Source organism: Ralstonia sp. Ralssp110, from assembly GCF_047325135.1.
Classification (GTDB): domain Bacteria; phylum Pseudomonadota; class Gammaproteobacteria; order Burkholderiales; family Burkholderiaceae; genus Ralstonia; species Ralstonia mojiangensis.
Genome location: NZ_CP168610.1, coordinates 1809276 through 1864716, shown reverse-complemented (window position 1 = coordinate 1864716; position 55441 = coordinate 1809276). Strand labels below are relative to the sequence as shown.

Here is a 55441-nt window from a genome sequence, read left to right as displayed (position 1 = left end):
GCAATCAGCCGATTGACGCCGCCTGAGCGGCGCAGCTGGGCGCTGGGCGTGGCCGGTGCGGTGGGCGGTGTTGGCCAGTTCGTGATGGTGCCGACAGCACAGGGCTTGCTGAGCACGGTCGGCTGGGTAGCGGCGCTGCTCGTCATGGCAGTGGTCATGGCGATGTTCGCACCGCTCGCCGTGCCGCTGCGCGAGAAAACGTCGACTGCCACCGCACAGGAAGCGCACCAGAGCATGGGTTCGGCCATCCGCGAGGCCTTTTCCCACCGCGGTTTCTGGCTGCTGAATCTCGGTTTTCTGACGTGCGGCTTCCAGCTCGCCTTTATCGGTGCGCACATGCCGGCGTACCTGCTCGACAAAGGGCTCACCGGCCGGCACGGCATGGTCGCGCTCGCGCTGATCGCTGCCGCCAACATCGTCGGCACGTATTACTGCGGCGCGTTGGGCGGGCTGTTCCGGCGCAAGTATCTGCTGTCGTTGCTGTACCTGATTCGCACGGCGGCGATTGCGCTGTTCATCCTGCTGCCGCTGTCGCCGGCAACGTTGTATGCGTTTGCCATCGTGATGGGCTTGTTGTGGCTGGGCACGGTGCCGCTGACAAACGGGCTGCTGTCGCAGGTGTTCGGGGTGCGCTACATCGGCACGCTGTTCGGCTTCGTGTTCCTTGGCCACCAGATCGGCGCGTTCCTGGGCGTGTGGTTGGGCGGCGTGGTGTACGACCACCTGCATTCCTACGACGCGATCTGGTTTGGCGCGATGGCGCTCGGCGTGGTGGCCGCGCTGCTGCACTGGCCGATCGACGATCGCCAGCTCTTGCGCACGCCGGTGGCGCAACCCGCGTGAACGCACAGCTGAAAAGATGGATTGCCTGGGCGCTGGCAGCGGCCGGCGCCGCCCTGATCTTTGCGGCGTGGCTGTCGCCGGAGAATGCATTTTCATTTGTGACGTTGGCGTCCTTCTGCGGGTAGAGCGACGCACAAGCCCGATTTGTGAAACAATGTCGGGTTAATCACTAGTGGGCACTGGTACGGTTTGCGCGGGAATGACGTCGATTTTGCGGCGTTCGCCTGTGAATGCCACCGTTCAGACATGACTTACGCCGTCAAGGAAATTTTCTACACGCTGCAAGGCGAGGGTGCCAACACCGGCCGCGCAGCCGTCTTCTGCCGCTTTGCCGGCTGCAATCTCTGGAGTGGGCGCGAAGCCGATCGCGCCACCGCCGTCTGCCAGTTCTGTGACACCGACTTCGTCGGCACGGACGGCACGCAAGGCGGCAAATACACCACCGCCAACGCACTCGCCGATACCGTCGCCGCCGAATGGCCGGCCAGCGCCACGGGCGGCAAACCGCTCGTCATCTGCACCGGCGGCGAGCCGCTGCTGCAGCTCGACAAGCCGCTGATCGATGCGCTGCACGCACGTGGCTTCGAAATCGCCATCGAAACCAACGGCACCATCGCCGTACCGGAAGGCATCGACTGGGTGTGCGTGAGCCCCAAGATGGGCTCCGAACTCGTCGTCACGCGCGGCGACGAGCTGAAGGTGGTGATTCCGCAAGACGGACAGGACCTCGACGCATACGAACGGCTGGATTTCCAGCATTTCTTCCTGCAGGCCATGGACGGCCCGCTTGCCCGGCAGAATACGGCGGCAGCCGTTGAGCTGTGCCAGCGCCGACCGCGCTGGCGCCTGTCGCTGCAAACCCATAAGATGCTGGGCATCCGCTAAGGCGGGCCGCAGCACTTTGTCCCCGGTTTTCTGCCGGCTCCAGCCGTTTCGCGGCCCCTGCTGCCGCCACCTTGCCCCATGACCAAGACCGTTTCCATTACGCGCCGGCTCGAATTCGACGCCGGCCACCGCATCCCCGGCCATGCCGGCCAGTGCCGCAACCTGCACGGCCATCGCTACCAGCTCGAACTCACGCTTACCGGCGAAGTCCTGCACAACGACAAGGCTGCCGATGACGGCATGATCCTCGACTTCGGCGACGTCAAGCAGCTCGCCAACAAGCACCTCGTCGACCTGTGGGACCACGCTTTCCTCGTCTATCGCGGCGATACCAAGCTGGTCGAATTCCTGAACGATATGGAAGGCGGTCATAAGACCGTCGTGCTGAATGACGTGCCCACCGTCGAAAACCTCGCGCAGATTGCGTTCGACATTCTCGAGCCCGTGTTCCGCAACACGTTCGGGCACCATCTGCGCTTGTCCAAGCTCGTGCTGTACGAAACCCCGAACTGCTGGGCCGACGTCAAACTCGCGCGTCCGCACGAGCAGGATTGATTCGACAGCGCCGGATCGCATGACCACCCCGCACGTCCTCACCCCGCCCGCCGACATGTCCGCTCACGAGCGCGACGGCTACTGGATGCAGCAGGCGCTCGTGCAGGCCAAGTTCGCGTGGGGGCAGGGCGAGGTGCCGGTGGGCGCGGTGGTCGTGCGCGGCAACGAAATCGTCGGCGTGGGTTACAACGCCCCGATCGGCACGCACGATCCATCCGCGCATGCCGAAATGCGCGCCCTGCGCCAGGCCGCCGAGAACCTCGGCAACTACCGTCTGCCCGACTGCGAAGTCTTCGTGACGCTGGAGCCGTGCGTGATGTGCGCCGGCGCCATGCTGCATGCCCGCGTGGCGCGCGTCGTGTATGGCGCGCCCGACCCCAAAACGGGCGCCGCGGGCAGCATTCTCGACCTGTTTGCAGAAACGCGGCTGAACCACCAGACCGCGATCACCGGCAGCGTGCTTGCGCAGGAATGCGGCGACATGCTGCGCGCCTTCTTCGCCGAGCGCCGCGCGAGCCAGAAGGCCGCGCGCCTGGCGTCCACCGAACCCGACGAAACCGCGACATGATCACTGTCCGCCTGATTGCGCCTTCTGGTTATCCGAACGATGCGGCCATCGCCGAGCGCGGTGTGGCGGCGCTGGAAGCGCAGGGCTGCACGGTCGTCAACCGCGAGTGCCTGAGCCGGCAGCATCAGCGTTTTGCCGGCGGCGAACTCGCGCGGCTGGCCGACCTGAACCAGATCGGCACGGGCGGTGGTCAGGAAATCGCCATGGCAATCCGCGGCGGTTACGGCCTCACGCGCCTGCTGGACCATATCGACTTCATCGACATCGGCCGCCGCGCGCAGGCGACTGACGCCATCATCGTGGGTCACAGCGATTTCACGGTGTTCTCGCTGGCGTACCTGGCGGCCACGGGCGGCGTAACGTTTGCCGGCCCGCACGTATGCTCGGACTTCGGGCTGGAGAAGATCGACCCGTTCATGGTCGAGCACTTCTGGGGCATTTTGCGCAGCCCGACCTATGCGTTGCGCGTGGATGCGCCACAGCCCAGTAGCTGCGCGCGTCTGGGTCGCTACGCCGGCACGCTCTGGGGCGGCAACCTGGCCATGCTGTGCAGCTTGATCGGCACGCCGTATCTGCCAGAGATTCGCGACGGCATCCTGTTTGTTGAAGATATCAACGAGCATCCGTATCGCGTTGAACGCATGCTGCTGCAATTGCAGCAAGCCGGCGTGCTCGATGCCCAGCAGGCGCTGGTACTGGGCGATTTTTCTGGCTATCGCACCACGCCGTACGACGCCGGCTACGATTTCGACGCCATGCGCGATTACTTGGCCGAACGCCTGTCGATTCCGGTCGTCACAGGCTTGCCATTCGGCCATTGCCCGACCAAGGCGACGCTGCCGATTGGCGCACAGGCCGAGCTGGATGTCGACGCCACGGGCTTTACGCTGCACTTGTCGGGGTATCCGACACTGAAGGCATAAGCCCCCGGCCATCCGGGTCACGTCCGGGTGGTAAAATCTCAGGTTCCCCAAATGGCGTACGGCCAAGTGCTTGCCGCGCCAGATCACCGCTTTCCAAATCAAGGTTTCCACGTGCTTTCCACCGCCAACATCACCATGCAGTTCGGGCCCAAGCCCTTGTTCGAGAACATCTCGGTCAAGTTTGGCGAGGGCAATCGCTATGGCCTGATCGGCGCCAACGGCTGCGGCAAGTCGACCTTCATGAAGATCCTGGGCGGCGATCTGGAGCCGAGTTCCGGCAACGTGATCCTGGAACCGGGCGTGCGCCTGGGCAAGCTGCGCCAGGACCAGTTCGCCTACGAAGACATGCGCGTGCTGGACGTGGTGATGATGGGTCACACCGAAATGTGGGCCGCCGCACAGGAGCGCGATGCCATCTACGCGAACCCGGAAGCGACCGACGACGACTACATGAAGGCCGCCGACCTGGAGGCCAAGTACGCCGAATACGACGGCTACACCGCTGAAGCGCGTGCGGGTGAACTGCTGATGGGCGTGGGCATTCCGACCGACCAGCACAACGGCACGATGAGCAACGTCGCGCCCGGCTGGAAGCTGCGCGTGCTGCTGGCGCAGGCGCTGTTCTCGAACCCGGACGTGCTGCTGCTGGATGAGCCGACCAACAACCTCGATATCAACACGATCCGCTGGCTGGAATCGGTGCTCAACGAGCGCAATTCCACCATGATCATCATTTCCCACGATCGCCACTTCCTGAACTCGGTCTGCACGCACATGGCCGACATGGATTACGGCACGCTCAAGGTCTACCCGGGCAATTACGACGATTACATGGAAGCCTCCATGCAGGCGCGCGAACGCCTGCAGGCCGCCAACGCGCGGGCCAAGGAGCGCATCTCCGACCTGCAGGACTTCGTGCGCCGCTTCTCGGCCAACAAGTCCAAGGCACGCCAGGCTACGTCGCGCCTGAAGATGATCGACAAGATCAAGGTGGAAGACATCAAGCCGTCGTCGCGCCAGAACCCCTTCGTCCGTTTCGAGATGGAGAAGAAGCTGCACAACCTGGCGGTGGAAACCGAGAACGCACGCAAGACGTACGACCGCAAGATTTTCGATGGCCTGACCATGGCCGTGCGCGCGGGCGAGCGGATTGCAATCATCGGTGAGAACGGTGCGGGCAAGACCACGCTGCTGCGCTGCCTGCTGAACGGCGCCGTGAAGACCGGCGTACAGCGCGGCATCGAGGTCGACGGGGGCGCCGTCAAGTGGGCCGAGAACGCCAATGTCGGCTACATGCCGCAGGACACCTACGAAGAATTCCCCGAAGACCGCGACCTGATGGACTGGATGAGCCAGTGGACGCAGGCCGGCGACGATGACCAATCGCTGCGTGGCACGATGGGCCGCTTGCTGTTCTCGGCCGACGACATCAAGAAGAGCGTGAAGGTGCTTTCCGGTGGCGAGAAGGGCCGCATGATCTGGGGCAAGCTGATGCTGGGCCGTCACAACGTTCTGGCACTCGACGAGCCGACCAACCACATGGACATGGAATCCATTGAGTCGCTGCAGATCGCGCTGGACAAGTACGAAGGCACGTTGATCTTCGTGTCGCATGACCGCGAGTTGATCAGCGCCCTGGCCACGCGCGTGATCGAAGTGCGCCCGAACGGCACGCTGACCGACTACCTCGGTACCTACGACGAATACCTGCAGAGCCAGGGCGTCGAAGTCTGAGCGCCGATTCTCTGCCGTGACCAAGGGGCCGCCAATGTGCGGCCCTTTGTATTTGGTATTCGCCCAAGCGGCAAGCGCGAGCCACTAAAGGCAGCTATCTATGAAAAAACCGACTTGATTCCATGATTTTTTATCGCCATCGGAATGCACTACCGTCGCTACACTGGGGCTGCATATCACAGTGAACAGGCCGAAAACTGCGGACCAGGCGCCGCGCGTCACACCAAGAAGCGCCAAACGCAGGCCCGGCGAAGTACCCAGGAGACGAGATGACCTCTGATATTGGCGGCCGCATTCGGTTGCAATCCCTGCTCGACAAAGTGGTGTCTGCGGACGAAGCCGCAGCCCTGATCCGCGACGGCATGACGGTCGGCATGAGCGGTTTCACCCGTGCCGGCGACTGCAAAGCCGTGCCGTTTGCCCTAGCCCGACGCGCGGCGCACGAGCCGCTGCGCATTACCCTCATGACGGGCGCCTCGCTGGGCAACGACATCGACAAGGTGTTGGCCGAAGCCGACGTGATTGCCCGTCGCCTGCCGTTCCAGGCCGATGCCACGCTGCGGCGCAAGATCAACGCAGGCGAGGTCATGTTCATTGATCAGCACCTGTCGGAGACCGTCGAGCAACTGCGTTCGCGGCAGATTGCACCACTGGATGTGGCGGTTGTCGAAGCCACGGCCATCACGGAGAGCGGCGGCATTGTGCCGACCACGTCGGTGGGCAATTCCGCAAGTTTTGCGGTGCTGGCGAAACAGGTGATCGTCGAGATCAACCTGAACATGCCCGCGAATCTGGAAGGGCTGCACGATATCTTCTTCCCGGTTCAGCGGCCCTATCGCCAGCCGATTCCGCTCATTGCGGCGGAGCAGCGCATCGGCGTGCCGGCCATCCCGATCGATCCGCGCAAGATCGCCGCCATCGTCATCACAGGGCAGGACGACAGCCCATCCAACGTGCTGCCGCCCGATGCCGAGACCAACGCCATTGCCGGGCATCTGAACGCGTTTCTGGCGCGCGAGGTGCGCACGGGCCGCCTTTCGCCCACGCTGCAGCCATTGCAGGCGGGTATCGGAACCATCTCCAACGCGGTCCTGCATGGCTTCATCGACTCGCCGTTCCATGACCTCAAGATGTACTCCGAGGTCTTGCAGGACAGCTCCATCGAGCTGCTCGACTCGGGCAAGCTGGCGTTTGCCTCGGCTTCGTCGATCACGCTGTCGCGCCCGGTCTACAAGCGGTTCCTGACGGAACTCGAGCGCTACAAGGCGCGCGTGGTTCTGCGGCCGCAGGAGATCAGCAACCACCCCGAAGTGATCCGCCGGCTGGGTCTGATCACCATCAATACCGCGCTGGAATGCGATATCTACGGCAACGTCAATTCGACGCACGTGGGCGGTACGCACATGATGAACGGCATCGGCGGCTCGGGCGACTTTGCGCGCAACGCGCATCTGTCGGTTTTCGTGACCAAGTCGTTGGCCAAGGACGGCGATATTTCGAGCATCGTTCCGATGGTCTCCCATGTGGACCACACCGAGCACGACGTCGACATCATCGTCACCGAACATGGGTTGGCTGATCTGCGAGGGCTGGCGCCGCGCGAGCGTGCTGTTCAGATCATCGGCAACTGTGCAGACCCTCGCTACCGCGAGCTGCTGCGCGACTACGTTGTGCGCGCGCAGCGGCGCGGCGGGCATACCCCGCATCTGCTGGAAGAGGCGTTGGCTTGGCATGTGCGCTTCCGCGATCAGGGCTCGATGGCCCCGGCAGATTCTATGGATGAGAGCCAGCCCCTGGAACCCGCTCTCAGCGCTTGAAGCTTGGGCGCCGCTGCTCAGGCGCCCAGCACTTCCTCGCACGTCGCGAGCCACGCACGAGCGGCGTGGGAAAGATAGCGGCCCGGCGACCGCAGGTGCGCGAGCGCCCATTCCATGTCGGGAGCGGTCAAGCGCGCCACAGCCAGCTTGTCACGGTTCGCAAGATTGGCCACCAGCGGCTGTGGCAAGAAAGTCGTGCCCAGTCCCGCAGCCGCCATCGAGGCGAGGAATTCCCAGTGCCCGCTCTGCGCAGCGATGTGCGGCTCGATGCGGGCTTCAAGAAAAGCCTGCCGCAGCTTGCGCGTGAGCGAGAAATCCTCAGCCAGCAACAGCAGCGGTTCGTCACGCAGCGCCGAGAGGCTGACGGTCTTGCCCTTGGCCCATTTCGCTTTGCGCGGTCCCACCACCCAGATCGGATACTTTGCAAACTGCCGCGTAGCGAGTTCGAGGCCGCTGTCCCCGGGCAGAACCGTGGCGCCCACCTCCAGCTCACCACTGGCCACCTGCTGTTCCACTGTCTTGCCGCCGTACTCGGCCAGGTTCAGTGCCAGATTGGGATAGCGCTGTCGAAATGCGCTTACCACGGGCGAAAAGAACAGGTTCACCATCGGCGGAATGCCGACCGTGAGTTCACCCCGTCCAAGCGAAGACAGGTCGGCCACTTCAAGTGTCAGCCTGTGCACCACACCGAGCGTTTCCTGGCCGCGCGCATACACGACACGGCCTACGTCGGTGAGCCGCACCTGCCTGCCTTCGCGGATCAGCAGCGGCTGGCCAACCTCGTTTTCCAGCTGACGCACCATCTTGCTGATGGTGGACTGTGTTACCGAGAGCGAACTCGCCGCTTGCGTGAAGCTCCGCAGCCGCGCGGTTTCTACGAAGTAACGAAGGGCTCGGATATCGATGGGCACGGGCAGCCTTTTGCCATGAAGCACGCGAATGGGATTCGCCATGGTAATGAAGTTTTCCCATTCCGCGACGCGGAGACCTCAATATCTGATGGACGCTCGTATTCAACGGCGCTCGAAAGAAAAAGGCGGTTCACGCGACCGCCTTTTATGGAGTCCAGGATGCGTTGCAGTCAGCTTGTTGCTTCGTCGATCAGCAGATCGAGCTGGGCGATCACGTTGCTGGTGTCAGGCTCGCCACGCGTTTTGCCGAGGGCGGCCTTGAGCGTGTCGCGCAGGGCGACGAGTTCCGCGACGTTGCTGGCTTTCTCCACCTTCATCTCAAGCAGATAACCGCGCAGGCCGAGATACCGGCTGATGGTTTCGGTATAGAAGCGATAGAGGCGTTGATAGCCCTCGGCGGTCGGCTCTTTTGAAGTTGCTGCCGGGGCAGGGCCTGTCGCTGGTGCCGCCTTCACGGTGGTGGCTCCGGGCACGTGCGTACGGATATACCCGGCGTTCTCGAGCTCGTCAAACACGGCTTGCGTCATGCCCAGAGGTTGCAGCTGGACGAGGATGTCGTCGCAGGTTTTTTCGCCGTTGATCATCAGAAGGACCGCGCGGTGACGCTGGTCAAGGTGATTCGCACGTGTGCGGATCTCATCCTGACCTTTTTCGGTCTTCTGGTAGATGGTGGTGGTCATGCTGTCTCCCTCGGCCGGCGCGTCTGCAGCGCGCGCTCTGCTGGCTCTACAATAGACCGATCATAACCGCCCGGGGGCGACGTGGGCCTCAGTCGCAACCCGGATAGCACAACGCGCAAATCGCGCATCCACCAGAGCGAGACGACCGACGATGCAGCAACGCGACAAGCTTTTCATCAATGGCAAGTGGGTGGCGCCGCAGGGCAAGGGCGTCATTGAAGTGATTCATTCGGCCACTGAAGCCGTGATGGGAACCATTCCCGAAGGCAGCGCGGCCGATGCGGAAGCCGCCGTGGCAGCGGCCCGCGCCGCATTTGATGACTGGGCTGCCACGCCCGTTGCCAAGCGCGCCGAATACATCCAGAAGATTGCCGACGGCCTGCAGGCCCGCAGCGAAGAGCTGGCGCAGTTGATTGCCGGCGAAGTCGGCATGCCGGTCAAGCTGGCGCGTGCCATCCAGGTGGGCGGCCCGGTCTATAACTGGGGCAATTTCGCCAAGCTGCTCAGCACGTTCGAGTTTGAAGAACACGTTGGCAACTCGCTGGTGGTGCGCGAGCCGGTGGGTGTGGTGGGCGCCATCACGCCGTGGAACTACCCGCTGAACCAGATCACGCTGAAGGTCGCGCCCGCGTTGGCCGCGGGGTGCACGGTGGTGCTCAAGCCGTCGGAAGTGGCGCCGCTCAACGCCTTCGTGCTGGCGGAGGTCATTGAAGAAGCCGGTCTGCCGCCGGGCGTGTTCAACCTTGTCACCGGCTATGGCCCGGTGGTGGGTGAAGTGCTCGCAAGCGACCCGGATGTCGACATGGTGTCGTTCACGGGCTCGACGCGTGCAGGCAAGCGTGTGGCGGAACTGGCATCGCAGTCGGTCAAGCGCGTGGCGCTGGAGCTGGGCGGCAAATCGGCCTCGGTGATCCTGGATGATGCGGACCTGGCATCGGCGGTCAAGGGCACGCTGTCGGCGTGTTTCCTGAACTCTGGGCAGACGTGCTCGGCGCACACCCGCATGCTGGTGCCGCGCGCGAAGTATGAAGAGGTGAAGGCGCTGGCCGCGCAGTTTGCTGCTGCCTACGTGCCGGGCGATCCAGCGCAGGAAAACACGCGCCTCGGGCCGCTCATTTCTGCCGTGCAGCGCGACCGCGTGCTCGGCTACATCCGCAAGGGCCTGGAAGAGGGCGCAGAACTCATTACCGGCGGCGCCGACACGCCGGAGGGCCTGCCGACCGGTTACTTCGTCAAGCCGACGGTGCTCGGCAACGTCAAGACCACCGACACCGTGGCGCGCGAAGAAATATTCGGCCCCGTGCTCACGGTGATCTGTTACGACGACGAGGAAGAGGCCGTTCGCATCGCCAACGACAGCATCTACGGCCTGGGCGGCGGGGTGTGGTCGGGCGACGAGGCGCGGGCGATTCGCGTGGCGCGGCGCATCCGCACGGGTCAGGTGAACATCAACGGCGGGCCGTTTAACATGCAGGCGCCGTTTGGTGGCTACAAGCAGTCCGGCCACGGGCGCGAGAACGGCAAGTACGGCCTGGAGGAGTTCCTGGAGTACAAGGCGATGCAGCTCAATCCGGCGAAGACCGCCTGATCTGCCCACATGGGGCCCCAACAAAAAACCCGGCTTCGGCCGGGTTTTTTGCATCTGAAGCGCGGTGCCTACTTGCGGCTGCCGTCGGCGTTGTAGCCCTGGGCGGTGCCTTCGGCCAGGATGCGCGTCCAGACCGTGTTGCGTTCTTCGTCTGTCATGAACACCCAGTTGCTGACTTCCAGCTGCGTGCGCCCGCAGCCTTGGCAGACCTCGTCGAAGAGCGTCGAGCAGATGCCGATGCAGGGGCTGTCTGGGCGGCCCAGCAGGGTGCTGTCGGAAGCACTGGTTGCGTCGTCTGGCATGGGGCTGAATGCGGTCGATTCGGTCATGGCCGCTATTTTACCGGCTTCGGCCGGGCGTCAGTTGCGCGCAGGGTTGCCCGTGCGCTGGCTGACGTGATCCGCTGCGGCAGATAGCGCCAGCGCTGAATTCACGAGCGCGATATGCGAAAACGCTTGCGGGAAGTTGCCAACCAGCCGTTTCACGCGCGGGTCGTATTCTTCGGCCAGCAGGCCGACGTCGTTGCGCAGTGCCAGCAGCTTGGTGAAGAGCGCGTGAGCCTCGTCCTGGCGGCCTTGCAGGACGAGGTTGTCGACATACCAGAAGCTGCAGGCGAGAAATACGCCTTCGCCCTGGGGCAGGCCATCGGTTACGGCTTCGGTGCGATAGCGGCGCACGAGACCATCAACAAGCAGGTCTTCTTCGATGGCCTTGACCGTGCCCTGGATGCGCGGGTCAGACGCCGGCAGAAAGCCGACGAGCGGCAGCATCAGGAGCGCGGCGTCCAGCTCGTCGCCACCGTAACTCTGTACGAAGCAGTCGCGCGTGGCGTTGTAGCCGTGGGCACAGACCTCCGCGTGAATGCGGTCGCGCACGGCGCGCCAGTGCTCTGCTGGGCCATCCACGTTGAATTGCTCGATGGTTTTGACGGCGCGGTCGAACGCGACCCATGCCATGACCTTGGAATGCGTGAAATGGCGCGAAGGGCCGCGGACCTCCCAGATGCCTTCGTCTGGCGTCTGCCAGATGCTTTCCAGATGCGTCATCAGCGCGACCTGCAAGCGCCACGAGGCTTCATCGCCATCCAGGCCGCCTTTGCGGGCGATGAAGAGGGCGTCCATCAGTTCGCCGTACACGTCGAGCTGGAGTTGCATCGCGGCCGCATTGCCCACGCGCACGGGTTGCGCGCCTTCGTAGCCTGGGAGCCAGGGAACCGTCCACTCGCCCAGGCGCCGTTCGCCGGCAATGCCGTACATGATCTGCACCTGTGCCGGGCTGCCGGCGATTGCGCGTTCGAGCCATTGTCGCCACGAGCGCGCCTCGTTGTAGTAGCCCGCGTTCATGAGCGCGAGCAGCGTGAGGGTGGCGTCGCGCAGCCAGCAGTAGCGGTAGTCCCAGTTGCGCACGCCGCCGAGTTGCTCAGGCAGCGACGTTGTGGGCGCGGCCACGACGCCGCCGGTGCGGTGATACGTCAGTGCCTTGAGTGTGATGAGCGAGCGCTCGACGGCTTCTGTCCATGGGCCTGCACCGTGGCAGCGGCCGGACCACGCACGCCAGCGCGCCTCGATGTCGACCTGGGCTTCAAGCGCGTCGATCGATGCCGGTAATGGCAGATGCGAGGGCGAATGCGTGAGCACAAATGGCACCGCTTCACCTTCGCGCACGGTGAAATCCGCCACGGTGGAGAGGTTCTCGCCACGGATCGGGGCAGGGGTGCGCAGCGTCGTCATGTTGGGCCCCGCCACGGCTCGAAGCACGCAATCGGGCATGTCGCACGGGCCGTCAGCCGGCGCCCCCGTGACTTCGGACACGCGGCTGACCCACGGTATCGACGCGCCGTAGTCGAACCGCAGCGTGAGGTCCATGCGCATGTCGACGGTACCGGAGAGCCCCCGCACGATACGGATGAGGTCTGAGGTGTCGTCCCGTGCGCCAGCGGTGCCCGGCAGGCGGGCGGTCATCAGGTCGGTCACGCTGGCGGAACCGGTGTCGGTCTCGAATACGGTTTCCAGCACCAGCGTGCCTGGCAGGTAGCGCCGGCGCGTGGCGCGAGCCTCGCCTTTCGGCGCGATGCGCCATCGGCCGTGGTCCGGCGTGCCGAGCAGCGCGGCAAAACAAGCGCCTGAATCGAACCGCGGCCAGCACAGCCAATCGATGGACCCGTCGCGCGAAACCAGTGCCGCGGTTTCGCAATCGCCAATCAACGCGTAATCTTCGATTTTTGAGGGCATTGCACTCCACTCCAAGCACTTCAACGAGGCCGTGACCATGCATGACAGCACCCGCATCCTGCTTGAATACAACGCCGGGCGTGATCCCGAAAGACTCACCCGCAAGCTGGATGCCATCGCCGCCGACCCGTTTTCATTCTTTCGCGGCACCAACAACCTGTATGCCGCGTCGCTGGCCGACGCTGCCTTGCTGCACGACGCGCCCCGCACGCTGGTCTGCGGCGACCTGCACCTTGAAAACTTCGGCAGCTTCAAGGGCGACAACGGCCTCGTCTACTTCGACATGAACGACTTTGACGAAGCGCTGGCCGCGCCGTTCACGGTCGACCTGGTGCGCGTGCTGTCCAGCCTGCAGGTGGCGTCCTTCAGCTGGAAACTGGCCGATGAAGATGCTCACAACCTGTGCCGGCGCTTTCTCGACACGTATGCGGCCGCGCTGGTTGACGGCAAGCCGCGCTGGGTCGAGCGGGCGACCGCCACGGGCATCGTGCGCGATCTGCTGCGTGCCTTGCGCAAGCGCAACCGTGTGGCCTACCTGGCGCAGCGCACCGTGCGCAGCGGCAACCGCATCTCGCTGCGCATTGATGGGCGCCGCACATTGCGTGCCAGCAAGGACGAGGCCCGCCGCGCACGACGCATCCTCGAGGCGTATGGCCAGCAGGGCAACGGCCAGCGTTTCATTGCCATCGACGTCGCACGGCGGATTGCTGGCACGGGCAGTCTCGGGCTTGAACGCTATTCCGTGCTCGCTCGCCCTGAAAACGACCCGACCACGCTGCGCCTGATCGACATCAAGATCTCCATTCCAAGTGTCTGGGACGATGTGCTGGGCAGCGCCTGCAGCGTGGCCCCTTGGCGTAGCGAGGCCGGGCGCGTCGTCGATATCCAGCGCATTTCGCAGGCCATTTCGCCAGCACTGCTGCGCGGCGTCGTTTATGGCGCCAAGGGCGAGAAACCGAAGTCGTACGTCGTCAAAAGCCTGCAACCGACCGCCGATCGCGTCGCGCTAGGCTCGGGCAAGAACGTGGTCGCCAACCTGGACGATGCACTGCAGACCATGGCTCGCGTGGCAGCGTGGTGCCATCTGCGCGGCTGTGGCCGGCATGGGACGGATCTCGTGGAAAAGGTGCAGGACTATGCGGCTGGCACGGCCTGGCGCAAATCGGCGCTGAAGCTGGCCGCGCATGGCAGAGACGTGTCGCTCAAGCAATGGGCTGAGTTTGCTGAGGACTATCGTCAAGCGCGCGGTGGCAAGGCTGCTTAAGTGCGCGATGGCGCGCCATTGACGTCAGGCGCGCGATTCATATTTGAAGTCCCTCGGAGATCACAATGAAGAACCTCGACAATCCATCACATGATCGCGAGGTGGGCGTCGCCGACGCGACGCAAGACACGACGCGCATCGACGACACCCGCATCGGCGCGGTGCGTCCGCTGATTTCTCCTGCGCTGTTGCTGGACGAATTGCCCGTGCCTGCCGATACGCAGGCGCTCGTTGAAGACACCCGCCGGGCCATCAGCAACATCTTGCACGGCCGCGACGACCGGCTGCTGCTCATCGTCGGGCCGTGCTCGATCCACGATCACGACCAGGCGCTCGATTACGCGCGCCGCCTCAAGGCTGCGGCTGATGCACTGAAGGACGACCTGCTGATCGTGATGCGCGTCTACTTTGAGAAGCCGCGCACGACGGTCGGTTGGAAGGGGTACATCAACGATCCGCGGCTGGACGGCAGCTTCCGTATCAATGAAGGGCTGCGCGCTGCGCGGCAACTGCTGCTCGACGTCAACGCGCTCGGTCTGCCTGCAGCAACTGAATTCCTTGATCTGCTGAGCCCGCAATACATCGCGGACCTCATCGCGTGGGGCGCGATCGGCGCGCGCACGACGGAAAGCCAGAGCCATCGACAGCTCGCGTCGGGCCTGAGTTGCCCGATCGGTTTCAAGAACGGCACCGACGGCGGCGTGCAGGTTGCGTCGGACGCAATCATCGCGGCCCGCGCCAGCCACGCGTTCATGGGCATGACCAAGATGGGCATGGCCGCGATCTTCGAGACGCGCGGCAATGACGACGCGCACGTGATCCTGCGCGGCGGCAAGAGCGGGCCGAACTACGACAGCGAGCACATCGAGGCGACCTGCGCGGCGCTGCGTGCGGCAAAGTTGCGCGAACAGGTGATGGTCGACTGCTCGCACGCGAATTCAAACAAATCGCATGAACGGCAGATCGAGGTTGCACAGGATCTCGCGCGGCAGTTGTCGCAGGGGGAGCACCGGATCGTCGGCGTGATGGTCGAAAGCCACCTCGAAGCGGGCCGCCAAGATCTGAAGCCGGGTGTGCCGCTCAAGTACGGCGTATCGATCACCGACGCGTGCCTGAGCTGGACGCAGACTGAGCCCGTGCTCGACATACTCGCTGAGGCTGTGCGGCATCGGCGCGCGTATTCGTACGACGGGTGATGTGATGGCGGCGGTTCAGGTTCAGGGTTGTCGCCTTGTGCCTATTGCTGATGTGGCTCGGCGCCTCGCTCGCCGTTTCCATGATGGCCAGCCGCCGCACATTCGCATGCGGTTCGGCCCAGTACTGTGTTTCGGCACCGAACCGGGTGATCGGCACGTCCTCCAACGGGCACTCGGCAATCACGAAACTGCCCAAGAGACGAGGCGGGCTGCAGGGATGTATTCGCCTCTTCGCCCTTAAGTTGATCGATTGCGCGGCCGATAGTGCTGAGGTAGCCGGCCGCCCGGCGCGATGGTCGCGCCCGCGTGAAGAGCCGCGCACACTACTCTCGCCGCGCCCATGTCCGCTCGCCTGACCATCCGCACCCGCCTGGTGCTTTCGGTTTCCATTCTGTTTCTGCTTGCCTTGCTGATTGGCGTGGCTGGCCTGCTCGGCCTGCGCGGCGCCAACCATGCGCACGAGGAAACCTTCACCAATCAGTTTCCGTCTGCGCTCGCGCTTGGCGAGTCTGATCTGAGCCTCACGCGCGCCCGCACGGCCCTCGACAAGGCCATGCTGTATCCGAACGACAAGGGCGCGATGAAGTTGCTCGATCGTACCGAAGAGCTGATCGCACGCTCGGATGAAGCGTGGAAGAAATACCTGACGCTGCCCCGCAGCGAAGAAGAGGACCGCCTGGCCAAAGAGGTTGCCATCACGCGCGAAGCCGCGGCCGGCAGCCTGCGCGACATCATCAAGGCGCTACGCGCTGGCGACCGCGCGACGGCCGACGACATCATGGAAAAGCGCGTGTCCAACGCTTTCCGCGATTCCAACGACAAAAGCCTGGTGTTGAGCAAGAAGCAGCTCGGCTTTTCCAAGGCCAACTACGACGAATCCCAGGAAGCCTACGCACGTTTTCGCGTAATCGTGACGGCGGCCATTCTCGTCGCCCTGGTGGTCGCACTCTGGTGCGCCTGGTCGTTGCTGCGTGCGATTGTGGAACCGCTGAACGCTGCGCTGGCGCAGTTCGACCGCATTGCCGCCGGTGACCTCACGCAGCCGGTGCGCGTCGACCGCAAGGATGAAATGGGCCGCCTGCTGGAGGGCCTGGCCCGTATGCAGACAGCGCTGACCGACACGGTGCGCCGCGTGCGCACCGGCTCCGAATCCATCGGCGCCGCCACCAAGCAGATTGCCGCAGGCAATGCAGACCTGTCGCAACGCACGGAAGAGCAAGCCAGCTCGCTGGAAGAAACCGCTTCGAGTATGGAAGAAATGACTTCCATCGTGCGCCAGAACGCCGACAACGCGCGCCAGGCCAGCCAACTGGCCGACAGCGCCTCGGAAGTTGCCAGCCAGGGCGGCGCTGTTGTGACCGATGTGGTGGCGACCATGCGCGAGATCAGCGCGTCGTCGCGCACGGTGTCGGAAATCATCGGCGTGATTGACGGCATTGCGTTCCAGACCAACATCCTTGCACTCAACGCTGCCGTAGAAGCCGCGCGCGCCGGCGAACAAGGCCGCGGCTTTGCCGTGGTGGCCGGTGAGGTGCGCAACCTCGCGCAGCGCAGCGCCGCAGCCGCGAAAGAAATCAAGGAAATGATCGAGGCGTCGCTGTCCAAGGTCGAGACCGGCAGCGCGCTGGCCGAACGCGCAGGCAGCACGATGGAAGACATCGTGTCGTCCATCCGCCGCGTGACCGACATCATGGGCGAAATTGCCGCCGCCTCGAACGAGCAAAGCTCCGGCATCGAACAGGTCAACAAGGCCGTCACGCTGATGGACGAAGCCACGCAGCAGAACGCGGCGCTGGTGGAGCAAGCCGCAGCCGCGGCTGAATCGCTGGAGGAGCAGGCCCAAGCCTTGAACGCCGCCATCGCCGCATTCCGCCTCGCCTGATATTGGCCCCGTCGATGCACGGGGCACGCTAAAGACTTAAGACTTGCCTTGAGCGCTGTTTCGGTTGATATAACCGACTGGCCCATTCAAGGAGTCGCTTCATGCCGTTCATCATTGCCGCGCTCGCGCTGGTTGGTCTGCTGATTTACGGCGCAGTCCGGCTGTATGCGAGGGTTGCCGCGGCTTACGGCGCGGTCGCGGGCAGCGCGGCGGTGATGCTTGCAGTAGCGCTGCTGGCCGGCGCAGTCATCACCTTCATCCGGCGTTACCGCGCCGTTCATGGCGTGAACGTGAAAGGGCAGCGGGTCGTGTCGCTCAGCGCAGGCTGGGGGCAGGTCGCTGTCGATGCCGAACAGAAACGCGGGACGCTGCAGTTGCACGGGCAAAGCGCGCGCTTTCTCTTCGCCGATATTGCCGGCGCCGATGCGGTTGAACGCGAAGGTGCCTGGGCGCTGGCGCTGCACCTGAAGCATCAGGCGCAGGCTGATTGGCCGATCCCAATGCGCAACCGCCAGGAAGCGAAGCGCTGGGCGAAGATCTTTGCGCTCGCGGCCAGCCAGGAGCTTTGACCGGCGCTCGCCCGCGATTATTCCGTCGTGCTCGGGTTCCAGAAGGCCTGAGCAATGTGCGGCTGTGATTGCAGCGCGTTGACGATGCGATCCAGCTCTGCGGCATTCACCGCAGTCGACATCAGCATCGCTTCAATTTCTACGTGGTCGTCGCCAAAGGGTTCGACTGACAGATCGCTGATCGGGTAGCTGGCTTCTTCAAGCAGACGTTCCAGGTCGGCAAGCGCTTCTTTCTGGCGCTCGCTCGTGGAGATGACGCACATCGTGTACGTGACTTCGCTGGCCTGGTTATCGAGCGGTGTGCGGTTGATGCGGTCCACCACGGGCCGCAGCAGGATGTTGGAGGCCAGCACGAACAGCGTAATCAGAATGGCCTGGCCAACCAGGTCGGAGCCTGCCGCCGCACCCACAGCCGCCGAGCCCCACAGCGTGGCGGCGGTGTTCAGGCCGCGCACGTTCAACCCTTCCTTCATGATCGTGCCGGCACCCAGAAAGCCGACGCCCGATACCACATAGGCGATCACGCGGGTGGTGTCCGATGCGGTGCCGATCTGCGCGGCCATGTCGACGAATGCCGAGGCCGCCACCGCCACCAGCGCATTGGTGCGCAGCCCCGCAGTCCGCTGTCTGACCTGCCGCTCGAAGCCGATCAATGACCCGAGCGCAAAGGCCGAGGCAAGGCTGATGAACGAATCCACCAGCGTGGCGACATTGAGATGGACGAGGGCTTGCAGCGTCATCGGCGGCTCCTTGTTGTGGTGACCGGAGTCTTGGTGAAGGGCGCCGATGGTTATAGCACGGCGCCATGACACGCCGTGCGAGCCCGGGAGGCCGGACGGCTACTTATAGTCCCACTGCATCTGCTCGGGGATCGGCACGGCGTCCGACGTCTCGAGGCAGCGGTCGAGGTAAGCGAGCAGGGAGCGCGGCTGAAAGCCGGTCTCCTGCACGAGCCGCGTGTTGTCGAACACGTAGCTCATGCTGGCGAACTTGGCATACAGGTGGATGCAGCGCGCGACCAGTCGCACATTGCCGTCGCCCGTCAGGCTCAGGAATTTACGCGCCAATGCTTTCTCGGCGATTTTTTCCTGATACACGTAGCCGGCCAGCGCCTGGGCATCTTCTTCCGGCGTCTTGCAACGCTTGAAGCGCGGGTACAGCGTTTCGATGCGCTCGGAGTTCGCATCGCCGGCGCTGATGTGATACAGGTCGTGCGCCAGCGTGGGCTTGGTCGACAGTTGCACGATCGCTTCGGCGCAGTCGTCCACAGGCAGGATGTCGACGCGGTCGGACAGGCGGCAGCTGAACGTTTCGAGCATCGCCACCATGCGCAGCATCCAGAAGATGCTGCCCGAGGGCTCGCACCCCAGCGTGCTGTGGCCCACCACGATGGACGGCCGCACCACCACCAGCGGCAGCTCCGGCACGGCTTCACGCAGCTTCAGCTCGGCCATGCCCTTGGAATACGTGTACGGCACGGCGTGCTGCTCCAGCGCGGGCACATCCCAGCTCTCGCTGACGTGGCGATCCGCCAGCTGGCCGCACGACATGGCCGTGCCGATCTGCAGGAAGCGCTTCAGGCGTTTGCCCTGCGCTGCCAGCCGGCCCAGCGCCAGCACGCCCTCCACGTTGGTTTCCCACAGCGACGGATGGTTCGAGAACGTTGCCAGCGCCGCGCAATTGATGATGATTTCCGGATCGCCCAGCTTGGCGGCACCTGCCTCGCGCAGGTCGAACGGCACGATCTGCGATTCCGAAATGCCGTCCAGGGTGCCCTGTGCAAACTCGAAGCGGCGCAGGTTGCTGCGCAGCCGCGCCAACCCTTCTGCGGGCGTGTCACCGCGCACGGCAAAGCGTGTGTCGGCCAGCAAACCTTTGGCTGCCAGATTGGCGGCAATGGCGCCGCCCACGAAACCGGTGGCACCGGTCAGCAAAATACTCATGCGAGAAAACTTGAATCCCTTGGGTGGCAAAGCGGGCGACCAACCCGCTTGCAAACAACACGACCGCTGCCGCACCGGCGAGGCGCGCGTTGGCAGTGCGCTCGGGGCAGGGAACAGGCAAGTCGTGTCAGATGAAGCCGCGCACACGAAACAGGGTTCGCGGGCCGCAAGATTCGCGTGATGCGATGCGGCCAAAACCTGCGCACAATCAGCGATTTATAAGAATGTAACCTTTCAGGTACCTTTCAGCACCCCATTCCATCAGAGGGTTGACTCAAGTCTGCGGCACTGCGCAACCCGACGTGGCATTGGCGGCAATCTCGCGCGCGGCTTTTGCGCCTTCGACTTGCAGGATGGTCGGCAGCGATACGCCGTTCTTGGCAGCCGTGACTTCAGCCAGGATCGAGATGGCGATTTCCGGCGGCGTACGGCTGCCGATGTAAATGCCGACCGGGCCATGCAGGCGCGCCAACTCGGCGTCGCTCAGATCGAATTCCTTCAGGCGCTCCCGGCGGTTGGCGTTGTTGCGGCGACTGCCGAGCGCGCCAACGTAGAACGCAGGCGTCTTGAGCGCTTCCATGAGCGCGAGGTCATCGAGTTTGGGATCGTGCGTGAGGGCAATGACGGCGCAGCGCTCGTCGAGCTTCATGGCCATCACCGTATCGTCGGGCATGGTGCGGACCATGGCCACGCCAGGGATCGACCATTCTTCGCTGTATTCCTCGCGCGGGTCGCAGACAGTGACTTGGTAGTCCAGGCCCACGGCGATCTGGCACAGGTAGCGCGAGAGCTGTCCCGCACCGATGACGAGCATCCGGTAGCGCGGCCCGTGAATGGTGACGAGGCGTGCTTCGTCGAACTGCAGGCCATCGGTGACGGTAGCGTGCTGCAGCGTCGAGGCGCCGGTCGCCATGTCGAGCGTGCGCGCGACGAGCTGACCGGCCTCCACGGCGCGCAGCAAAGCTTCGATCCCGCTGGACGCATTCAGCGGCTCCAGCACGAGTTGCAGCGTACCGCCGCAGGGCAGCCCAAAGCGGTGTGCTTCTTCAGCGCTGATGCCGTATTTGACGGCTTCGGGCTTGGTGTAATGCAGCCCTTCACGGCGCACGCGGTCGATGAGGTCGTCTTCAATGCAGCCGCCTGAAACCGAGCCGATGACCACGCCGTCATCGCGCAGCGCGAGCATTGCGCCTTCGGGCCGTGGCGATGAGCCCCACGTCTTGACCACGGTGACGAGCAGCACGCGGCGCCCTTGTTCCAGCCAGCGCACGCTGGTTTTCAAGACTTCAAGATCGACGCTGTCCATGATGCGTTGGCTGCGCTTTCGCGCACTAGAGTGGTGTGTTGCGGGGAATGGACCGATTATGCCCCGTGGTGCAAAAACAGGTAGGCGGCCGCCACGGCCACCACCGCCACGATGATCCACGGCCAAGGGTTACGCGGCTGCAACGCCGGGCTGACGTTGGGTGCGGCGCCCGGCGGTGCGCCGTGAGCCTGCAGTTGGCCTGCCGCGAGGTCAGGAATCGCTTGCGAGGCGGGCATGCCGTCGACGGGCGGCGCGGTATGTCCATCGGCGCCGGCCGTATCTGCAGGACCGAACTCTGCCGCAAAACGCTGGAAGAATTCATCGGCCAGTTTGCGTGCAGCACCATCGATGAGCCGTGAGCCGATTTGCGCAAGCTTGCCGCCCACCTGGGCGGTTGCCGTATAAGAAAGCCGCGTGACCGTGGGGCCTTCGGGCGTGAGCTGCACCTGCGCGCTGCCCTTGCCGAAGCCGGCCGCGCCGCCCTGGCCGTCGAAATGCAGCGTGTAGCTGCGTGGGGGCGCCACGTCGGCCAGCTCCATGCGTCCCTTGAAGCGTGCCTTGACGGGCCCGACGGCGGCGGTCATGGCGACGTCGTAGGCGGGGTTGGCGCTTCCCTCGGCGGCGGTGATGCTCTCGCAGCCGGGAATGCAACGTTGCAGCACGGCTGGATCGTTCAGCGCATCCCAGGCGGTCTGGAGTGGCACGGGCAGGAGATGGGTCTGGGTCAGTTCCATGGCGCGGTCGATCGGGCTGGGGTTGGGTGGCGGGGAGTGCGCGTGCGGCGAGCATGCGCCAATTCGTGCTCCAGCGCAGCCAGGCTGTCGAAATGGTGCGCCGGCACCATCACATCGACATGCGGCAGGATGGCCCGCACGCCACGTGCCCGCGGCTCAAAACCGGCAAAGCGCAGCAGCGGGTTGAGCCAGACGATGCGATGGGCGAAGCGCGCCAGGCGCGCCATCTCGGTGTCGAGCACGTCGATGTGCTCGTGGTCGAGTCCATCCGTCACGAGCAGGACGGTGGCACGGCCGGACAGCGCGCGGCGCGCCCATTGGCGGTTGAACTCCGCCAGCGCCGCGCCGATGCGCGTGCCGCCCGACCAGTCGGGCACAAGCTCAGCGATTGCCTGCACGGCGACATCCGGATCGCGCTCGCGCAACTGCCGCGAGACGTTCGTCAGCCGCGTGCCGAACAGGAAAGCCTGGATACGCTCGCGCGATTGCACCAGCGCGTGGCAGTAGTACAGCACGGCGCGCGAATAGCGACTCATCGATCCGGAGATGTCGAGCAGCAGCACCAGCGGCGGCGTGCGATCGACAGGCTGGCGGTATTTCCAGCCGGCCCATTCGCCGCCGGCACGAACGGCCTGGCGGGCGGTCGCACGCAGGTCCGGATGGCGCCCGCGCGAAGCAGCTTTGAGCCGTCGCGTCCGCTCCTGCGCCAGATGCACGCGTCGGCGGCGGATCATGTGTTGCAGCGTGCGCCATTCCGCAGCGTCGAGCGTGTCGAAGTCACGCGTGCGCAGGGCTTCGTTTGCAGAAAATGCCAGCGGCGCCACGATGTCATGGCGTTCGCCATCGGGCTTTGGGCCGGGCGGAAGGTTGGTCGACGGCTGCGCGCGCAAGGCATCGGCCAGGCGGTTGCTGCGTGCCGCGGGAATGCCGCCGCGTACTTTGGGCAGCAGCAGCGCGCGCAGCTTGCCTTCCCAATCCGGATCGCGCCAGAACACGTTGAAAGCGGCATCGAAGAGTCCGCGTTCGTCGGGATGCGAGACGAGCAGGGCAGACAGCGTTGCCTTTACGTCGTCGCGGCGGCCGATGTCGATATGGCTCAGGGCTTCGATGGCGTCCACCGCGCGCGAGGGCGCAAGCGGCATGCCGGCATTGCGCAGCAGCCGCACGAAATGCGTCAGGTTGCGCGCGAGCATTGGCAACTGCGTTGGCAGGGTCGCTTGCATGCCTTACTCCGGCAGCGCGGGGGCCGCCAGCAGTTGCTCGATGGTCGACGTATCGACGCGGGCCAGATCATCCTGGTACTTGAGCAGCACGCCCAGCGTGTCCTGCACGGACTGCGGATCAAGCTCGGTTACGTTCAGCGCCGCCAATGCGCGGCACCAGTCGATCGCTTCGGCAATGCCCGGCGCCTTGAACAGGTCGATGCCGCGCAGGCGGTGCACAAAATCAACCGCACGATGCTGCAGGCGAGCGGCCGTTTCGGGCGCGCGCTGCGCGACGATCTGCAGCTCCCGTGCCTTATCTGGGTAGCCAATCCATTGATACAGGCAGCGCCGCTTGAGCGCGTCGTGCACCTCGCGCGTGCGGTTGGACGTCATGATGACCAGCGGAATCACCTGCGCGCGCACCGTGCCGAATTCAGGAATCGACACCTGGAAGTCCGACAGCAGCTCCAGCAAAAACGCCTCGAACGGTTCGTCGGCGCGGTCGATCTCGTCGATCAAAAGAACGCGCCGTGTCTCGGGATGGAGTGGGTCGGGCAGCAGCGCCTGCAACAACGGGCGCTTGAGGAGGAATTCGTCGCGATAGAGCGTGTCGGCGCGCGGCTTCTCGCCGGCGGCCTCGGCCAGACGCAGCGCCATGATCTGGCGCGGGTAATCCCATTCATAGAGCGCGCTGGCGGTGTCGAGCCCTTCGTAACACTGCAGTCGCAGCAGCGACGTGCCGAGCAGCCCGGCTGCCGCCTTCGCCAGCTCGGTCTTGCCGACGCCGGGCTCGCCTTCGAGAAACAGCGGCCGCTGCATGCGCAACGCGAGGAACAAGGCCGTGGCCAGCTCACGGCTGGCGAAATAGCCCTGGCCCTGCAGTTGCGCGATGCAGTCGTCGATGGAATCGACCGGCATGCCGTTCCTTGGGCGTGCGCTCAATGATGGTGCGCCAACGCCTGCTCAACCGCGCGCGCCGTCAATACCGGAATGAGGTGCGCCCGATATTCCGGCGAGGCATGCAGATCGCCCACCAGATCGTCGGCAGCCACCACCACCTTGCGAGCGGCTTCTGCTGTAAAGCTGGCTGCCAGCGCCTGCTCCAACGGCGTGCAACGGAACACGCACGGCGCCGCGCCCGTCACCGCCACGCGCACGTTGTTGCCCTTGCGACTGATGAATACGCCCACCAGCGCAAAGCGCGACGCGGGGTTGCGGAATTTCACGTAGGCCGCCTGGTCCGGCACCGGAAATTGCACCTCGGTGATGAGTTCATCCGCAGCCAGCGCGGTCTCATACATGCCAAGGAAGAAATCGTCCGCCGCGATGTTGCGCCGCTCGGTGACGACGGTGGCGTTCAGGCCGAGCACAGCGGCCGGGTAGCACGCGGCCGGGTCGTTGTTGGCGAGCGAGCCGCCCAGCGTGCCCATCGCGCGCACTTGCCGGTCTCCGATGCCGCCGGCCAGTTCCCCCAGCGCGGGCAGCATGCGGGCGATGTCTGAGCTGTCTGCCACATCGGCATGGCGTGTGGCTGCGCCCACCGTAATCACGCCGGGCTGCGTGCGAATGCCCGTCATGCCCGGAATGCGCGTGACATCCACCAGCGTTGACGGCTGTGCCAAGCGCAGCTTCATCGCCGCCAGCAGGCTCTGGCCGCCGCCGAGGTATTTGGCGTCGGTGTGCGTCTTCAGCGCGGTGACGGCGGTCTGGGCGTCGGTGGCTTTCTGGTACTCGAAGTCGTACATGGTGGGCTCCTCTGCCTAGGCCTTGGCCGCTTGAATGGTTTGCCAGACGCGGTGCGGCGTCGCGGGCATCTGGATGTCCTTCACGCCCAGCGGCGCAAGCGCGTCGACGATGGCGTTGATCAGCGCCGGCGGGGAGCCGATCGCGCCGGCTTCACCGCAGCCTTTGACGCCGAGCGGGTTGTGTGTGCACGGCGTGCCCTTAGCGGTTTCCACCGTAAAGCTGGGCAGGTCGTTGGCGCGGGGCATGGCGTAGTCCATGTAGGAGCCCGTCAGCAACTGGCCGTTTTCGTCGTACACGCACGCTTCGAGCAGCGCCTGGCCGATGCCCTGACCAAGCCCGCCGTGCACCTGGCCCTCGACGATCATCGGATTGATGATGTTGCCGAAGTCGTCTACCGCAACGAAGCGGTCGATGTGCACCTCGCCGGTATCAGGGTCGACTTCCACCTCGCAAATGTACGCGCCGGCCGGGTAGGTGAAGTTGGTCGGATCGTAGAAGGCGTTTTCGTCCAGCCCAGGTTCAAGCTTGTCGAGCGGATAGTTGTGCGGCACGTAGGCCGTGAGCGCGACTTCGCCAAAGGTCTTGGTGCGGTCCGTGCCGGCCACGCGGAAGACGCCATCCTTGAACTCGATGTCTTCCGCCGAGGCCTCCAGCAAATGCGCGGCGATCTTCTTGGCCTTGGCCTCGATCTTGTCGAGTGCCTTCATGATGGCCGAGCCGCCCACGGCAATCGAGCGCGAGCCGTACGTGCCCATGCCGAACGGGATGCGCCCGGTGTCGCCGTGCACGATCTCGATGTTGTCGATGGGCACGCCCAGGCGATCGGCCACCACTTGCGCGAACGTCGTCTCGTGGCCCTGGCCGTGGCTGTGCGAGCCGGTGAAGACCGTGACGGAGCCCGTTGGGTGCACGCGAATTTCGCCGGCTTCGAACAGGCCAGCCCGCGCGCCCAATGCCCCTGCGATGTTCGACGGCGCGAGCCCGCAAGCCTCGATGTAGCAGGAATAGCCCATGCCGCGCAGCCGGCCCTTGGCGCGGGAGGCATCGCGTCGGGCTGCAAAGCCTTTTACATCGGCCAATTCGATGGCGCGATCCAGGCACGGCTCGTAGTCGCCCGTGTCATAGGTCAGGCCAACCGGCGTGGCATAGGGGAATGTGCGGATGAAGTTGCGGCGGCGCAGTTCAGCCGGGTCGACTTGCAACTCGCGCGCAGCAGTTTCCACGAGGCGCTCCACCACATACGTTGCTTCCGGTCGACCGGCACCGCGATACGCATCGACAGGCGCCGTGTTCGTGAAGACCGCTTTCACTTCGGCATAGATGGCCGGCGTCTTGTACTGGCCGGCAAGCAACGTCGCATACAGGATGGTCGGCACGCTGCTGGCGAACGTCGACAGATACGCGCCCATGTTGGCCGTCGTATGCACGCGCATGGCGAGGAAATTGCCCTGCGCATCGAGCGCCAGTTCCGCATGCGTAACGTGGTCGCGGCCATGCGCATCGGTCAGAAAGGATTCGGAGCGCTCGGCCGTCCACTTGATCGGCCGGCCCACCTTTTTCGATGCCCAAGTAAGCGCCACGTCTTCGGGGTACAGAAAGATCTTCGAGCCGAACCCGCCGCCCACATCCGGCGCAATCACACGCACCTTGGCTTCGGTCAGGCCCAGCACGAATGCCGACATCAGCAGGCGTTCGACGTGCGGGTTCTGGTTGGCAACGTAAAGCGTGTAGCTGTCGTCCTGACGCGAATAGCTGGCATTGACGGCGCGCGGCTCGATCGCATTCGGGATCAGCCGGTTGTTGACGATGTCGAGCTGCGTCACGTGCGCGGCCTTGGCAAACGCCGCATCGGTGGCGGCCTTGTCGCCGTGGCCCCAGGTGTAGCAGGTGTTGTTGGGCACGTCGTCGTGGACGGCGGAGCCGGCGGTATCGGCGGTGGCGGTGTCGACCACGGCGGGCAGTTCGTCGTATTCGACGTCGATCATCTCGACGGCGTCCTTGGCGATCTTCACCGATTCAGCCACCACCAGCGCGACCTGGTCGCCCACGTGGCGCACCTTGCCTTGCGCGAGCACGGGGTGGGGCGGCTCCTTCATCGGCGTGCCGTCAATGCTGTGGATGAGCCAGCCGCACGGCAGGCCGTTCACCTTGTCGGCAGCGAGGTCGTCGCCCGTGAGCACGGCCAGCACGCCCGGATGATTGCGTGCCGCCTCCGCATTGATGTGCTTGATGCGGGCGTGCGCATACGGCGAGCGCAGGAACACTGCGTAGGACTGGTGCGCCTGGACGACATCGTCCGTGTACTGTCCGGCGCCTGTCAGGAAGCGGAAATCTTCCTTGCGTTTGACGGACGCACCGATCAGGTGGTTGTTGGGTTCTGCGGGAGCGTTCATGGTGGTCTCCTCGCTGGGTCAGGCGGCGTGGGCGCGCGCTGCGGCCAGGTTTTGGAGCGAGGCATCGTCGCCTTGGGCTTCGGCCATCGCTTCGGCACCGTGCATGACGGCACGCACGATGTTGTGATAACCCGTGCAGCGGCAAAGATTGCCGTCGAGCTGCTCGCGCACCGTGTGCTCATCGGGATGCGGATGCTGCGCAACCAGCGCCGTCGCGGCCATCACCATGCCGGGCGTGCAGAAGCCGCATTGCAGGCCGTGGCATTGGCGAAAGGCTTCCTGCATCGGGTGCAGCGCACCATTTTTTGACAGGCCTTCTATGGTCGTCACCTCGGCGCCGTCGGCCTGCACGGCCAGGATGTTGCAGGACTTCACCGCGCGCCCGTTCATATGCACCGTGCACGCACCGCATTGCGCGGTATCGCAGCCGACGTGCGTACCGGTCAGGCGCAAGTTTTCGCGCAGCAATTGGACTAGGAGGGTATGAGGTTCGACACTGACGGTGACAGGCGCACCGTTGACCGACAGCTTGAGGCTGATCGCCATGGGAGTCTCCTTGGGGGATGGGCGCCGGGTGCCATGCTGTGCGCCTTCCTTGCTACGAAGACGTGCGCGTGGTCTCGATATTGGGGGGCGCGGCTCTACTCAGTAAAGCACAGGTGAACCAGAAGACAACCGCAGCGCGGCGAGCCGGTCGGAGGAGAAAGGGCGATGCTGCGGCACGCAGACAAACCAAACAAATGCCGCAGAAATGACAAAGGGCCGGAATCCGGCCCTCGATTGGCACCAGGCGGTCATGACCTGGCGGGTGTGGCGGCGGGTGTGATGACACACGGCCGGCGCACGGTGCTACTGAAATTGCGATTGCTACATACAGCTAGCTTGGGCACACGCCCATCAACAACAGCGCGGCGGATTAGGCCTTGGCGGTGCGGTGCGTGCCGAACAGGTTCGCGATTGCCGAGAAGAACTGGGCGAACGAGAACGATTGGCCGCTCGGACGGCGATAGTAGTAGATACCTTCGGACATTTCGCGCTCGATCAGTTCGCGTTCGAGTTGATCGGTCAGCTTCAGGTCGTTCGTGTTTTGCATGATTGGCCTCTTAGGGAAATCCCGGTTAGGGAATACCCCTAATCATACACCAGATGATGCAATGCACCATACGTAGGCTTACGTATGCACCCCTTTTGCGCCGTCTACCGTTGCTCGGCCACCACGCTTGCATTGCGCCGCACCAATGTGGTGCTATCGCCGCTTTATGTACGCCTCGCGCCTCACTTGACCGGAATGGGTTGGCTGGCCGGGATCGGCACGGCCGTCACGCTGTTCTTCGGGCTGCCCGAAATGACCTTGTCTGAATACGTCAGATAGACCAGCACATTCCGCTTGCGATCGACCGTGCGCACCACGTGCAGCGTCTTGAAGACGAGCGACAGGCGCTGCGTGAACATGTCGTCCTGCTGGGGCAGCGGTTTGACGAAGCTGATGTCGCCGACCTGCCGGCAGGCCACCGCGGCCTCGCTCACGTCTTCGGCCACACCCAGCGTACCCTTGATGCCGCCGGTGCGCGCCCGCGACACATAGCAGGTCACGCCCTGCACGAGCGGGTCGTCAAAGGCTTCGATGACGATCTTGTCGGAGCCCGTGATGCGGAAATTGGTGCTGACGCTGCCGATGTCTTCGGCGCGGGAACAGCCAACGGCGCTCAGAGCGAGCGCGGCAATTAAAACAGGGAGTTTGGTGGACGTGCGCATGGCTTTGCGTAGATAAGAAGGAAAGATTGAAAGTCAGAGCAGCGACTCTGGCGGCCAGGATGCAGCGGCCTCGTCTACGAAGGTGGGCCGCATGTCGGTGTGTTGGCGGGAATGCTCTATGCGGCGGTGCAGGGCATCCATGAAAACCTTGACCTTGGCGGGCATCAGGCGGCGGCCCGGGAAGACGGCATGCACGCGCATCGGCGGCGATTGGAAATCCGTCAGCACCTCCTGTAGCGCGCCGGAGCCGATCAGATCGGTAGCAAACACGGAGGTAATGCGGGCGACGCCCAGGCCCGCAATGGCGGCCTGCATGCGCAGTTCGCTGTTGGAGGTGCGCATGCGGAAGTCCAGGGGCAGATTGATCGTCTCGCCGCCGGGCGTGCGGAACTGCCATTCGGCTTCGTTCGAGGTGCCGAGACAGGGCCAATCGGCGAGTTGGTCTGGGTGGGTGAGCGGCCCGAGGCGTTCCAGCAGTTGCGGGGCGACGACCACGGCGCGCCGCAAATCAAAGACGCGCTGAGCGACGAGGCCGGAATCAGGCAACGGGCCACGCGGCACCGTCAGCATGATGTCGTAGCCCTGGGCGAGCGGGTCGATCTGGCGTGGCGCGACGTCCACCTCGATGCGCAAGCCGGTGTGCTCGCGCATGACTTCCAGCACCACCTCGGCGAGCTGCTTGGCGGCAAACTCATACGGCATGGCAATGCGCAAGGTGCCCGCGGGTGACTGGAACGTCGCTGCCGCGTCTTCCGACACTTCGCGCAGCCGCTGGAACAATGGGCCCGCGTCGCGCAGCAGGGCTTCACCGGCATCGGTCAGGCGCAGGCGGCGTGTGCTGCGCTCGAAAAGGCGTACGCCCATCTTGCCTTCCAGCCGCGACACCGCGGTGCTGACCGACGACTTGGGCAACCCCAGCCGGTCAGCCGCGCGCGTGAAGCTGCCGAGCGTGGCCACGGTGCAGAAAGTGTCCCAGTCGTTCCAGTCCGTCGTTCGCATAATTGAACAATGAATTTGTTGGCAGGCGATTTCCGCCGGTTTCGAGGCAAATTACCATCCCTGCATGAACACGCCAAGCACAGACCACATGGTTTCCTTCCCGCCCGCACCGCGCAAACCGGCTGCCGAATCGACCGTCGGCAGCCGGATGGAATTGCGCATGGTGGGAATGGTGATCGGCTTGGCGACGGGCGTGGACTACATGTCCAACCTGATGTTCTCGATTGCCGGGCCGCATATCGAAGGCGGGGTGCTTGCATCACAAGATGTGTATCTCTGGGCCGTGACGGCGTATGCGGCGGCGGCCAGCCTGGCGATTCTGGTGATGGGGCGGCTGGCCGATCACATGACATACCGTAAGCACACGCTGTTGTCGCTTCTGGTGTTCATCGTCGGCACGCTGATGTGCGCGGCGGCCGAGGGCGGCACGATGCTGATCGTCGGGCGGGCGGTGCAGGGGTTTGGCGGCGGGCCGATGCTGTCGACTTCGCGCATCTTTGTGCAGCACAGCCCCGCGCACGAACGCCGCACGATGATGAAAGGCATGATCTACGGCATCTTTGGGCTGAGTTGCGTGTCACCGATGCTGTCGGCGGCGCTCACGGAGCAATTCGGCTGGCGCGCCATCTTCGTCGCGCAGTTGCTGGTGGCGGTGGTGGTGTGCGGGCTGGTGGCGGCGTTCTATCCGCATCCGAAGATGCACGAGCGCAAGGGCGATTTCGCCTCGCTCGACTGGCCCTCGGCCATCGCCTTTGGGCTGGCTGCGTTGATTGCGCTGCACAGTTTCCAGCAGGCCCGCTTCGTTCATCCCGATGGTTCGCCCGCGCAGGTGGTGCCGATCATTGCGGTGGTGGCGCTCATTATCTGGGTGGGTATTCGGCAGACGGGCCATCCCTTGCCGTGGGTCGACCTGCGGGCGACGCTGCAGCGGCGCTTCCTGATGGGCATGGTCTTCTACGCCATCTATTACCTGTTTGCGAGCGCGTGGGGTTTTCTCTCGTCGAGCCTGCTGCAGAACGGTTTGGGCTTCCGTTATGAAACCACCGCCCAGTTGATGAGCCTGGGCGGGCTGGTGACGGTTGCACTGGGCATCCTGAACTTTCAGCTGACGAACGTGCTGCCAACCAAGCGCGTGCTGATCTCCATCGGCTTCGTCCTGATGGCGACTGCGCTGCTGTGGATGTCGCATGTGGCCACGCCGGGCGCGTCGGTGGCGGCGGTGGTGCCGGGGTTCATGATCGAAGGCATGGTGGGGATGTTCGTGGTGATCCAGGTGGCGGGGCTGTCTTACGTGGATTTGCCCGCCAAGGATTTCGGCCATGCCTACCAGTTCAAGGGGATCATGCGGGCTTGGGCCCAGGCGTTTGGGACGATGGGGGCCACGTTGTTGCTGCAGCGCGGACAGGCACAGCATCGCACCGACCTGGTGGGGCACGTCAGCGCGCTGACGCCAGCTTGGCAGTGGCCGCATCCCCTGCAGGGTTCGGAGTTGATTCGCATCTCGGCCGAGATTGACCGGCAGGCGACGCTGTTGGCCGTGGGGGATTTGTTCGCCTGGGGCGCGGTGGTGGCGTTGGTTTGCGCGGGGGCGATCTGGTTGCAGCGGTCGTTGCGGTAAAGATCAATCCAACTTTTGTTCCGGTGCGGTGGCCTGCGGCATGTTGCAGTTGAAGGCTGGCGCCTCCTCTTGCAGGTTCAGATGGTTCATCAGCGTGGGCGCCAGGACTTTTAGCACTTGCACCGTCAGTGCGCTGGTGAATTTGTACTTGGCCGCGTCTGCGCCGGCTACGTACGCGACGACGGTGCCGAAGTAGCGATCTCCTAGATAAAAAACAAAGGCGCCGGAGCGGCTCACGACCCGCTCGGAGATGAGGCCGCCGCCGCGGCTGAAGGTTTTGAAGCGGTTGTCGCCGGTGCCGGTTTTACCGCCGATGGCGATGGGTTTGCCATCCTTCTGAACGAACGTTCCAGAGATCCGCTTGGCGGTGCCGCCTTCGACGACACCGGCCAGCGCGGATTTGACCAAGGGCGGAATCTCGGGCGGCAGCACGCGTTCTCCGGCGTTGGGGTCGCGGCAGAGCATGACTTCGTAAGGCGTGTCGGCGGCGAAGCGCAGGCGGTCGATACGCACGCTGGGCAGGCGGATGCCGTCGTTTTCGATGATGCCCATCAGCTCCGCCAGCGATGCTGGCCGGTCTGCCGATGCGCCGATGGCCGTTCCGTATGACGGCACCAGCGATTCAAACGGATATCCCAGCCGCTTCCACATGGCGTGAATCTGCTGAAACGCCTCGATCTCCAGCATCTGCTTGATGCGTTTGTCTTGCGCGGTCTTGCGGTGCGATTGCAGCAGCCATTTGTAGACGGACAGCCGTTCATCGGCGCTTGCCTCGTTCACCTGCGCAAGCGTGGCTTGAGGATGGGTTCGCAGGTACGCCACCAGCCAAAGTTCCAGCGGATGCAGCCGGGCGATGTAGCCGCGGTCGGCCAGGTCGAAACGTTGGACGGAATACTTCTCATACAGGTTGGTAAGTTCCGCCTCATCCAGTTTTGCACCGGGCAGGTAGCTGCGGATGAATGCCGCGAGTTTGCCGGGGCCGGCTTCCGGGTCGATGCTGCGGTAGATCGTGGCCAGCCGCACCGGTGTGGGGCGGGTGCTTTGCACGAGGATGGCTTCGCGCTGCTGGTCGGTCTTGCCTTTGTACTTCGTGTAGAACCGGCCCATGAACAGCTTGCCTTCGCGGTCGGCAAAGCGTTGCAGGTAGACCTGCCGCTGCGGGGAATCGGGGTTGGTCAACGCCTCGGCGCCGGCGTTGGGCAACTGATGCTGAAAGTAGCGCGAGATGTCACGCATGATCCGTACGAACACGAGATTGACGGAATGCTTGAGCCCCTCGCGCACCGTGAAGTTCTGCGTGCCTTCCCATTTCTCGAAGTTCTCGAAACTCTGCATGCCGCCGCCGGTGGCAAACCATTCGCCGGCGTTGCCGGAGTACTTGCGCTCCATCGACGCATCCAGCATTGCCTCGAGCGACCGGTCTTGCGTGTGAGCGAGGTAGTCCACCGCCCAGCGCTCGATCGGGTTCTGCACTGGGATGTTGATTTTGCGCAGCGCCGCCGCAGGCTGGTCGGCATAGCGCTTATGCAGCTCAGCCACGATCTGGAGATACGTCACCAGCGTGCGCAGCTTGGCCGTTGAGCCCAGATCCAGCTTGACGCCTTCGTTGATGTCGAACGGCTTGTCGAACGTGTCGGCCTGCACCAGCACGCGGTTGCCGCCCGGCGCCCGTTCATAGAGCGTGAAGCTGTAAGTCACGCCGCGCGGGTCGCCGCGCTCCAGCATCATGTCGCCGACGAGGCCGGCAGCCTTGGCTTGTGCCGGGTCGCGCAGCTTGCGCAGCTCAGTGGAGATATCGCGCTGCAACGGCGCATCGAGCGTGCTGCTGGCGGTCAGGTCGAGCCGGTCGAGCGCATACATGCGCGATATGCCGAGCATGCCCGCCAGGTTGACGCGCACGGCGTTTGTGCCTTTGTGCTCAATCGGCGGAGGCGGCACGCGTGTGTTCAGGGCCTGCTGCTTGAGCGATTGCGCGATCGCCGCATCGCGCAGCGCCGGCGGAATCACGCCGGTTACGGCCAGCACGCGCAGGTAGGCGTTGGTCAAGGTTTCGAGTTCATCGAGGTTCTCAAGGTAATACGACGGCCGCCGCTGCGATACGAGCAGGCTCAATGCCTCCTTGTATGCCAGCGCACGGTCTGCGAGTGGCGCGGCTGAGTTGGCCGACAGCAGCGCATTCACCTGCGCAAAGTCGCGTCCGTACCAGACCCACAGCGCATCGCCAATCCCCTGGATCTCGCCAAACCCGGCGCGCGCGCCCAGCGGCACGGTGTTCAGGTAATCGACTGCAAGCTGGTGGCGCGTGGCGGTGGTGTCTTCGCCGTTCAGATAGGCGCGGGCAGACGCGGAGGCCATCTGGCGCAGTTTTTCGCTGGGGGAATCGGTACGGCCTTCCGGCGAGTGGCGATACTTCTCGATTTGTGTGGCGAGCGTACTGCCCCCGGGCGACTCATGCGCCGGGTTGACGACGTGCAGGGCGCGGTCCCAGACAGCACGTGCCAGTCGCGACCACTCCACGGCTGGATTGCGCTTGGGGTATTCGGTCTGCAACAGCGTTCGGTTCTCGATGGCGAGCAGCGAGTTGACCAGCAGCGGCGGCACCGACGCGAAATTGTCATACACACGTTCGGGGTGCCGTACGCGGTAGATCGGGCGGCCATCGTCGTCGAGCAATTCCAGGCCGGCCCGGTCTTTCTCGCGATAGGGCGGATTCATGCCGCTGTCCATTCGCTCGACCATCTCTTTGGATGGCGCCGCCTGCTGAGCGACGATGTAACCGCGCGAGCGCAGACGGTCTAGAAAGGTCGGAAGATCGTGATACCCGAGCCGCTCGTCGTAGGGGCCGGAGTTTGGGTAGCGGGCCGAATTGTTAGGCCCCGGCTTGACAGGAAAGGTTTGCGATTTCGCCAGACCCGCGAAGTAGTGGGCTTGCCAAGCGGAGGTGCGAAATTCACGAGCGACAAGCAAGGCAGCTATCGCAAGCACCAGCGCCCCGACGAGGGCCAACTTGATGATGGGGCGGCGTATTCTTTTCACTCGCTTGCGCTCCAATCGCAGGCGGACGGGCGCCTTGCTTCAATCTAGCTCATGCGGCCGTCGTGTCCAGCGGCTTGTAACTTTGGGGCCGCCATTGCAAGCCTTACGAGGGTGCGTAATACGGGATCTTCTGCTCGTCATACAACCGATACGTCAGCGCCAGCATGGCACGGATGTCTTCAGACTCGTCGAGCAGGCGCGTGCTGAAGATAATTGGCGAGACCAATTGCGGATCGTCGAGTTCCATGTAGCAGACATCTTCCCGACGCAAGCCCGCCACGCTGCGCGGCACCACCGATATACCTTCGCCTGCAGCGACTAATCCCAGGGCAATTTGCAATTCCCGTGCCTCGTAGATCTTGCTGGGTTCCAGCGCGCGATCGTGGAAGAGGGCGAGCACCTGATCCGCATAGCTCGGGCGCGGTGCGCGTGGGTAGATGATGAGCGTGTCGCCGACAAGGTCGCGTAGGGATACGGCCGTCCTGCCGTCCAGCAGCGCATGGCCTGACGGCAGCGCGACGATCAACCGCTCATCGCGCAGGAGGATGCGTCGCACGTTCGGGTCTTCATAGCGGATGCGGCCGAACCCGACGTCGATGCGGCCGTCTTTCAACGCCTGGATCTGGTCCATGGTCGTCATCTCGTGCATGGTGAGATCGACCATCGGATACTCCGCCCGAAAACGCCGGATGACCTTCGGCAGCATCCCGTACAGCGTTGAGGCCACGAAGCCGACTGACATGCGGCGTTCGATCTGGCCGACGCGTTGCGTCATCGACGCAAGTTCCGCCGTCTGCGCGAGCAATTGACGCGCATGCGCGTGGAAAAAGCGGCCGGCTTCGGTCAGCTTGAGCGGGCGGCTGCCGCGCTCGAACAGCAGCACGCCGACTTCCTCTTCCAGTTGCTGAATCTGCCGCGAGAGCGGCGGCTGCGCGATGTGCAGCCGTTCAGCTGCACGCGTGAAGTTCAGCTCTTCAGCAACGGCAACGAAATAGCGAAGGTGGCGCAGCTCCATTTTTATACCTAATGGGTATGAAACTGATACTAAATCGGTGTTGGACGTGACATTTCGCGCTGCGTAATCTGGTTTCCACGTTGATAGCAGTTCTTCTGATACCTGAAAAACATGATTCGCTCGATCGAGGCCATTCTAGTGGATGTGCCCACCATCCGTCCGCACAAGCTGTCTGTCGCCACCATGCACACGCAGACGCTCGTCCTCGTGCATGTGTGCTGCGAAGACGGCATCGAAGGTTGGGGCGAGGCCACCACCATTGGCGGTCTCAACTACGGCGAAGAAAGCCCCGAGAGCATCAAGGTCAACATCGACACGCACATCGCGCCGCTGCTGATCGGCGTGGAGGCGCGCAATGTGGCGGCCGCCATGGCCAAGGTGCGAAAGACCATCCAGGGCAACCGCTTTGCCAAGTGCGCGCTGGAAACGGCGCTGCTCGATGCGCAGGCCCGTCGGCTTGGCGTGCCGCTGTCGGAGCTGCTTGGCGGCCGCCTGCGTGATGCGCTGCCGGTGGCCTGGACGCTCGCCAGCGGCGACACGAAGAAGGACATTGCCGAGGCAGAGGCGATGCTGGCTGAGCGCCGCCACCGCATCTTCAAGCTGAAGATCGGCCTGCGCCCGGTGACAGACGATGTTGCCCACGTGCTGGCCATCAAGCGCGCCCTGGGCGACGCCGTGAGCGTGCGCGTGGACGTCAACCAAGCCTGGAGCGAGCTTGATGCCGCCAACGGTATCGCCGCGTTGCAGGCCGGCGGTATCGACCTGATCGAGCAACCGGTGCGTGCCGAGAACCGCGCCGCGCTGGAACGCCTCGCCCGCCAGTTTGCCGTGCCGATGATGGCCGACGAAGCACTGCATGGTCCGCTGGACGCATTTGAGTTGGCCTGCGCTGCCAGCGCCGACGTCTTCGCCGTCAAGATCGCGCAATCCGGCGGCCTCGTGCCGGCCATGCAGGTCGCCGCCATCGCGCAGCTTGCGGGCATCGGCCTGTACGGCGGAACGATGCTCGAAGGCGCCGTTGGCACGGCAGCCTCCGCCCACGTGTTTTCCACCTTTGGCGAACTGCAATTCGGCACCGAGCTGTTCGGCCCCTTGTTGCTCACGCAAGAACTGCTGACCGAGCCGCTGCAATACCGCGACTTCATGTTGCAGGTGCCGACCGGCCCCGGCCTGGGCATCCAGATTGACCGCGACAAGCTGGCGCGCCTGCGCCGCCAATAAGAACAACCAGACCAAGACACCCCACCAAGGAGCCCACGATGCTGTTCCACGTCCGCATGGATGTCCGCCTGCCGGCCGACATGCCCGCCGATATCGCCAACGAGATCAAGGCGCGCGAAAAAGCCTATTCGCAGGATCTGCAGCGCAGCGGCAAGTGGCGCCACATCTGGCGCCTGGTTGGCGAGTACGCGAACGTCAGCGTCTTCGACGTGCAGAGCAATGCCGAACTGCACGACATCCTGACGGCGCTGCCGCTGTTTCCGTACATGGAGATTTCGGTGACACCGATGTGCCGTCACCCCTCGTCAGTTCACAGCAATGACGTCTGACATTCCCCCAGAAAACCACGTGGAGACACCCATCATGAACGCGCGCGTATTCCAAACGAAAGAAGTGCAGGATCTGCTGAAGGCCGCCACCAACTTGGACGGCAAGGAGGGCAACGCCCGCCTGAAGCAGGTCACCCACCGGCTGCTGGCCGATCTGTTCAAGGCCATCGACGACCTGGACATCACACCGGACGAGGTCTGGGCCGGCATCAACTACCTGAACAAGCTTGGGCAGGACGGCGAGGCCGCATTGCTGGCGGCCGGCGTGGGCCTGGAGAAGTATCTCGATATCCGCATGGACGCGGCGGACGCAGCGCTTGGCATCGACGGCGGCACGCCGCGCACGATCGAGGGCCCCCTGTACGTTGCGGGCACGACGGTGCGCGATGGCGTGTCCAGGATCGATATCGATCCGGACCCGGCTGCAGGCCCACTGATCATCCACGGCACGGTGACCGGTGCCGACGGCAAGCCGGTGGCTGGCGCTGTGGTCGAGTGCTGGCATGCGAACTCGAACGGCTTCTATTCGCACTTCGATCCGACCGGTGCGCAAAGCCCGTTCAACCTGCGCGGCGCGGTCAGGACTGGTGCCGATGGCAAGTATGAATTCCGCACGCTCATGCCGGTGGGCTACGGCTGCCCGCCCCAAGGTGCCACGCAGCAGTTGTTGAACGGACTGGCCCGCCACGGCAACCGGCCGGCGCATGTGCACTTCTTCGTCACGAGCGACGGCCACCGCAAGCTGACGACGCAATTCAACATCGAAGGCGATCCGCTGATCTGGGATGACTTCGCCTATGCCACCCGCGAAGAGCTGATTCCGCACGTGGTGGAGAAAACCGGTGGTGCCGCGCTCGCCCTGAAGGCCGATGCGTACAAAGACATTGAATTCAATATTGCCCTGACGCCACTGGTTCAGGGCAAGGACAACCAGCGCGTGAATCGCCTGCGCGCTTCGGCCGAGGCTTGAGGCCGAGTGCCTCAACGTGGAGAGAATCATGCCCGCCTTGATCGACAAAGCCAGCGAACTGGACCAACTGCTGTCAACCGCTGTGGTGGATGACGAAGAGGCCGGCATCTTCCGCTGCCGCCGCGACATCTTCACCCACCCCGATCTGTTCGAGCTGGAGATGAAGCACATCTTCGAGAACAACTGGGTGTATCTGGCGCATGAAAGCCAGATCCCGAACAACAACGATTACTACACCACGTGGATTGGCCGCCAGCCGATCGTCATCACGCGCGACAAGGCCGGCGAGCTGCACGCGGTCATCAATGCCTGCGCGCACAAGGGTGCGATGCTGTGTCGCCGCAAGCATGGCAACAAGGGCAGCTTCACGTGCCCGTTCCACGGCTGGACGTTTTCCAACACCGGCAAGCTGCTGAAGGTGAAGGACGAAAAGACGACCGAGTACCCAGTGCAATTCAACACGCACGGCTCGCACGATCTGAAGAAGGTTGCGCGGTTCGAGAGCTATCGCGGTTTCCTGTTCGGCAGCCTCAACGCCGATGTGCAGCCGCTTGAGGCGTACCTTGGCGAAGCGCGTGTGATCATCGACCAGATCGTCGACCAGGCGCCCGAAGGCCTTGAAGTGCTGCGCGGCAATTCTTCCTACGTCTATGACGGCAACTGGAAGATGCAGATGGAAAACGGCTGCGACGGCTACCACGTCAGCACCGTGCACTGGAACTACGCCGCAACGATGGGGCGGCGCAAGGAAGGCGGCACGCAGGCGGTGGATGCGAACAGCTGGAGCAAGTCGGTGGCGGGCGTCTATGGATTCGAGCATGGCCACATCCTGCTTTGGACTCAGACGATGAACCCGGAGGTGCGGCCCGTCTATGCGCACCGTGACGAAATCACAGCGCGCGTGGGCGAAATCCAAACGGACTTCATCGTCAACCAGACCCGCAACCTGTGCCTGTATCCGAACGTGTTCCTGATGGATCAGTTCAGCACGCAGATTCGCGTCGTACGGCCAATCAGCGTCGACAAGACCGAGGTCTCGATCTTCTGTTTCGCGCCGAAGGGCGAGAGTGCGGCCGATCGTGCCACGCGCATTCGCCAATACGAGGATTTCTTCAACGTCACCGGCATGGGCACCGCCGATGATCTGGAGGAATTCCGCGCCTGCCAGAACGGATATGCCGGCACCACCGCGCTGTGGAACGACCTATCGCGCGGGGCGCCGCTGTGGATTCACGGCCCTGACGAGAATGCAACCAGGATGGGATTGAAGCCGCTCATCTCGGGCGAGCGCAGTGAAGACGAAGGCCTGTTTGTCTGCCAGCACGAATATTGGGTACGCGTCATGCGCGAGGCACTCAAGCAGGAATGCGAAGGGGTGCCGGCATGAGCACGGACTACCAGAACATCTGCGCCGCCCTGTACCGCGAGGCGCGACTGCTGGACGACCGCCAGTGGGACGCGTGGCTCGAGTGCTACGCAGAAGACGTCACCTACTGGATGCCCGCATGGGATGACGATGACCAGTTGACCGACGACCCGCAGAGCCAGATTTCGTTGATGTACTACGCCAATCGCTGCGGGCTGGAAGATCGCGTCTTCCGCATCAAGACAGAGCGCAGCGGTGCTTCAACGCCGGAGCCGAGAACCAGCCACACCGTCGCCAACGTGGAAGTCGTTGCCGAACGCGGCGATGAAGTCGACGTGCGCTACAACTTTCACACGCTCAGCCACCGGTACAAAACCACCGACCACTTCTTCGGCACGATGTTCGTCACCCTGCGCCGCGTGCGCGATGGCTTCCTGATCGCATCCAAGAAGATCGTCCTGAAGAACGACTACATCCGGCAGGTGCTCGACGTTTATCACGTCTGATGTGCACATCCGTATCCAAGGCAGCGAGGTTTTCCATGTCCAGTTTCACAGTCGCATTGAACTTCGAGGACGGGGTGACCCGTTTCATCGATTGCAAAGCGGGCGAGAAGGTGCTCGATGCCGCCTTCCGCGCCAAGATCAACCTGCCGATGGATTGCTCCGATGGCGTGTGCGGAACCTGCAAGTGCCGCGCCGAAAGCGGAAGTTACGACCTTGGTGACGATTACATTGACGACGCCCTGACCGAAGACGAGAAAAACACGGGCCTCGTCCTGACGTGCCAGATGGTGCCGCACAGCGATTGCGTGATCGCGGTGCCCACCACGTCGACCAGTTGCAAGACTGGTCAGAGCCAATTCGGTGCAACGTTGTCGAAAGTCGAGTTGCATAACGACGCGGCCGTCGTGCTTGAACTGGACGTGGACGCCTCTGCGCCGGTGTTTCTCCCTGGCCAGTACGTCAACATCGGCGTGCCCGGCAGCGGCCAGCACCGCTCGTATTCGTTCTCATCCGCGCCCGGAGAATCGAAGATCAGCTTCCTGATCAAAAAGATTCCCGGCGGCGCGATGAGCCGTTGGCTGGAAACCGCGCAGCCGGGCGACAAGCTCGATCTGCACGGGCCGCTGGGCAGCTTCTATCTGCGCAATGTGCAGCGGCCGCTCTTGTTCCTTGCAGGCGGCACGGGGCTCGCGCCGTTCCTGTCGATGCTTGAAGTGCTGGCACGCACCAATTCGCAACAGAAGGTGCATCTGATTTATGGCGTGACCCGTGACCTCGACCTGGTGCAGGTCGATGCGCTTGAAGCCTATGCAGCGCGGTTGCCGAACTTCAGCTACGCCACCGTCGTGGCCGACGCCGCGTCGAATCATCCGCGCAAGGGTTGGGTGACGCAGCATGTGCCCGCCAACGCCCTGAACGATGGCGACGTGGATGTCTATCTGTGCGGCCCGCCGCCGATGGTCGACGCTGTGCGCAAGTACTTTGACGACGAGGGCGTGAAGCCCAATAGCTTCCACTACGAGAAGTTCACGCCCAATGCAGTACCAGAAGCGAAGGCGGCATGAGCATGCAACGATTTTCAGGCAAGACCGTCGTCGTGACGGGCGCGGCCCAAGGGATCGGGCGCGGCGTGGCATTGGCTGCGGCAGAAGAGGGCGCCCAGGTGCTGCTGGTGGATCGCGCAGAGCTGGTCTACGAGGTGCAGGCCGAGATTGCTGCTGCGGGTGGCCGGGCCCGTGCCACGACGGCCGATCTGGAAACCTACGCTGGCGCTCAATACGCGGTGCAGGCGGCGCTTGATGCCTATGGTCGCATTGACGTACTGATCAACAATGTCGGCGGCACGATCTGGGCGAAGCCGTATCAGCACTATGAAGAGGCCCAGATCGAGGCAGAAATTCGCCGCTCGCTGTTTCCCACGCTGTGGTGTTGCCGCGCCGTGCTGCCGCACATGGTGGAGCGCCGGCAGGGCGTGATCGTGAACGTCTCGTCGATTGCCACGCGCGGCATCTATCGGATTCCGTATTCTGCGGCCAAGGGCGGCGTGAATGCGCTCACGGCCAGCCTGGCGCTGGAGCATGCGCAGGACAACATTCGCGTCAACGCCGTCGCGACAGGTGGCACCGAGGCGCCGCCGCGGAAGATTCCGCGCAACACGGCGCCCATGTCGGGGCAGGAAACCGCTTGGTACCAGGGCATCGTTGACCAGACCATTGCCAGCAGCCTGATGCACCGCTACGGAACGATCGACGAGCAGGTGCGGGCGATCCTGTTTCTGGCTTCGGACGAGGCCTCCTACATCACTGGGACGGTGTTGCCGGTGGGCGGTGGAGATTTGGGCTAGGTGCGCATGAAGCGCCCCAAACAAAAACGGCGCCGATGCGCCGTTTTTTACGTGCCTTTGCGGCATGGCTGACGATTCAGCCGCAGGCTTTAGCCCAAGTACGAACCCGACTTGCCGACCACTTCTGCGTACACCAGGTTGTCATCCCAACCGCTGCGGAAGAAATTGACCACTGCGCGCAGCAGCGATGGGCGACGGGCGGCCTGCACTTGAGCTTGGCCGGCGAACTTGGGGGTGTAATAGGCTTGCTGGATCATGATGTTTTCTCTCGTTGCGTTATCTAGGGTTTTCCCGAGTATAGGGTTATCCCCAGGGCGGAGCAATGACGCAACGCAAACATGCGGTCCATTCTGAACATCACTCAAAGTAAATAATCCTTCAGCCCCCCGTCTCCGACGCAAGTTTCGAGATCGCGTTCGGCCGAGGCCTGCTTGATGTGATTTTTAGGGCCTTTTTTACTACGCGGGAAAAGATTTTTTAACGACAAGTTCCATGCAGCACGTTGGAAATCCGCCGAAGAAGTGCGCTTCTTCATTCTTTGTCGGTCTATATGTCGCCAATTTCAATAAACGTGCGGGCTTGTTGTTTGATCGACATGCCCTCTACCATACGCCGCCGAATCCCCCGCTTCTGTTTCGAGGAGGCCTCGTATGGCATATCCCCCAATCCCGGTGCCGGTTGACGGCGCGCCCAGCGCCAATACGGCGTGGCAGGCGCGCAGCCGCGCGGCCGTCTGGCATCCGTGCACCCAAAATGCACGGCTCGATGCCATGCCGCCGCTGCCGATCGCACGCGGCCAGGGACCGTGGCTGATCGACTTTGATGGCAAGCGCTACCTAGACGGCACCAGCTCCTGGTGGGTCAACCTCTTCGGCCATGCGAATCCGCACATCAACGCAGCGCTCAAGACGCAGCTCGATTCGCTGGAGCACGTCATGCTGGCGGGGGCCACGCATCGGCCGGCAGTGGAGCTGGCTGAGCGCCTGATCGATCTGACGGGCGGTGTGCTGGGCCACAGCTTCTTCGGCTCTGACGGTGCTTCTGCCGTGGAAATCGCGCTCAAGATGAGCTTCCACGCTCATCGCAATGCAGGGCAGGGCGCGCGCAGCCGTTTCGTCTGCCTGGAACACGGCTACCACGGTGAAACGCTCGGCGCGCTGGGCGTGACCGATGTCGCGATCTTCCGCGATGCGTATGACCCGCTGATTCTGCAATCGCACCGCGTGCCATCGCCGGACGCGCGTCTAGCCGGCCCGGGCGAGACCGCCGCCGACGTGGCCGAGCGCGCGTTGGCCGCGCTGCGCGATTGCCTGAGCACCAACGCGGGCACCATCGCCGCCGTCATCATCGAGCCGCTGGTGCAGTGCGCCGCCGGCATGGCCATGCACGACGTGAGCTATCTGCGCGGCGTGCGCGCGCTGTGCGATGAGTTTGGCGTGCACTGGATTGCGGACGAGATTGCGGTCGGCTGCGGCCGCACCGGTACGTTCTTCGCGTGCGAGCAGGCTGGCGTGTGGCCGGACCTGCTGTGTTTGTCGAAGGGCATCAGCGGCGGCTACCTGCCGCTATCGATCGTGCTGTCGCGAGACGCCATCTATGACGCCTTCAACGACGATGCACCGGTGCGCAGCTTCCTCCATTCGCATTCGTACACGGGCAACCCGCTGGCATGCCGTGCGGCACTGGCCACGCTCGACCTGTTTGCTGAAGAAGACGTCTTTGCGCGCAATCGCGTGACCGCCGCGCGCATCGCCCAGGGGCTGGCGCCGCTGTCGCACGATGCGCGCTTTGCCCATCTGCGGCAGACGGGGATGATCACCGCGTTCGACGTGCACCCCGACGTGGCCGGCGCCCGTTTTGCCGAGCGCTTTGCGCTGACGGCGCGCACGCATGGGCTGCTGCTGCGCCCCATCGGCAACACCGTTTATCTGCTGCCGCCTTATGTGCTGAGCGACGAGGAGACTGACACCTTGGTCGAACGCACGCTGCGGACGCTTGAAGACACGCTGGCCCAAGCTACGGGCGAAACAGAAGGACACACCTATGCGATTGCTTGACGACCTGCAGGCGGGCCTGGACGCCATCGACGCCGCACACCTGCGCCGCGTGCGCCGCACCGCGTACAGCCCGACCGACCGCAGCCAGCGCATCAGCGTGTCCGGAGGCGAACCGCGCGACATTCTCGGCTTTTGCGGCAACGATTATCTCGGCCTGGCAGCGCATCCCGCCTTGGCCGAGGCGGTGACACACGGCACGCAGCAATATGGCTTCGGCAGCGGCGCATCGCATCTGGTCAGCGGTCATTCAATCGCGCACGCGCGGCTGGAAGCACGCATGGCTGCGCTGCAAGCCGAACACATTCCCGAGGCGGACGCGCTGTTCTTCTGCACCGGCTACATGGCCAATCTGGCCGTGGTGAGCGCCATGGCGCAGGCCGGCGGCATCCGCCCGGCGGAGGAATGCACGATCTTTTCCGACGCGCTGAACCACGCCTCGCTCATCGACGGGGCACGGTTGTCGCGGGCGCCCGTGAACGTCTATCCGCACGTTGACGTGGCCGCGCTGGAAGCGCTTCTGGCCGCCAGCACCAGCCGCAACAAGCTGATCGTCACGGACGGCGTGTTCAGCATGGACGGCGACATCGCGCCGCTGCCCGAGCTGCTCGCGCTGGCCGAACGCTACGATGCCTGGCTGATCGTCGACGACGCGCATGGCCTGGGCGTGCTTGGCGAAAAAGGTTCGGGCGTGCTGTCGCATTTCGGGCTGCGCTCGAAACGCCTCATCTACGTCGGCACCTTCGGCAAGGCCGCTGGCGGATCCGGCGCCGCCATCGTTGCGCATCGACTGGTGATTGACTGGCTGGTCCAGCGCGCGCGCACGTACATCTTCACAACCGCCACGCCGCCGGGCATTGCGTGTGCGGTGGAAGCAGCATTGGATCTGATCGCAGGCGAGGAGGGCGCTGACCGCCGCGCACGCCTTGATCGCCATATCGCCGTGTGGAGTGCCCATGCGCAGCGTTTGGCCGCGCGCTTCGGCTGGCAATGGATGCCGTCGCCCACGGCCATCCAGCCGATCGTGATTGGCGAGAACGCCCCCGCATTGGCGCTGGCCGCCGCGCTGGAACGCGAAGGCATCCGCATCGCCGCCATCCGCCCGCCGACGGTGCCAACGGGTACGGCGCGCCTGCGCATCACGCTGTCGGCTGCACATACCGATGCCGACATCGAACGACTTGCGCAGGCGCTGGAAGCGGCGGGCCAATCGCTGCAGCCGGCCAAGGCAGCCTGAGATGCCCGCGCGCTTCGATTGCTTTGTCACCGGCACGGATACGGAGATCGGCAAGACGCTGGTCAGCGCGACATTGCTGACCAAGCTGGCTGACACCGGCTACCGCGCCGCAGGCCTCAAGCCGATTGCTGCAGGCACGCTGGCAGGCGCGCCCACGCGCACCAACGAAGACGTCGAGCAACTGCGCGCCGCCGCGTCAGTCGATCTGCCGCTCGACACCGTGTGCCCATGGCTGCTCGATGCGCCGATGTCTCCGCATTTGGCCGCAGCGCGCGAAGGCGTGACGATCACGCTGCCGCCGATTCTCGACGCGTTTGCGCGCGCAAGATCGTTAGCGGATGCCGTCGTGGTCGAGGGCGTCGGAGGTTTCCGCGTGCCGCTGTCAGGCGACTTTGATACGGCCGAGATGGCCGTGGCGCTCGGCTTGCCGGTGGTGCTGGTGGTCGGTTTGCGCCTGGGCTGCCTGAACCACGCCGCGCTCACCGCCGAGGCAATTGCCGCACGCGGCCTGCGTCTGGCAGGCTGGGTCGGTAACGTGGTCGACGCGTCTATGGCAGGGCTTGACGACAACGTCGCCACCTTGCGCCGCTGGATCAACGCACCGCATCTGGGCACGATTCCGCGATTGCCGCACGCCGATGCGAGGCTCGCCGCGGCCCACGTCGACATCGCGCCGCTACTCGTGCGCCCGGCTGAAACGCGGCGGTAAACTAGCCGCTTCATTCAGTGCAACAGGGACGATTGTGATGCGGGCGATGCGTTGGCTGGCGATAGCGATTGTGGTGGCAGCGACGGCGGGATGTGCGGCCTTGGAGTCCCCCGTCACCAAGGGGCAGCGACTGGTCGGCGCCGACGAGCCCGCCGTGCAGGCGCAGTTCGGGCCGCCGCGCGAGACCTATCCACTCAATGGCGGCACCCGCTGGCTCTATCCGACCAAACCGTACGGCCAGGTCACCTACGCGGCCGACTTTGATGCCGGCGGCAAGCTCGTCGCCTTCAAGCAAGTCCTGAGCAGTCTCGAATTTGCCCAGGCCAAGATCGGCGTCTGGACCCGCGACGACGTGCTGCGACATTTCGGCCAGCCGGTCGAGACCGCGTATTTCCCACGCATGGACCGCCTGGTCTGGTCGTACCGCTTCAAGGCGGACGACGTCTGGCCGTCGCTGATGCATTTCTACTTCGACCCCGCCGGTGTATTGCAGCTCACGCAGATCACGCCCGACCCGCTCTACGATCCGGACCGCCCGCGACTGTTCCGCCGATAGCTGACCGGCAGTTGAGGTAGCGCAATCCGATTGTGCGCTCAGGGTTCCTCCTGCATTGCGAGCTTTGCGCGGCGACCTAAGCTAGAGAGCAGGGGAGGCAGACGCCGCCGGCGCTTGCCGAAAGCAACCGTCATCAGAACGGGCGCGCATTGTTGGGGGTGCATCATGCTGACGCATCGCTGGGTCGACATCGACCCGATCGCAGCGGGACAACATCCGCTGTACGGCATTGCCGGATGGCTGCCGTGGGTGCTGGCCATCGCCATCGCCGGGCCAACGTGGGTGTTCTGGCAAGGGTTGTCGATGGATGCGCTGCAACTGGCCGGGGCCGATCTGTTTGATGCCAACGCGCCGGGAAGCGGGGCGATCAACCTGACCACGCTGCTCTATCTGATTTCCTGCGTGACGGTCCTGGTACTGGCCACCACGCATGACAGCGCGTTCCGGCCGGCCATGCTCGTGCACATGGCGCTGCTGCCGCCACTGATCGGGCTCGTGCTGATGGCGGGCGGCATTCCAGGGGCACGCTCCACCTTTATCGACGGCGTCGCCGTTGCAGTGGCGATGACGCTGACATGCGGCGTCTACCTGCAGGTTTCGCGCCGGGTGCACATCACCTTCGAACTACGCGATCGGGCGCCTAGCGAGCACGCCTGGTTCAAGCGTCAGAAACGGGCCGCGGCGGGTTGACCAGCGTGACCATCACGTAGCTCATGATGGTCAGGAGAAACCAGGCGCCAAGCTTGGCGATGGACACCATTTCCCAGCCTTGCAACTGGTTCGGATAGAGCCACGTGCGCGTGAACGTGCCGATGTTTTCCGCAAGCCAGATGAAGAGCGCCACCAGCGTAAAGCCCAGCAGGAAGGGCATGCGCCGGTGGACGCGATCAATGCGGAAGTGGATCCAGCAGCGCCGGAATGCCACCGCAACCAGCGCCATCAACACGTAGCGCAAGTCCCACCAATAGTGGTGCAGGAAGAAATTCGCGTAGATGCCCAGCGAGAGCAGGGCTGTCACGGCCAACGGTGGGGGATGCGAGAAGCGCAGGTCGAACTCTCGCCACGCCCGCGCGATATAGCTACCCACGGATGCATACATGAAGCCCGTGAACAGCGGCACGCCACCGATGCGCAGCACCGACGCCTCGGGATAAATCCACGAGCCAACCGCAGTCTTGAACACCTCCATGCCCGTACCGGCCACATGGAACATCAAGATCACTTTGGCTTCGTCCCACGTCTCCAGCTTCAGCCAGAGCAAGGCAATCTGGATGATGACCGCGGCAATCGTCAGGGCGTCGTAACGGGCAATCGGCGCGTTGGCCGGATACCAGAAATGCGTGCCGATCAGTAGGGCGACCATCAGCCCGCCGAATAGGCACGCCCACGCCTGCTTGATGCCGAAGACGACAAATTCGTGCAGCCCCGCCGCCAATTGCCCGTGGCGCGCGGCCCAGGCGCCGCTGCGGTCACGCCAATACGTAAAACGGGCCCGCAGGCCCGCTCGCAAGGAGAGGGTTTCCGCCGGCATTCAGTCGATCAGCGCGAAACGCGGTACCTGCCGGCCGTCGACTTCAACCATCTCATGGAACATCGTTGACGGACGCGTCCAGATCGTGCCGTTGGCGGCGCGATAGACCGTCATCTTGATGGCGGGATCGGGTTCGTACGTGGCCTCGCATAGCCATTCGTATTCGCCGCCTTTGTAGTGGCGGTAGCGGCGCGTTGGCGTGTTCTGCATGGCGGCTTCAGTGTTGCGTGGGCTTGTCTTCTTCGTCGACGTAGGGCACGTGTTTGCCCTCCTGCGTCTGCGCGCCAAGCTTGGCGTCTTCCATGGCGTCTTGGTACGCCAGCATGGCGGCAGCCACGGCTTCGGGCTCACCGTTGAACGAGATCACGCTCTCGCCGCAGTTCGGGCATTCGCCGCCGAAGATGGCGTGGATGCCAGGCATGTCGCGCGGCTCCATCCCTTCGAATTCGGTAAAGGCGGTCTGGCAGGCGCCGCAGACGAGCTTTTCAGGGCGCAGCGCCTCCAGCCGGGCGTGCGCCTGAGAAATGCGGTCGGCCTGTGAGCCGCGTCGTTTGGCTTCGCCCATGATGTTCTTCCTGATTTCAGATGATTAGAGAGTGGATCATACCGAACGGCACAGCAGGCTTGGCAGTTCACCCAATCCGTTCAACGTTCCGCCAACCGCTTGAGTGCTGCCAAAACGTCAGGAAAATCCGACGTGACCATCGGTCCGAACGCGGCGGCATCCGGCCCCGTGATCTCAGTGCGATAGACGATCTTCGTATGGCCGGACGGCAGGCTGACAAGCTGATGATCCACCAGGACGCGCGTGCCGTCGACGACCGTCTCGTCGACAAAGCCTTCATTCGGGCGCACGTCTACAAGGGTGCTGACGAACGCGTCTTGCCCCGGGGGTTGCATGGTGAACTGTGTGCCGTTGGCAAACGGCCCGTGGAGTTCGATGCGCTCGATGCCGGCATTCCAGTCGCCCCATTGCTCAACGTTGGCAAGCAGCTCCCAGACGCGGGCGGGGGAGGCAGTCGTTTCAATGCTGTCTTCGTGAATCCACATAAGCGGCTCCGGATGTTTTTATGTGTGGGCTGGCAACCGTGCGTGGCTGCGCTGCCACGGTATAGATTGCGGCGGATCGGGCTGCAAGGTACAGGCTCGCGGCAACAGCCTGCAACTGTCGCGCGCATCTCGGCTGATATAGTGCGGGCCCTTTGAACTCAATTCACGACTTTCGCCATGTCTACGATTCCTGCCTGTCCGCAATGCGCCTCCGAAAACACCTACCAGGACGGCGATCTCTATATCTGCCCGGATTGCGCGCACGAATGGAATCCGGCGGCGCAGGAGGATGAGCAGGAGCCGGAAACCGTCATCAAAGACGCCAACGGCAACCCGTTGAATGCGGGCGATTCTGCAACGCTGGTGAAGGACCTGAAGCTTAAGGGCGGCTCGGGCACGCTCAAGGCGGGCACCAAGATCAAGAATATCCGGCTGGTGGCAGGCGACCATCCGATCGACTGCAAGATTGATGGTGTGAGCTATCTGCTCAAGCCGGAGTTTTTGAAGAAGGCTTAAGGAGTGTGAGGCGAGACCGGTGGACGCCGGTCGACCTTTAATTTAACATAATGCAAATTATGAGAAATACAGATGAGCGCGCTGAGGTGGCGGTGTCACATCGCCCGGCCAGCCCAGCAGCGCGCATCCGCCATGTCACTCGGCCATCGCCGGCACCATCTCGACGCGTTTCGGCACGCCCGTCACGATGGTCGCGACGGCAATCGCCAGCACCACGGCGGCGCCAATGAATACACCGGCCGCGCCGTTCGCGTCGAATACCACGCCGCCGGCTGCTGCACCGGTTGCAATCGCGAGCTGCACGGCGGCGACGATCAGGCCGCCAGCACTTTCGGCTTCATCAGGCACGGTGCGCGTGACCCATGTCGACCACGCCACCGGCACGCCGCCAAACGCCATGCCCCACACGGCGATGAGCACGGCATCGATGACCGGCGCACGGCCTAGCGCCACAAGCGCGATGCCGAGCACGACCATCAGCGCAGGCATTGCGATCAGCATTGGCCGCAGCCGGTGTTCCAGCACACGGCCGGCGAGCGATGTGCCGACGAAGTTGGCAATGCCGTAGCCCAGCAGGATCGCCGACAGCCCGTTCACGCCAACGCCCGCCACCTGCTCAAGGAACGGCCGCAAATACGTAAAGAACGCAAAGTGACCGGTGAACACGAGGATCGTGGCGAACATCCCGATGCCGACGCTCGGGCGGCGCAGCACGTCGATCAGGGTGCGCAGGCGCGTCGTGCCGCTTGGCGCCATCGACGGCAATGTCGCGACCTGCGACACAAATGCAATCACGCCCAGCCCGGCCGCCGCCAGGAACACGTTGCGCCAGCCGATCAGATGGCCGAAGTAGCTGCCCAGCGGCGCAGCGGCAATCGTTGCGACGGCTACGCCGCTGAAGATGATCGACAGCGCCCGCGGCACCATCGCAGCGGGCACGAGCCGCATTGCAGTGGCGGTGGCCATGGTCCAGAAGCCGCCGAGCGCAATGCCAAGCACTACGCGGCCGATCAGAATCGTCGTCAGATTCGTCGCAAACGCCACGGCAAGATTGGATGCCACGAGCAGCACCGAGAATGCGAGCAGCACGCGCCGCCGGTCGATGGAGCGCGTGACAGCGGCGGTCAGCAAGCTGGTGACGAGCGCAACCGTTGCGGTGGCCGTGACGGCCTGTCCTGCCACGCCCTCGGTCACGCCGAGGCTTTCCGCCATGGGCGTCAGCAGGCTTGCGGGCAGGAATTCGGCCGTGACGAGCCCGAACACGCCCAGCGCCATCGCGAAGACGGCGCCCCAGGCAGGTTCACGCGGGGCCGCGACTGAGGCGGCCGTAGAGGTTCCGGGATTCATGCGTCGTTCCGTAAAAAGGGTCAGGGAAAGTACCAATAAGGCCGCATGGTAGGGCCCGTCAATCGGACGGTCTATGACATACAATCCGATATTCTTGATCAATCGTCCGAATACTTCAGATGCTTACCCCCCTCCCCGACGTGCACGACCTTGTCAGCGAGCTGCTGCTGGGCATGCGGCTGAGCGGTGTCCAGTACCGCCGTATCCACGTAGCCCGGCCCTTCGGGTTGAGCTTTGGCGAGGCTCCAGGCCGTGCGCAGTTCCACTTTGTGGGGCGCGGGCCGGTGCTGCTGCGCGACGCGTCGGGCACAACGATGCAACTTGAGGCTGGCGATGCGGTGTTGCTGCCGCAGGGCACGCCGCATGCGCTGTTGTCCGATCCGGATGCGCCGTGCCGCGAGATCGCCGGTTTTGAAGCCGCGAAGATCTGCGACACGGTGGCGTCGGTGGGTGCCGGTACGGAAGCGGCTCCGGGCGATGCGCTCATTTTCAGCGCGTGCATGGAGCTGGATCTGGGCGGCATGCAGCCCCTTGTGGGCACGATGCCGGAGTTCATGCACGTCGGCACCCTGCTCGCGCGCTACCCGGAAATCTGCCCGATGCTCGACGCGATGGAACGCGAATCATGCTCCGAGCGGGCAGGCTTTGCCGGCATCCTGGCGCGGCTGGCGGACGTGGTGGCCGCTTTTATCGTGCGCGGCTGGGTGGAATGCGGCTGCGGCGACGCCACGGGCTGGGTGCAGGCCCTGCGCGAGCCAAAACTGGGCCGCGCGATCGTCGCCCTGCATCGTGACCCGGGCCGCAACTGGAGCGTCGCGGAGCTGGCGGCGCAAGCAGGCGTATCGCGTTCGGTATTTGCGGAACGTTTCCTGGCGGCGACCGGAATGACGCCCGTGCGCTATCTGACCGAGCTGCGGATGCGGCTCGCCGCGCAATGGATCACGCGCGACCGCGAGGCGATCGAAGCCGTCGCATACCGGCTCGGCTACGGGTCGCTCGCTGCGTTCAGCCGCGCATTCAAGCGGGTGGTCGGGCGGCCGCCGGGTGCCATGCGCGCAGAAGGCGCCGAACTTGACGCGTGATGTTCAGCGATGGCGATAGCTCTGCGCCGCGTGCCGGATCTCCTTGCTGAATTCCACGCACACATGGGTCATCAGGTCGGCCGAACGGTAGACCATGTAGACGTTGAAATCCGGTAGTTCATCTTCCATCGGCAAGGTTTCGAGCGAGCCCGGCACCATGCGCAGCGGCCCGCCGGTGCCGCTGAAGACGAATTCCGACCACATGCTGACGACGTCCGTCTTCGTGGCCAATTGCAGCCCGAGCAGATTCGATGCGCTTTGCACGATCCGGCGAGGTATTTCGAGACGATGCAGCCGCATCAGGCTGACCATCGGGCTGCCCGGATCCTCCAGCGGGTCGAGCACCAGCCAGTCGGCATCCAGCAGCGGACGCAGCCGGCGCACGCGGCGCAGCGGATGGCCCGGGCGCACCGCCAGGCGCATCGGCACCGAAAACAGCGGCTCCCACTGAAAACTGCCCGTGCCTGGGCCGCTGTTGCTGGAGATCAAACCGATATCGAGCCGCCCCTCACGCAGCCCTTCCAGAATCTGCTGCGGACGCTGTTCGAAGCCGCGTAGCGCGACGTTGGGAAACCGCTTGCGCAGCGCCGCCATGGCATCCGGCAGTGGGCCGCTCGACGCCACGGCCGTAAAGCCGATGTTGAGTTCCGCCTCTGCATGACCGCGAATGGCTTCGATGTCTTCCAACGCGTGACGCAGTTCCTGCTCGACAACACTCGCGCGCTTGACCAGCGCCATGCCATATGCGGTCAGGCTCACGCCGCGCACCGAACGCGACAGCAGCGTGACGCCAAGCTCCCGCTCCAGTTCCGCAATCGCCTTCGACAGCGCCGGCTGCGAGATATGCAGCCCGCGAGACGCTTCGTGGATGCTGCCGTGCTGTGCCACGGCCAGCAGGATGCGCAATTGGTGCAGCTTCACGTCGCTCTCCCCATTGTTGGGCGCCATGCCCGGCACTCGGCGTGTCACGCGACGTCGCCCCCAGGATTCGCGGGCTTTCCCCGATAGCGGATGCAGGCCGGTTATGACGGCGATTCTATTTGGTTATCGGGATGAATATTTACGATTTTTTCCGGACAGCGGCTTGGCGAAATACTGCAAGTGCCCAAGGGTTCGCAGAAGCCCTCTCGCCAATCCCCCGGATGGAGATCCACATGAATGACGCCACCCTGCAGACGCCGTTGCCCGCCTCGGTTGCTGCTGCGCCCAAGCCTGTCGGCCAGGCACGGTTGATCGCCGCATGCTCGATCGGCAATGCACTGGAGATGTACGACTTCACGGTCTACAGCTTCTTCGCGCTGATGATCGGCAAGCTGTTCTTTCCGTCCGACAGCGCGTATGGCTCGCTGCTGCTGGCGGTGGCGACGTTCGGCATCGGCTTTGTGATGCGCCCGCTGGGCGGTTTCGTGATCGGCAACTACGCAGACCGCCACGGGCGCAAGGCCGCGATGACGCTGACGATCGGGCTGATGGTCATCGGCACGCTGTGCCTGGCGGTAGCGCCCACGTACGCCACCGCAGGCCTGTTCGGCCCGGTGGTCATTCTGGCCGGGCGGTTGCTGCAGGGCTTTTCGCTGGGCGGCGAAATCGGTGCGTCGACCGCGATGCTGATGGAGTCCGGCGGCGTCCGTGGGCGCGGGTTTCGCGTGAGCTGGCAATTGGGCAGCCAGGGCATTGCGGCGCTGTGCGGCGCGCTGACTGCGGCCATTCTGTACGGCAGCCTGTCGCCGGAAGCGCTGCAGAGCTGGGGCTGGCGCGTGCCGTTCTTCCTCGGCTTGCTGATCGCGCCGGTGGGCCTGTATATCCGCTCGCACCTCGATGAAACGCACACCGCGGAAGCGCATGCGCCGAGCCCGCTCGGCACCCTGTTCCGCGACCACGGCGGGCTCGTCATCAAGGGCGTGCTGACGATCATTGGCGGGACGGTGGGCACGTACCTGGTGATCTATTTCATGCCGACCTACATGATCCGCGAGCTGCATCTGCCGCCTTCGCTGTCGCTGCTCGCTGGTTGCGTGACGGGGCTGACGAGCTTTGGCGCGTCGCTCCTCTCCGGATGGCTGGCCGACCGCCTGCCGCGCCGCAAGCCGCTGGTGGTGGGCGCAACGCTGGTCACCGTGGCGGCGCTGTATCCGGCCTTCTGGCTGATGACGCATTTCCCGAGCGTGCCGCTGGTGCTGGTGCTGTCGGCACTGCTGACCGGCACGCTGTACCTGGGCACCACGCCGATGCTGCTGATGATGATGGAGCTGCTGCCCATCAAGGTGCGCGCCAGCGGCCTATCGGTCATCTACGCGATCGGCGTCACGGTCTTTGGCGGTTCGTGCCAGTTTGTCGTGACGTGGCTGCTGGCCCGCACCGGCAACCCGCTCTCCCCTGCCTTTTACATGATGGCGTGCAGCGCCATCACGCTGCTGACCGTGCTGAGCCTGCGCGAATCGCGCGAGACCCATTGACCCCCGGATTCCAACCTCCAACCCCGGAGCCCCGACATGACGAAAGCCCCCACGCTCACGCCGTTCCAACTGTTGCCGCATCTCCTGCCGCCCGTCCATATCGATGCAGAAACGTTCGTCAATATCCGTCGCCAGATCCACGCGCAGCCTGAACTCGGTTTCGAGGTGGGCGCCACCAGCACGTTGGTGGCCGATCTGCTCAAGAGCTGGGGCTACGAGGTCCACACCGGCATCGGCAAGAGCGGCGTCGTGGGCCAGCTGAAACTCGGCAACGGCACGCGCCGTCTCGGCATTCGCGCCGACATGGACGCACTGCCCATCGTTGAAGCGACCGGCCTGCCTTACGCCAGCCGCAACCACGGCAAGATGCACGCGTGCGGCCACGACGGGCACACCGCCATCCTGCTCGCCGCGGCCAAGGCGCTGGCCGAGAGCCGCGATTTTGACGGCACGCTCAACCTCATCTTCCAGCCCGACGAGGAAAACCTGTGCGGTGCGCGCGCCATGATCGAAGACGGCCTCTTCGAGCGCTTCCCCTGCGATGCCGTCTATGCCTTACACAACATGCCCGGCGTGCCGGCCGGCAGCTTCCGCGTGCTGCCGGGGCCGGTGAGCCTGTCTTCCGACGTGGCCGACGTCACCATCAAGGGCATGGGCGGGCACGGCGCGATGCCGCATCGCGCGCGGGATCCGATTGCCGCGTCGGCCGCCATCATCACCGCGTTGCAGACCGTGGTCGCACGCAACGTCGCGCCTGACGACACGGCGGTGGTGTCGGTCGGCTTCATTCGCGGTGGTGCCACGCACAACGTGATTCCCGAATCGGTGACGATCGGCCTGAATGTGCGTGCGGCGCGGCCGGAAACGCGTGCGCTGGTGGAAATGCGCATTCGCGAGATCGTCAGCCTGACCGCACAGGCCCATGGCGTCGAGGCGCAGATCGACTATCGTCAATTGACGCCACCCATGGTCAATACCGAGGCAGAGACGCAACTGGCGCAGCAGGTCTGCACCGAACTGGTGGGCGCGGCCAACGTGGTCACGCAGGCGCCCAAGGGGCTCAACGGCAGCGAAGACTTTGCCTGGATGCTGAACGAGGTGCCCGGCTGCTACTTGATTCTCGGCAATGGCGAAGGCGAATTCGGCGGCTGCATGGTGCACAACCCCGGCTACGACTTCAACGACCAGGTATTGCCGTTGGGGGCCGCCGCCTGGGTGCGTCTGGCACAGACCTACCTGACCGCGTGAAGTGAACTTCGAGTCAAGGAATGC

Annotated in this window: 56 protein-coding genes (2 of these 56 only partly in view); 30 read left to right on the top strand and 26 right to left on the bottom strand. The window is 64.1% G+C overall.

Features of this window, described 5'->3' with window-relative positions; all coding sequences use genetic code 11:
• From ACEN9T_RS17605 to ACEN9T_RS17575, 7 genes are all read left to right on the top strand, one after another.
• A protein-coding gene (locus ACEN9T_RS17605) for an MFS transporter (RefSeq protein WP_413706631.1) crosses the window boundary here: on the top strand, positions 1-843 show its 3' portion. Its footprint begins 375 nt before the window's first position; the window shows 843 of its 1218 coding nt (coding positions 376-1218); its start codon lies beyond the left edge, outside the window; its stop codon occupies positions 841-843.
• A 246-nt stretch (positions 844-1089) separates the two neighbouring features.
• Positions 1090-1728 carry a 7-carboxy-7-deazaguanine synthase gene (gene queE, locus ACEN9T_RS17600; RefSeq protein WP_092970455.1) on the top strand — a complete coding sequence of 213 codons (639 nt, stop codon included), beginning with the start codon at positions 1090-1092 and terminating at the stop codon, positions 1726-1728.
• 78 nt (positions 1729-1806) lie between these two features.
• The gene (queD, locus tag ACEN9T_RS17595; RefSeq protein WP_039595800.1) at positions 1807-2283 is read left to right on the top strand and encodes a 6-carboxytetrahydropterin synthase QueD; all 477 of its coding nucleotides are present in this window, start codon (positions 1807-1809) and stop codon (positions 2281-2283) included.
• Between the two features lie 19 nt (positions 2284-2302).
• The gene (gene tadA / locus ACEN9T_RS17590; protein WP_092970453.1) at positions 2303-2851 is read left to right on the top strand and encodes a tRNA adenosine(34) deaminase TadA; all 549 of its coding nucleotides are present in this window, start codon (positions 2303-2305) and stop codon (positions 2849-2851) included.
• Positions 2848-3774 carry a muramoyltetrapeptide carboxypeptidase gene (gene ldcA / locus ACEN9T_RS17585; RefSeq protein ID WP_413706630.1) on the top strand — a complete coding sequence of 309 codons (927 nt, stop codon included), beginning with the start codon at positions 2848-2850 and terminating at the stop codon, positions 3772-3774. The genes tadA and ldcA overlap by 4 nt, the downstream gene beginning before the upstream one ends.
• A gap of 111 nt (positions 3775-3885) precedes the next feature.
• Positions 3886-5508 (top strand): ABC-F family ATPase, encoded by a 1623-nt coding sequence (locus ACEN9T_RS17580; RefSeq protein ID WP_092970747.1) that lies wholly within the window; start codon positions 3886-3888, stop codon positions 5506-5508.
• Between the two features lie 269 nt (positions 5509-5777).
• Complete coding sequence (locus ACEN9T_RS17575) at positions 5778-7325, top strand: acetyl-CoA hydrolase/transferase family protein (RefSeq protein WP_413706629.1); 1548 nt, start codon at positions 5778-5780, stop codon at positions 7323-7325.
• A gap of 17 nt (positions 7326-7342) precedes the next feature.
• Here ACEN9T_RS17575 and ACEN9T_RS17570 read toward each other — a convergent pair whose 3' ends face one another.
• Both ACEN9T_RS17570 and ACEN9T_RS17565 read right to left on the bottom strand, forming a co-directional pair.
• Positions 7343-8236 (bottom strand): LysR substrate-binding domain-containing protein, encoded by an 894-nt coding sequence (locus ACEN9T_RS17570; RefSeq protein ID WP_413708469.1) that lies wholly within the window; start codon positions 8234-8236, stop codon positions 7343-7345.
• A gap of 170 nt (positions 8237-8406) precedes the next feature.
• Positions 8407-8916, bottom strand: coding sequence for a hypothetical protein (locus tag ACEN9T_RS17565; protein WP_413706628.1), 510 nt, complete (start codon positions 8914-8916; stop codon positions 8407-8409).
• A 151-nt stretch (positions 8917-9067) separates the two neighbouring features.
• On the opposite strand from ACEN9T_RS17565, the gene ACEN9T_RS17560 reads away from it, so the two are divergent.
• A complete protein-coding gene (locus ACEN9T_RS17560; protein WP_092970445.1) occupies positions 9068-10504 on the top strand; it encodes an aldehyde dehydrogenase family protein in 1437 nt (478 codons plus the stop codon).
• A gap of 68 nt (positions 10505-10572) precedes the next feature.
• Here ACEN9T_RS17560 and ACEN9T_RS17555 read toward each other — a convergent pair whose 3' ends face one another.
• A complete protein-coding gene (locus ACEN9T_RS17555) occupies positions 10573-10833 on the bottom strand; it encodes a DUF1289 domain-containing protein (protein ID WP_392397983.1) in 261 nt (86 codons plus the stop codon).
• A gap of 30 nt (positions 10834-10863) precedes the next feature.
• Positions 10864-12735, bottom strand: coding sequence for a glycoside hydrolase family 15 protein (locus tag ACEN9T_RS17550; RefSeq protein WP_413706627.1), 1872 nt, complete (start codon positions 12733-12735; stop codon positions 10864-10866).
• Positions 12736-12772: 37 nt separating this feature from the next.
• Here ACEN9T_RS17550 and ACEN9T_RS17545 point away from each other — a divergent pair, with 37 nt between their 5' ends.
• From ACEN9T_RS17545 to ACEN9T_RS17530, 4 genes are all read left to right on the top strand, one after another.
• Positions 12773-13999, top strand: a complete 1227-nt coding sequence (locus ACEN9T_RS17545; RefSeq protein WP_413706626.1) for a DUF2252 family protein — start codon at positions 12773-12775, stop codon at positions 13997-13999.
• 65 nt (positions 14000-14064) lie between these two features.
• Complete coding sequence (locus ACEN9T_RS17540; protein ID WP_092970439.1) at positions 14065-15195, top strand: 3-deoxy-7-phosphoheptulonate synthase; 1131 nt, start codon at positions 14065-14067, stop codon at positions 15193-15195.
• Between the two features lie 340 nt (positions 15196-15535).
• Positions 15536-17077: a methyl-accepting chemotaxis protein gene (locus tag ACEN9T_RS17535; RefSeq protein ID WP_413706625.1), complete on the top strand. Its 1542-nt coding sequence runs from the start codon at positions 15536-15538 to the stop codon at positions 17075-17077.
• Positions 17078-17178: 101 nt separating this feature from the next.
• A complete protein-coding gene (locus ACEN9T_RS17530) occupies positions 17179-17646 on the top strand; it encodes a hypothetical protein (RefSeq protein WP_413706624.1) in 468 nt (155 codons plus the stop codon).
• A gap of 17 nt (positions 17647-17663) precedes the next feature.
• Here the strand turns inward: ACEN9T_RS17530 and ACEN9T_RS17525 are convergent, their stop codons facing one another.
• The 12 genes from ACEN9T_RS17525 to ACEN9T_RS17470 all read right to left on the bottom strand — a co-directional run bounded on the left by ACEN9T_RS17525 (position 17664) and on the right by ACEN9T_RS17470 (position 29727).
• The gene (locus ACEN9T_RS17525; RefSeq protein WP_092970436.1) at positions 17664-18386 is read right to left on the bottom strand and encodes an MgtC/SapB family protein; all 723 of its coding nucleotides are present in this window, start codon (positions 18384-18386) and stop codon (positions 17664-17666) included.
• Positions 18387-18485: 99 nt separating this feature from the next.
• Positions 18486-19589 carry an SDR family oxidoreductase gene (locus ACEN9T_RS17520; RefSeq protein ID WP_413706623.1) on the bottom strand — a complete coding sequence of 368 codons (1104 nt, stop codon included), beginning with the start codon at positions 19587-19589 and terminating at the stop codon, positions 18486-18488.
• A gap of 274 nt (positions 19590-19863) precedes the next feature.
• Complete coding sequence (locus ACEN9T_RS17515) at positions 19864-20895, bottom strand: XdhC family protein (RefSeq protein WP_413706622.1); 1032 nt, start codon at positions 20893-20895, stop codon at positions 19864-19866.
• 56 nt (positions 20896-20951) lie between these two features.
• Positions 20952-21629, bottom strand: a complete 678-nt coding sequence (locus tag ACEN9T_RS17510; RefSeq protein WP_413706621.1) for a CoxG family protein — start codon at positions 21627-21629, stop codon at positions 20952-20954.
• A complete protein-coding gene (locus ACEN9T_RS17505) occupies positions 21620-22852 on the bottom strand; it encodes a vWA domain-containing protein (protein WP_413706620.1) in 1233 nt (410 codons plus the stop codon). The genes ACEN9T_RS17510 and ACEN9T_RS17505 overlap by 10 nt, the downstream gene beginning before the upstream one ends.
• Before the next feature lie 3 nt (positions 22853-22855).
• Positions 22856-23752: an AAA family ATPase gene (locus tag ACEN9T_RS17500; protein WP_092970426.1), complete on the bottom strand. Its 897-nt coding sequence runs from the start codon at positions 23750-23752 to the stop codon at positions 22856-22858.
• Positions 23753-23772: 20 nt separating this feature from the next.
• Positions 23773-24579, bottom strand: a complete 807-nt coding sequence (locus ACEN9T_RS17495; protein WP_413706619.1) for an FAD binding domain-containing protein — start codon at positions 24577-24579, stop codon at positions 23773-23775.
• A 15-nt stretch (positions 24580-24594) separates the two neighbouring features.
• Positions 24595-26973: a xanthine dehydrogenase family protein molybdopterin-binding subunit gene (locus ACEN9T_RS17490; protein ID WP_413706618.1), complete on the bottom strand. Its 2379-nt coding sequence runs from the start codon at positions 26971-26973 to the stop codon at positions 24595-24597.
• An 18-nt stretch (positions 26974-26991) separates the two neighbouring features.
• Complete coding sequence (locus tag ACEN9T_RS17485) at positions 26992-27519, bottom strand: (2Fe-2S)-binding protein (protein ID WP_092970420.1); 528 nt, start codon at positions 27517-27519, stop codon at positions 26992-26994.
• 370 nt (positions 27520-27889) lie between these two features.
• Entirely contained in the window at positions 27890-28066 is a 177-nt protein-coding gene (locus ACEN9T_RS17480) for a hypothetical protein (protein WP_009238172.1), read from the bottom strand.
• A gap of 182 nt (positions 28067-28248) precedes the next feature.
• Positions 28249-28728, bottom strand: a complete 480-nt coding sequence (locus ACEN9T_RS17475) for a CreA family protein (RefSeq protein WP_092970418.1) — start codon at positions 28726-28728, stop codon at positions 28249-28251.
• A gap of 33 nt (positions 28729-28761) precedes the next feature.
• Entirely contained in the window at positions 28762-29727 is a 966-nt protein-coding gene (locus tag ACEN9T_RS17470) for a LysR family transcriptional regulator (RefSeq protein ID WP_413706617.1), read from the bottom strand.
• A 64-nt stretch (positions 29728-29791) separates the two neighbouring features.
• On the opposite strand from ACEN9T_RS17470, the gene ACEN9T_RS17465 reads away from it, so the two are divergent.
• The gene (locus ACEN9T_RS17465) at positions 29792-31345 is read left to right on the top strand and encodes an MFS transporter (RefSeq protein WP_413708432.1); all 1554 of its coding nucleotides are present in this window, start codon (positions 29792-29794) and stop codon (positions 31343-31345) included.
• Positions 31346-31348: 3 nt separating this feature from the next.
• Here the strand turns inward: ACEN9T_RS17465 and ACEN9T_RS17460 are convergent, their stop codons facing one another.
• Together ACEN9T_RS17460 and ACEN9T_RS17455 are read right to left on the bottom strand one after the other, a co-directional pair.
• A complete protein-coding gene (locus ACEN9T_RS17460; RefSeq protein WP_413708468.1) occupies positions 31349-34381 on the bottom strand; it encodes a transglycosylase domain-containing protein in 3033 nt (1010 codons plus the stop codon).
• Between the two features lie 103 nt (positions 34382-34484).
• Complete coding sequence (locus ACEN9T_RS17455; protein ID WP_092970412.1) at positions 34485-35396, bottom strand: LysR family transcriptional regulator; 912 nt, start codon at positions 35394-35396, stop codon at positions 34485-34487.
• A gap of 111 nt (positions 35397-35507) precedes the next feature.
• Here ACEN9T_RS17455 and ACEN9T_RS17450 point away from each other — a divergent pair, with 111 nt between their 5' ends.
• The 7 genes from ACEN9T_RS17450 to ACEN9T_RS17420 are packed head-to-tail and all read left to right on the top strand — an operon-like array spanning position 35508 to position 41631.
• Entirely contained in the window at positions 35508-36617 is a 1110-nt protein-coding gene (locus ACEN9T_RS17450) for a muconate/chloromuconate family cycloisomerase (RefSeq protein WP_092970410.1), read from the top strand.
• A gap of 38 nt (positions 36618-36655) precedes the next feature.
• Positions 36656-36946 (top strand): muconolactone Delta-isomerase, encoded by a 291-nt coding sequence (catC, locus tag ACEN9T_RS17445; RefSeq protein ID WP_413708431.1) that lies wholly within the window; start codon positions 36656-36658, stop codon positions 36944-36946.
• A 34-nt stretch (positions 36947-36980) separates the two neighbouring features.
• Entirely contained in the window at positions 36981-37916 is a 936-nt protein-coding gene (catA, locus tag ACEN9T_RS17440; RefSeq protein WP_413708430.1) for a catechol 1,2-dioxygenase, read from the top strand.
• A 28-nt stretch (positions 37917-37944) separates the two neighbouring features.
• The gene (locus ACEN9T_RS17435) at positions 37945-39303 is read left to right on the top strand and encodes a Rieske 2Fe-2S domain-containing protein (RefSeq protein WP_413708429.1); all 1359 of its coding nucleotides are present in this window, start codon (positions 37945-37947) and stop codon (positions 39301-39303) included.
• Positions 39300-39788 (top strand): benzoate 1,2-dioxygenase small subunit, encoded by a 489-nt coding sequence (benB, locus tag ACEN9T_RS17430; protein ID WP_092970403.1) that lies wholly within the window; start codon positions 39300-39302, stop codon positions 39786-39788. Before ACEN9T_RS17435 ends, benB begins: the two co-directional genes overlap by 4 nt.
• 35 nt (positions 39789-39823) lie before the next feature.
• On the top strand, positions 39824-40852 hold the full coding sequence (benC, locus tag ACEN9T_RS17425) for a benzoate 1,2-dioxygenase electron transfer component BenC (RefSeq protein WP_413708428.1): 1029 nt from the start codon (positions 39824-39826) through the stop codon (positions 40850-40852).
• Positions 40849-41631, top strand: coding sequence for a 1,6-dihydroxycyclohexa-2,4-diene-1-carboxylate dehydrogenase (locus ACEN9T_RS17420; RefSeq protein WP_413708427.1), 783 nt, complete (start codon positions 40849-40851; stop codon positions 41629-41631). Before benC ends, ACEN9T_RS17420 begins: the two co-directional genes overlap by 4 nt.
• Positions 41632-41720: 89 nt before the next feature.
• Here ACEN9T_RS17420 and ACEN9T_RS17415 read toward each other — a convergent pair whose 3' ends face one another.
• Entirely contained in the window at positions 41721-41888 is a 168-nt protein-coding gene (locus ACEN9T_RS17415) for a hypothetical protein (RefSeq protein ID WP_325649800.1), read from the bottom strand.
• A 104-nt stretch (positions 41889-41992) separates the two neighbouring features.
• Complete coding sequence (locus tag ACEN9T_RS17410) at positions 41993-42166, bottom strand: hypothetical protein (protein WP_413708426.1); 174 nt, start codon at positions 42164-42166, stop codon at positions 41993-41995.
• Positions 42167-42281: 115 nt separating this feature from the next.
• Here ACEN9T_RS17410 and bioA point away from each other — a divergent pair, with 115 nt between their 5' ends.
• The 5 genes from bioA (at position 42282) to ACEN9T_RS17385 (ending at position 46877) form a co-directional block, all read left to right on the top strand.
• Complete coding sequence (gene bioA, locus ACEN9T_RS17405) at positions 42282-43688, top strand: adenosylmethionine--8-amino-7-oxononanoate transaminase (RefSeq protein ID WP_413708425.1); 1407 nt, start codon at positions 42282-42284, stop codon at positions 43686-43688.
• Entirely contained in the window at positions 43675-44922 is a 1248-nt protein-coding gene (bioF, locus tag ACEN9T_RS17400) for an 8-amino-7-oxononanoate synthase (protein WP_413708424.1), read from the top strand. Before bioA ends, bioF begins: the two co-directional genes overlap by 14 nt.
• 1 nt (position 44923) lies before the next feature.
• On the top strand, positions 44924-45631 hold the full coding sequence (gene bioD / locus ACEN9T_RS17395) for a dethiobiotin synthase (RefSeq protein WP_413708423.1): 708 nt from the start codon (positions 44924-44926) through the stop codon (positions 45629-45631).
• 37 nt (positions 45632-45668) lie between these two features.
• Positions 45669-46187 carry a hypothetical protein gene (locus ACEN9T_RS17390; RefSeq protein WP_413708422.1) on the top strand — a complete coding sequence of 173 codons (519 nt, stop codon included), beginning with the start codon at positions 45669-45671 and terminating at the stop codon, positions 46185-46187.
• Positions 46188-46352: 165 nt separating this feature from the next.
• Entirely contained in the window at positions 46353-46877 is a 525-nt protein-coding gene (locus ACEN9T_RS17385) for a hypothetical protein (RefSeq protein WP_260780641.1), read from the top strand.
• On the opposite strand, the gene ACEN9T_RS17380 is transcribed toward ACEN9T_RS17385, so the two are convergent.
• The 4 genes from ACEN9T_RS17380 to ACEN9T_RS17365 form a co-directional block, all read right to left on the bottom strand.
• Entirely contained in the window at positions 46846-47718 is an 873-nt protein-coding gene (locus tag ACEN9T_RS17380) for a DUF817 domain-containing protein (protein WP_413708421.1), read from the bottom strand. The genes ACEN9T_RS17385 and ACEN9T_RS17380 overlap by 32 nt on opposite strands.
• Complete coding sequence (locus tag ACEN9T_RS17375; RefSeq protein ID WP_092970385.1) at positions 47719-47928, bottom strand: DUF1653 domain-containing protein; 210 nt, start codon at positions 47926-47928, stop codon at positions 47719-47721.
• A gap of 7 nt (positions 47929-47935) precedes the next feature.
• A complete protein-coding gene (locus tag ACEN9T_RS17370) occupies positions 47936-48283 on the bottom strand; it encodes a hypothetical protein (RefSeq protein WP_027681460.1) in 348 nt (115 codons plus the stop codon).
• An 80-nt stretch (positions 48284-48363) separates the two neighbouring features.
• Positions 48364-48768 (bottom strand): SRPBCC family protein, encoded by a 405-nt coding sequence (locus ACEN9T_RS17365; RefSeq protein ID WP_092970383.1) that lies wholly within the window; start codon positions 48766-48768, stop codon positions 48364-48366.
• A 177-nt stretch (positions 48769-48945) separates the two neighbouring features.
• On the opposite strand from ACEN9T_RS17365, the gene ACEN9T_RS17360 reads away from it, so the two are divergent.
• Positions 48946-49284 carry a zinc ribbon domain-containing protein YjdM gene (locus ACEN9T_RS17360; RefSeq protein WP_413708420.1) on the top strand — a complete coding sequence of 113 codons (339 nt, stop codon included), beginning with the start codon at positions 48946-48948 and terminating at the stop codon, positions 49282-49284.
• Positions 49285-49419: 135 nt separating this feature from the next.
• Here ACEN9T_RS17360 and ACEN9T_RS17355 read toward each other — a convergent pair whose 3' ends face one another.
• A complete protein-coding gene (locus ACEN9T_RS17355) occupies positions 49420-50631 on the bottom strand; it encodes an MFS transporter (RefSeq protein WP_413708419.1) in 1212 nt (403 codons plus the stop codon).
• Positions 50632-50750: 119 nt separating this feature from the next.
• Here ACEN9T_RS17355 and ACEN9T_RS17350 point away from each other — a divergent pair, with 119 nt between their 5' ends.
• Positions 50751-51713 (top strand): AraC family transcriptional regulator, encoded by a 963-nt coding sequence (locus ACEN9T_RS17350; RefSeq protein WP_413708418.1) that lies wholly within the window; start codon positions 50751-50753, stop codon positions 51711-51713.
• 3 nt (positions 51714-51716) lie between these two features.
• Here ACEN9T_RS17350 and ACEN9T_RS17345 read toward each other — a convergent pair whose 3' ends face one another.
• On the bottom strand, positions 51717-52634 hold the full coding sequence (locus tag ACEN9T_RS17345) for a LysR family transcriptional regulator (protein WP_413708417.1): 918 nt from the start codon (positions 52632-52634) through the stop codon (positions 51717-51719).
• Positions 52635-52867: 233 nt separating this feature from the next.
• On the opposite strand from ACEN9T_RS17345, the gene ACEN9T_RS17340 reads away from it, so the two are divergent.
• The 3 genes in view from ACEN9T_RS17340 to ACEN9T_RS17330 are tightly spaced (at most 36 nt apart) and all read left to right on the top strand, a layout consistent with a single transcriptional unit that may run on beyond the window.
• Positions 52868-54169 carry an MFS transporter gene (locus ACEN9T_RS17340; protein WP_413708416.1) on the top strand — a complete coding sequence of 434 codons (1302 nt, stop codon included), beginning with the start codon at positions 52868-52870 and terminating at the stop codon, positions 54167-54169.
• Positions 54170-54205: 36 nt separating this feature from the next.
• Positions 54206-55417 (top strand): M20 aminoacylase family protein, encoded by a 1212-nt coding sequence (locus tag ACEN9T_RS17335; protein ID WP_027681454.1) that lies wholly within the window; start codon positions 54206-54208, stop codon positions 55415-55417.
• A gap of 20 nt (positions 55418-55437) precedes the next feature.
• A protein-coding gene (locus tag ACEN9T_RS17330) for an amidase (RefSeq protein ID WP_413708415.1) crosses the window boundary here: on the top strand, positions 55438-55441 show its beginning. Its footprint extends 1472 nt past the window's final position; 4 of the gene's 1476 nt are visible here — the first part of the coding sequence; the start codon lies at positions 55438-55440; its stop codon lies beyond the right edge, outside the window.

What these genes read in the sequence shown, in the direction of transcription:
- ACEN9T_RS17470 (WP_413706617.1), bottom strand. Translation starts at nt 29,727, where the DNA reads ATGCGAACGACGGACTGGAACGACTGGGACACTTTCTGCACCGTGGCC.
- bioA (WP_413708425.1), top strand. Translation starts at nt 42,282, where the DNA reads ATGGCATATCCCCCAATCCCGGTGCCGGTTGACGGCGCGCCCAGCGCC.
- ACEN9T_RS17500 (WP_092970426.1), bottom strand. Translation starts at nt 23,752, where the DNA reads ATGCCGGTCGATTCCATCGACGACTGCATCGCGCAACTGCAGGGCCAG.
- benC (WP_413708428.1), top strand. Translation starts at nt 39,824, where the DNA reads ATGTCCAGTTTCACAGTCGCATTGAACTTCGAGGACGGGGTGACCCGT.
- ACEN9T_RS17420 (WP_413708427.1), top strand. Translation starts at nt 40,849, where the DNA reads ATGAGCATGCAACGATTTTCAGGCAAGACCGTCGTCGTGACGGGCGCG.
- ACEN9T_RS17450 (WP_092970410.1), top strand. Translation starts at nt 35,508, where the DNA reads ATGATTCGCTCGATCGAGGCCATTCTAGTGGATGTGCCCACCATCCGT.
- queD (WP_039595800.1), top strand. Translation starts at nt 1,807, where the DNA reads ATGACCAAGACCGTTTCCATTACGCGCCGGCTCGAATTCGACGCCGGC.
- ACEN9T_RS17495 (WP_413706619.1), bottom strand. Translation starts at nt 24,579, where the DNA reads ATGTACGACTTCGAGTACCAGAAAGCCACCGACGCCCAGACCGCCGTC.
- ACEN9T_RS17475 (WP_092970418.1), bottom strand. Translation starts at nt 28,728, where the DNA reads ATGCGCACGTCCACCAAACTCCCTGTTTTAATTGCCGCGCTCGCTCTG.
- ACEN9T_RS17455 (WP_092970412.1), bottom strand. Translation starts at nt 35,396, where the DNA reads ATGGAGCTGCGCCACCTTCGCTATTTCGTTGCCGTTGCTGAAGAGCTG.
- ACEN9T_RS17435 (WP_413708429.1), top strand. Translation starts at nt 37,945, where the DNA reads ATGCCCGCCTTGATCGACAAAGCCAGCGAACTGGACCAACTGCTGTCA.
- ACEN9T_RS17520 (WP_413706623.1), bottom strand. Translation starts at nt 19,589, where the DNA reads ATGAGTATTTTGCTGACCGGTGCCACCGGTTTCGTGGGCGGCGCCATT.
- bioD (WP_413708423.1), top strand. Translation starts at nt 44,924, where the DNA reads ATGCCCGCGCGCTTCGATTGCTTTGTCACCGGCACGGATACGGAGATC.
- ACEN9T_RS17365 (WP_092970383.1), bottom strand. Translation starts at nt 48,768, where the DNA reads ATGTGGATTCACGAAGACAGCATTGAAACGACTGCCTCCCCCGCCCGC.
- ACEN9T_RS17560 (WP_092970445.1), top strand. Translation starts at nt 9,068, where the DNA reads ATGCAGCAACGCGACAAGCTTTTCATCAATGGCAAGTGGGTGGCGCCG.
- ACEN9T_RS17390 (WP_413708422.1), top strand. Translation starts at nt 45,669, where the DNA reads ATGCGGGCGATGCGTTGGCTGGCGATAGCGATTGTGGTGGCAGCGACG.
- ACEN9T_RS17505 (WP_413706620.1), bottom strand. Translation starts at nt 22,852, where the DNA reads ATGCAAGCGACCCTGCCAACGCAGTTGCCAATGCTCGCGCGCAACCTG.
- bioF (WP_413708424.1), top strand. Translation starts at nt 43,675, where the DNA reads ATGCGATTGCTTGACGACCTGCAGGCGGGCCTGGACGCCATCGACGCC.
- ACEN9T_RS17340 (WP_413708416.1), top strand. Translation starts at nt 52,868, where the DNA reads ATGAATGACGCCACCCTGCAGACGCCGTTGCCCGCCTCGGTTGCTGCT.
- ACEN9T_RS17465 (WP_413708432.1), top strand. Translation starts at nt 29,792, where the DNA reads ATGAACACGCCAAGCACAGACCACATGGTTTCCTTCCCGCCCGCACCG.
- ACEN9T_RS17380 (WP_413708421.1), bottom strand. Translation starts at nt 47,718, where the DNA reads ATGCCGGCGGAAACCCTCTCCTTGCGAGCGGGCCTGCGGGCCCGTTTT.
- tadA (WP_092970453.1), top strand. Translation starts at nt 2,303, where the DNA reads ATGACCACCCCGCACGTCCTCACCCCGCCCGCCGACATGTCCGCTCAC.
- ACEN9T_RS17415 (WP_325649800.1), bottom strand. Translation starts at nt 41,888, where the DNA reads ATGATCCAGCAAGCCTATTACACCCCCAAGTTCGCCGGCCAAGCTCAA.
- catC (WP_413708431.1), top strand. Translation starts at nt 36,656, where the DNA reads ATGCTGTTCCACGTCCGCATGGATGTCCGCCTGCCGGCCGACATGCCC.
- ACEN9T_RS17350 (WP_413708418.1), top strand. Translation starts at nt 50,751, where the DNA reads ATGCTTACCCCCCTCCCCGACGTGCACGACCTTGTCAGCGAGCTGCTG.
- ACEN9T_RS17545 (WP_413706626.1), top strand. Translation starts at nt 12,773, where the DNA reads ATGCATGACAGCACCCGCATCCTGCTTGAATACAACGCCGGGCGTGAT.
- ACEN9T_RS17410 (WP_413708426.1), bottom strand. Translation starts at nt 42,166, where the DNA reads ATGAAGAAGCGCACTTCTTCGGCGGATTTCCAACGTGCTGCATGGAAC.
- ACEN9T_RS17375 (WP_092970385.1), bottom strand. Translation starts at nt 47,928, where the DNA reads ATGCAGAACACGCCAACGCGCCGCTACCGCCACTACAAAGGCGGCGAA.
- ACEN9T_RS17535 (WP_413706625.1), top strand. Translation starts at nt 15,536, where the DNA reads ATGTCCGCTCGCCTGACCATCCGCACCCGCCTGGTGCTTTCGGTTTCC.
- ACEN9T_RS17510 (WP_413706621.1), bottom strand. Translation starts at nt 21,629, where the DNA reads ATGGAACTGACCCAGACCCATCTCCTGCCCGTGCCACTCCAGACCGCC.
- ACEN9T_RS17335 (WP_027681454.1), top strand. Translation starts at nt 54,206, where the DNA reads ATGACGAAAGCCCCCACGCTCACGCCGTTCCAACTGTTGCCGCATCTC.
- benB (WP_092970403.1), top strand. Translation starts at nt 39,300, where the DNA reads ATGAGCACGGACTACCAGAACATCTGCGCCGCCCTGTACCGCGAGGCG.
- ACEN9T_RS17565 (WP_413706628.1), bottom strand. Translation starts at nt 8,916, where the DNA reads ATGACCACCACCATCTACCAGAAGACCGAAAAAGGTCAGGATGAGATC.
- ACEN9T_RS17555 (WP_392397983.1), bottom strand. Translation starts at nt 10,833, where the DNA reads ATGACCGAATCGACCGCATTCAGCCCCATGCCAGACGACGCAACCAGT.
- ACEN9T_RS17485 (WP_092970420.1), bottom strand. Translation starts at nt 27,519, where the DNA reads ATGGCGATCAGCCTCAAGCTGTCGGTCAACGGTGCGCCTGTCACCGTC.
- catA (WP_413708430.1), top strand. Translation starts at nt 36,981, where the DNA reads ATGAACGCGCGCGTATTCCAAACGAAAGAAGTGCAGGATCTGCTGAAG.
- ACEN9T_RS17525 (WP_092970436.1), bottom strand. Translation starts at nt 18,386, where the DNA reads ATGACGCTGCAAGCCCTCGTCCATCTCAATGTCGCCACGCTGGTGGAT.
- ACEN9T_RS17360 (WP_413708420.1), top strand. Translation starts at nt 48,946, where the DNA reads ATGTCTACGATTCCTGCCTGTCCGCAATGCGCCTCCGAAAACACCTAC.
- ACEN9T_RS17575 (WP_413706629.1), top strand. Translation starts at nt 5,778, where the DNA reads ATGACCTCTGATATTGGCGGCCGCATTCGGTTGCAATCCCTGCTCGAC.
- ACEN9T_RS17385 (WP_260780641.1), top strand. Translation starts at nt 46,353, where the DNA reads ATGCTGACGCATCGCTGGGTCGACATCGACCCGATCGCAGCGGGACAA.
- queE (WP_092970455.1), top strand. Translation starts at nt 1,090, where the DNA reads ATGACTTACGCCGTCAAGGAAATTTTCTACACGCTGCAAGGCGAGGGT.
- ACEN9T_RS17355 (WP_413708419.1), bottom strand. Translation starts at nt 50,631, where the DNA reads ATGAATCCCGGAACCTCTACGGCCGCCTCAGTCGCGGCCCCGCGTGAA.
- ACEN9T_RS17550 (WP_413706627.1), bottom strand. Translation starts at nt 12,735, where the DNA reads ATGCCCTCAAAAATCGAAGATTACGCGTTGATTGGCGATTGCGAAACC.
- ACEN9T_RS17370 (WP_027681460.1), bottom strand. Translation starts at nt 48,283, where the DNA reads ATGGGCGAAGCCAAACGACGCGGCTCACAGGCCGACCGCATTTCTCAG.
- ACEN9T_RS17480 (WP_009238172.1), bottom strand. Translation starts at nt 28,066, where the DNA reads ATGCAAAACACGAACGACCTGAAGCTGACCGATCAACTCGAACGCGAA.
- ldcA (WP_413706630.1), top strand. Translation starts at nt 2,848, where the DNA reads ATGATCACTGTCCGCCTGATTGCGCCTTCTGGTTATCCGAACGATGCG.
- ACEN9T_RS17530 (WP_413706624.1), top strand. Translation starts at nt 17,179, where the DNA reads ATGCCGTTCATCATTGCCGCGCTCGCGCTGGTTGGTCTGCTGATTTAC.
- ACEN9T_RS17515 (WP_413706622.1), bottom strand. Translation starts at nt 20,895, where the DNA reads ATGGACAGCGTCGATCTTGAAGTCTTGAAAACCAGCGTGCGCTGGCTG.
- ACEN9T_RS17540 (WP_092970439.1), top strand. Translation starts at nt 14,065, where the DNA reads ATGAAGAACCTCGACAATCCATCACATGATCGCGAGGTGGGCGTCGCC.
- ACEN9T_RS17490 (WP_413706618.1), bottom strand. Translation starts at nt 26,973, where the DNA reads ATGAACGCTCCCGCAGAACCCAACAACCACCTGATCGGTGCGTCCGTC.